We start from the raw sequence: 46,778 nt of genomic DNA, 5'->3' as shown, positions 1-46,778 counted from the left end.
TGTTTGTCCAGGAAGCGCCAATACAAACTGTTGAATGGACAAGCGTCATCGCCCACTCGTTGCTTGGGATCGAATCTACAATGCTTGCAATAGTCGCCCATTTTATTGATGTAATTGGCGGAACTGATGTACGGCTTGGTCGCCACCAGCCCCCCGTCCGCGAATTGACTCATGCCGCGGGTATTTGGCATCTCCACCCATTCCAGGGCATCTATGTATATGCCCAGGTACCAGTTGTCGGCGGCGTCGGGATCGGTTTCGGTAAGCAGCATGTAATTGCCAGTGACCATTAGCCGTTGAATGTGATGGGCGTAAGCGTATTCCAGAGATTGTGAAATCGACTGTTTCAGGCAATTGAGGTCGGCATCCCCACTCCAGAAAAATTCAGGCAGTTTGCGCGTGTGCTTAAAATGATTCTTCACGGCGTAATCCGGCATATTGATCCAGTACAAACCGCGCATGAATTCACGCCAGCCCAGGATTTGTCGAATAAAACCCTCAACCTGGGCAAGAGACACCTGGTCCTGGTGTTTTTCCCAGTATTGTTCTGTTTTGCGAATAATTTCCAAAGGGCTGATGAGTTTAACGTTGAGGCCGAATGAGATTCTCGCGTGATACACACTCCAGTGATCTTGTGCCAGGGCATCCTGATAGGTGCCAAAATCCGGCAAACAGTTTTTTAGAAAAAAATTAAACAAGGCCAGAGTTTCCTTACGCGTGGTTGGCCAGATAAATTTATCTGCATCAATGCTGCCCATGCTTTTTACGTGCATGTCCTGTAGCAGGTTCACAATCTCGCTTACATTTTTGCTAAACAGCTTGGGCTTTACCGGAGTGTGACCCTTGGGCAGCTTTTTACGATTTTCCTTGTCATAATTCCACTTGTTACCCAGGGGTTTGTCATCCTTCATCAACACAGAGTATTGCCTGCGTAACTTGCGATAAAAGTTCTCCATGACCATGGATTTATCGGCTTCGAAATAATTCGCAATCGCAACCTGCGGAATTAAAAAGTGTTCGGAATCCACAACGGAATACTCAATCTCGAGTTTTTCACAAAAGCTTTCGAGCTGCTGTTGTACGCGGTATTCATCCGGGTACATATATTCAAACCTGGTGAAGCCCTTGTCCTTGATCAGTCTGGATAAATTTTCTGTGAGCGATTGGCTGTTTTCAGGCTTATCCAGTGTGAGATAGATTGATGCATGCCCCCTATCTGAAAGCCAGCTGGAAAAACTGCGCATGGCTGAAAAAAATGCCACCATTTTTTGGATGTGATGGACCACATAATCGGTTTCCTGACGTACTTCCATCATCACGTAACACACGGAATCATCCAGTGTTTCAAACCAGGAGTGCTGGTGGTTTAATTGATCGCCAAGAATGAGTCGCAGGGTTTTAAGCTTCATGCGTGCGCCTTACTTTAGGATTTCTTGCGGATTGCTTGCGGATGTCTTGTGGATTTAACGGCCGAGGTTTTTTTCCGCGACAACGCTGACTGCAATACTCAACGTTTTCCCAGTCCTTGCGCCATTTCTTACGCCAACTAAAGGGACGCTGGCAGACCACACAAAGCTTTGACGGTAGATGGGGTTTTTTATGCATTAAGGGATATTCTGATTTAATCCCGCAAATGTCAAATTACACTAGTCAGGTATGACCGGCTTACCGCTATGAAAATGGAATTCACTATCCACGGCCTGGATCAATTGCGCTTCCTGGTCTAACAAGAATTGGACTTTTTGATCAAACTCTTCAGAGCTAAACACATCCGCACTGTATGTTTTGGCCAATTCCAGATAATGCTCAAAATGCCGCGCTTCCGAGGCCAGTAATCCACGGTAGAACTTGGCCAATTCACTCTCGTCGTTCTGATCCAGGTAAGGAATAAGCGCTGCAAAGCGTTCACAGGAACGCGCCTCGATGATGCCGCCGACAATCAACAATTCTGGCAAGCGATGAGGTTCTTCAAATGCCACATGCTGCATCAGGGAACCGGCGTATCTTGAGGGTTTAAGAATGGTAAGTTGAATATTCCGTTGCTGAATTATTTTCAACACTTGCTCGTAATGACGCAGTTCTTCACGCGCCAGACGCGACATGCGATAACAGATATCCGCCTTTTCTGAATACCGAAACATCAGACTGATGGCGGTTGAGGCCGCTTTTTTTTCGCAATTGGCGTGATCGATCAATAGTTCCGGCAGTTTCGTACACGCGGTTTGTAACCAGGCATCCGGTGTCAGGCAATGCAAGAACTCACTGATCGCAACGGGAACTTGTGAGTGTTGATCGGGGTTTAGCTTATTGACTTGAGACTGCACTATTACTGTCACTTTCATGTGCCAGACGATCCAGGGTTGCCAGCAGATCCGGCATTTGGATCGGTTTGGTTAGAAACTCGGAAAATCCGGCGGCAAATAATTCTTCGCGTTCGTTCTTCTTATGCGATGCGGTTAGTGCAATGATCGGGTTTGTGTAGCCTTCATTGCGTAAAAACTGGACCAGTGCCCGCCCATCCAGAATGGGCATGTGCAGATCGGTAATGACCAGGTCGTAAACCCGTGCTCTGGAATAAGCCAAAGCCAGATGACCATTTTCGGCAATCGTCACTTCGAACCCCGAGCGTTGCAAAAGAATTTTTAACAGATTACTGATGTCCGGATTGTCTTCTGCCAGCAAGATCGTTTTGATCTCTTTAGCCATTTGCAATTCCGTGACTGTCATCTGCTGGGTTTTTTGATAGATATAATCTTCTTCTGCCGCACGAATTGGTAACTTAACGATGAAAGTACTTCCTGTACCTAATGTCGATTCAAGTTCAATTTTGCCACTCATACGGCTAACCAGTTGCCGGGTGATACTTAATCCTAATCCGGCACCGGAAATTTTTGCGCTGTCGTGTAAACGTTGATACGGCTTGAATATATTCTCTTGTTCGAGTTCGGGAATACCGGGGCCGCTATCGCAAACCATGAAAACAAAGTGTCCGTCTTCCTCATCCAGATTGATCGAGACCTCACCTTCTTGAGTAAATTTAATTGCATTGGCAAGTAAATTGATCAAAATTTGCCTGACACGAACATTGTCCATAAACGCAAAACGCTCACAGCGGGCCGAAATACTCGCCGAGAATGACAGAGCCTTGGCCCCGGCAAGCGGCGCCATCACCGCCGACACTTCGTTGAGTAATTCTTCCAGGGAAATATTATTTAACTGCAATTTAAACTGGTTAGATTCGAACTGGGATTGATCAAGTAAATTCTCGACCAGGGAAAGTAAATGTTGTGAGGCACGTTCTATTGCACCCAGATGCTCCTGGGTTTCCGGAGTGAGTCCGCGTTGCTCACTGATGAGTTCGGTATACCCCATGATTGAGGTAAGCGGGGTGCGGAATTCATGCGACATGCCGGCAATAAATTCCGATTTGGAAATATTTTCACTACTGAGTGTTGACTTGGCCTGTTTGAGCTCGGTGATCAACTGCTTGTTTTGTTCGACCATCAGGGTCAATTCGTTGCCGCGTTGTTGATTCTCACGACGACGTTCGATGGATCCTTCTGTCGAAACGAATAAAATATAGCGTTTGCCGCGTGAGGTCGGGGTAAAGTAAATATCGGCATGATTGTTGGGGCTAACATTGACGTCGCGCATGACCCATTCTTCATCAATGGGCAATCCAAGCAGAAAATCCACTTCTAACAGGTCAAAACCGATGTGCCAGTCGTGCAGGCCGTAAAACTCGTTATTGCCCCACATGTGAACCAGTTTTCCCTGGGGATCTACCTCGCCACAGAACAAGGTATAGGCATGAAACAGGTTTGCTAATATCTCGCCAGATAGTTGGGACGGCAATTTATTCATATTGTGCTAACTATGATGCTTGCAAAAGTTCTGTGAGCTTAATAAAAGCCTGCTCGATCTGATCGCCGGTTTTTGCACTGGTAATGAATATCGGTATGCCTTCTTTACGTAAATTTTCGATTGTGGCGTCATCGATCTGCCAACTATCTTCGAGATCGGCTTTATTCAAAAGCATGACAAAAGGTAATTCACCATAACGCGCTTCAATCGAGGTGCGCAGCGCCATTGCAGTATCGAGAGTAATAGAGCGTGTGCCATCGACTACTAACAAATAGCCGGCCGAACCGCGTAAATAGGTAAATTCAACATTACCGAATTTATTCCGGCCAGCAATATCCCAGATAACCATTTTCACTTTTTGATCAGCCGAATCGACTTCTTTAGTATCGACCTTGACACCGATGGTGGTCTGGTATTTTTCTGAATAAACATTATGCACAAAGCGGGATACAGAGCTGGTTTTACCAACGCCGAAATCACCAACCATGCAGATTTTTCTTGATATAGTTTCCATTGTTGTATGGCCCGGTTTTTTTATAGTTATTGTTATTTACTGAACGGCTTTCAGCAAATACATTATTTTATTACGTCTTCCAATAGGGATCTATCCAGGTTCAAAGTAATGCTCACTTTCCTTTGTTCTTCATTGACCACGCCACGTGCGCCTGAAATCTCGCCGGCGCGTACAAAGAGCCAGTTTGAGCGTACCCCCAGGCCGACTAAACGACCCTTGATGTACAAGGCACGTTCCAATAACAATTCAGTATTTTGCGTATCGGTACCGGTATTATCGGTAAAGCCGGTTAACACAATTTCCGGTTCGAGTTGCAGAGCTTCAAGTTGCGAACCGTATTCCTTAAGTTGAGCAGAAATGTTTACCAGCTTGTCCTCTTCGCCTTCAGCTAGACGTGTGCGCCACACAAAATGAATACTCTCATTATTAAGCGCATTATGAACCTGTTGAATACGATTTACTTCAGACACTAACAGTACTGATTTTTCAACAGAATTTAATCCCTCGATTTGTGTATCGATGTTTTCAAGTGTCTGTCTCCAGGCGTATGGCGCCTCACCCTGAACTTTAAGTGTCCCGTCTTGTACTGTCATGAACACTGACTCAGGCGGGTTTAATAATTCATTGGCTTTTTCCAACAATTTTTCATCTGAATAAACAATTTTTCCAAAATCCAATTGATTAACGCCAAGCATGCCATCCAGATTCTCTTCAGCCATTTGCTTGAATTCAGGACTGACCGCTCCCGAGAATATCACTACACCATCGTCGCTCAATTCAAGTTCAACACCCTCGGGTAGAGTGATCTGCGATGTGATCCGCTGCTGCTGAATTTTCTTTTCGAGTGAATGAAAAGGTTGTAAATTCAAATCCAGTTTTTCGGCTGCGAAGCCGATGCTTGCTGCCAGTTGTTCCGGCTTCACCGCACTTGCATCACGCAGGCCCTTAATTTGCAAACGGCCTTTGGCGATATCACTGGAGGTAATGAATATGCCAGGCTCTTGCTCCAGTGCTGCAACGTATTTGGACGCTTTATCTTGAAACTGGTATTTTTGCCAACCGAACCACAGAGCAGCCGCCAGGCCCAAAAGTAAAATAATTCCAAATGCGCCCATGCCTTTTTTCTTAGCAACACTGTCTTCACCATCTTTAGCCTGCTGCAATAAGCAGTCATCCAATAGTGGTTCGATCGCATTCAGTTTGTCGTTGGGGGTACCATCGTAGGATTCAAGGGCTTCGGCATATTGCAAATGAATGCGCTCAAGCACCTCGGTCAATTCATCGCGTAACCCGCGTGGCGGCACCCCGTTGATCACACAGGCGAGCATGGCATGTGGGCCCTGCATGGTCCACAAAGTATATTTTCCAATGTCGGCCGTCTCCAGGGTGCCCTCTTGTTCATCTCCAAATGATTCTTTGACGAAATCCTGAATTGCGGTGAGCATGGCCGAGATAGCATCGTCGTCTTTACGTACGGCATCAGTACGGTGTGCGTCTGATATTAGCAAGCCGGTATTTGGCTGGATCAAGTAAGCGTGATCCACCTGGTATTCGAGATTCTTTTGAATCAAAAACTGGGCATAAGGGATGCCTGCCTTTTTAGCTTGCATGCGCCATTTAAAACTTTTTACCGAGGTTTTTTCTTCAATCGCCTGGTTGATTGATTCACTGAACGCTTTCAATGTTTCAGCAATGGACTTTCTTATGGCCGGACCAATGACGGGGAACAATGCATCGGCAAAAGTTTTCGGGTCACGATTGATCGAGTCTTTTAAACATTCCTCAACCGGCATGCGTAATGCCTTGTTTAAGCGATCTCCGTCAGCATGACTGCGTCCGATTGATTCAGGCAACACATCTGCCATATCAGCAACCCGACTTTCACGTTTCTCAATGCGTCTGGTCAGCGCATCCAGGGCACGCTTTTCATTACTAAACAGTATATCTTTGATCTGATCGATCTGATTCACAGACATATCCCGACTAACTCAAACAAAAAAAGAAAATAACCAGACTGGACTATTCAGAGTCTGGCAAGTCAAAATCACGGTTCAAGCGTAAAGCCAGCTCGGTGAACAATTCGGCCAGATCAGAACGTGCAACTTTGATGTCTTGTAACTCACGTGCTTCTTTACTGATATTTGTCATTAATTCGTCACGGGTGTTGCGTACCATTTCCAATAACTCATTACCCTGTTCGTGCAAACTGCTGCGTAAGGTTCTGGCTTCGGCGGCATTTTGCTGCTCAGTATCGGCAAACTTGTTGTCTGTCTGCTTTTGCAGATTTTGCAATTCTTTCACGCCTTCTTCGCGATCCTGTTTGCGTTCGGTTTTTTCTGCATGCAATTTATTGGACAAATCTTCAAATTCTTTACGAATGTAATTGTCCAGATTCTCGAAGCGTTTAAAAACATCCTGGCTAAGCCTCTCAATGTCACTGACCAAACGATCTTCAAGACGGGCAAAGCGCTTGTCATAATCACGCATATTGCCGCCGAATAAAATATCACGGATCTTCTCGACATTATTATCGGATAACTGGTCAGAAATTTTAGCTTCCTGGTTATCTGCATTCTTGGTACTCATAACAAACCTCTACATACTATTTTGTTTAAATATAAATTCTGTGGACTGATAAATTGTCACGCTTTTGCATGCAACTCGGAATCATCGTTTTTTTCAAGACGATAGCCGTGCTGATAAATTGCATTTAGCTGCCATCCGTTATCCTGGCCGATCTTTAGTTTTTTACGCAAACGACTCACGTGGGTGTCAACTGTGCGGGTGTTCATATCCATTGTGGTAAAACCCCAAATGGATTGCAGGATATGCGCTCTAGATACAACCCGCCCGGCACGCGAGAACAAAAATCTGGCCAGATCGTATTCGCGATGCGTGAGTTCAATCGCTTCATCACCTAATACAACGGTTGTGCTATCACCGCGAAACTCGTACGGACTCGCTTCCGGTAATTGGTCTTCGTTCATGCCGAGCACCCGACGCGTAACCGCCGTAACCCGCGCAAGCAATTCAAGTTTTCTTAACGGTTTTGCCATGAAATCATCGGCACCTTTTTCCAGTGCTTCCACCACATCTTTTTCCTGGTCTTTTTGGGTCACGAACAAGATTGGCGTGTAGGTTTTCAAGGTGGTACGAACATGGGTCATAACCTCGATTCCGCTGACGCCGGGCAGTAACCAGTCCAGGATCATTAGATCATAACTGTCGCGACCGATGCTTTTCAAAAAATCCTTGCTCGAGGAAAAATGCATAACCACATGACCGGCCGACTCCAGCCAGTTCTTCACTACGGCAGATTGGTCCAGATCATCTTCTAAATAGGCGATTCTCATTATGCTTTTGATTCCTTGTTATTGATTTTGTTGAATTTTCATAATTTGTAACCATTCATATTCTTATATTTTGTCCAAATAATCAAGCAAGTCCTGAGCGGTTTGTAGGCGGTCGGCCGGGTCTTTGGCCATTAACAAATTGATCAATTGCTGGTAGCGCGATAAGCGTTCAGATAAAAAGGGGATATCCGCATGGCTGTGTTTATAGATGACAGCCAAAGGCGTTGCCGCAACATAGGGTTTTTTACCCATCAGCATCTCATAGAAGATTACTCCCAGGCTATACAGATCGCTGCGTTCATCAACCGGGTCTCCATGTCCTTGCTCAGGGCTCATATAGTAAGGTGTGCCAAAAATTTCGCCCGTCAATGTCAGATCTATATCGACTTGAGTCTGCTTGGCCAGGCCAAAATCGATCAAGGCGATACTGTCATCTTCACGCACCATGACATTGGCCGGTTTTAAGTCGCGGTGCAATATACCCACTTGATGCAACGCACACATTGCCTCGGTCATTTGACGTAAATAGGTAATTGCCAAAGAGGCCGACATAACTTCTTTGAGCCGTTTTTTCAGGTCACCCCGGGCAAAATATTCCATCGCGATAAAGGCTTGATCGGCCGATGCCCCGTGGGAATAGATTTTTACGATATTCGGGTGATTCAGTTTGGTAATCACTTCATACTCTTGTATAAAGCGTTCAAACGCACTGGCCGACTCATTTTGGCTCTCGGGAATTTGCAACAATACCTTCAGAACTACTTCTTTATCAAGATTATCGCTATGCGCCAATAAAACCGAAGACGACATTCCACGCGACAAGGGTTTAATGATGCGATAGCCGGGAATATCGATGTCACTCGGTGCTTTGTCATCCTTATCCCGGTTTTTATCAAACAGGGCTGAATCCTGTTTACCTTTGCGGACTGCGTTTTTAATCGCCTGGACAATAAATTCGTGGGTGATCTTTTGCTTGGGAATGTAATCTTCAGCCCCGGACTTGATCGCTTTTACGGCCAGCAACTCATCACCTTTTGCGGTCATGAATATGATTGGCGGGAATCCGGGCCGCTGTTTGAAATGACGTAGCCAATCGAGACCATTCTCTTCCCCGAGCTCATGATCCAGGAGAACCACATCGTAGCCAGAGCCGGTAAAGTGGTTCGGGAGCTTACCCTGGGTCACCGGGTCATGCTCAACCACAACCGCGTCGGGCCACTGTGTTGTAATGTGGTGCGATAGCAACATACGAAAATCGTTGAAATCGTCAATAATGAGAGCTTTTAGGGACATAAGTAGCCAATTACCAGGTGAATTGCGCAACATTTATTATATATAACAGCTCATTATGCCAGAAAGCCAAGGTAAATTCTGTTAGCTTGCAAATATATAAAGTACTAACTTTTAGAATAGATTGAATCGAAGTGAGTAATTTTTATGCGCCTGTATACGTAATCAGGAAAGCTTGTAAGGCATCGATATGTTGTGCAATTTGATCAGCTTGTTTGGCCAAGGCGCTGGTTTCCAGTTCGCCGCCTATGTGACTTATATCGGCAAGACTATATAATCCGCCAGAACCTCTGAGGTTATGGCCAATGATACGGATCTTTTCAAATTCTTCGTCTTCCAGCAATCGCTTTAGTTGAAAAACCTCTAGCTCTCGGCGCTGGATGTAACCGGGTAATAAATTTTTTACGACCTCGTCGTGTTCTTCGATTTTATGATCTTTTTCACTCATCCCGAAATCCCTGATTATTTATAAGATCACGCTTATCCAAATCCGTAACTTTTAACTTCATCGTCATCTTCGTCTGCGTCATCCATTTCTCTTTTGGATTTTGCAGCATCCGAACGAAAGGTTTCCAGGTTACTTAAGTAATCTTCTGTCACGTCGCCAGTGATATATTCACCCGAAAAACACGAGGTATCAAATTGGGAAATGTCTGATGAGTAATGCGAAACCGCATCCACCAGGTCAGGCAAATCCTGGTATACCAACCAGTCGGCCCCGATCATGTCACACACCTCTTCTTCGCTTCGCTCGTGTGCAATTAATTCAGTGGCTGCCGGCATGTCGATACCGTACACGTTTGGAAATCTTACTGGCGGTGCGGCCGAAGCGAAATAAACTTTTTTAGCGCCCGACTCTCTGGCCATTTTAATGATCTGTTCCGAAGTATTCCCGCGTACGATCGAGTCATCGACCAATAATACATTTTTGTCTTTGAATTCCAGATCAATAGCATTCAGCTTGCGCCGAATAGAGCGTTTACGCATGCCCTGGCCCGGCATAATAAAGGTACGGCCAATGTAGCGATTTTTTATAAAACCTTCGCGCAAAGTTACATCCAGTGCATTGGCCAGCTCCAGGGCACTGGTCCGACTGGTGTCTGGAATAGGTATGACCACATCAATGTCGTGATCGGGCTTAAGTTTCAGGATCTTCTCGCCAAGCTTTTGACCCATCCGCAAACGTGCTTTATACACTGAAATATTATCGATTACAGAATCGGGTCTGGCGAGATAAACGTATTCAAAAATACATGGACTGGCCAAGGTTTTTTGTGCACAGGATTGAATATGCAATTGTCCGTCCAGATCAATATAGATCCCCTCACCCGGACCAACATCTCGAATTAGTTCAAAACCCAAAGAATCCAATGCCACACTCTCGGAGGCGATCATGTATTCATGTTTCCCGTTATCAGCAAGTCGCTTTCCAAACACCAGTGGTCGAATGCTGTTGGGATCCCGAAACGCCACAATGCCATGTCCGAGTATCATGGAGATAACCGCATAGCCACCTTTGCAGCGTTTATGCACATTTGAAATTGCGGTAAAGATCTCTTCGGCGTTCAGGGAACGCTTGCCAAAACGGTCAAGCTCATGTGCAAATACATTAAGCAATACTTCGGTGTCGGAATTTGTATTCAAATGACGATGATCTTGCGATTCGATCTCATTACGCAATTCTTCTGCATTGGTGAGATTCCCATTATGGGCAAGACAAATTCCGAATGGTGAATTCACATAAAAGGGTTGAGCTTCCTCCGAGCTGGAACAACCAGCGGTCGGATAGCGTACATGGCCCAAGCCTATATTTCCACGTAATCGCAACATATGGCGAGTATGGAAAACATCGCGCACCAGTCCATTGCTTTTACGCATATTCAATTTCTTGCCATCCAGGGTAACAATGCCGGCGGCATCCTGTCCGCGGTGTTGTAATACCGTAAGCGCATCATAAATAGATTGATTCGCAGCTGATTGACCAAATAATCCGACGATTGCACACATAATTTAATTTTGCCTAGAGCTTGATAATAATTTGATAAATTCGGGAATATCCATTTATTCGGGGGTAGCATCCAGCTCGTTGCTTGCTTCAGAATCCGCTTCTGGAGATTGTTCGTCAGTAAGATCTGGACTTGTTGCATCCGGGTCTTGTGAATTTTGCTGTACCGGGTCTGGTGGCGCCGGTTTACTCTCACCTGGAATTTCATCCTGCCCGGGTAAATGTTTTTTGTATTTATCCGGTGTGATGTTTTCCAAAAAGGCGGCTGCAGCTTGTGCCTGTGGTCTTAGTTTTGAATTTTGCCACCAGATCTCTTGTTGTACCGTTGCGCTACTTCCCAAAAACATGGTGAGCAATGCAACGATCAAGGCGCCGCGTGCAGCTCCGAACAACATTCCCAGAAATCGATCAGAGCCGGTAAGTCCGGTTTTTTCCACCATTAATGACAATATGAAATTCGCCAGGGCACCGAGCAACAAGATTGAAAAAAATATCACTCCGCCGCTGATAAGGTTTTGCACGATCAGTGATTTTGTTACCGGCAGATCATTTACAAAGGGGATAAAGGGAACAATTTTTGGTGCGAGTGCACCGGCAAAGGTAAATGCAGCCCAAATAGCGATCAACCAGGAAACCAGGGAAACCACTTCTTTAAAAAACCCGCGAAACAAACTAATGAGGGCTGATACCCCAAGACACGCAATTACAAAGTAATCAAAAAAAGTCATTTACTAATAACCGTAATGCTGTTTGTTTGTGAATTTGAATTTGCCTTAAAAACAGGCATCTGTGGGTGACAAGATAGTCGCATGATAACAAATCCTTTTAGGACTTGTTGCTTACTCTTGAGAGAACACATGCCTGGATTATGGATGCGCCCTGACTTTGCCGGAAACCCCGGCTTGAGAAAGTCTTTGCATAAGCTTTTCAGCTCTTGCGCGGTCTTTTTCCGGGCCCACACGCACGCGGTACATGATGCTATTGTCTTGAGTGGTATAACGGCTCAAAAATGCCGGAAAACCCTTGGCTTTTAGCCGGGAGACCTCTTTTTCCGCATTATTTCGTTGCCCGAAGCTTCCCGTTTGCACAACCCATGCACTACCTGGATCGCCGGCAACGCGTTCAATCTCGTTTTTAGTAAGAGTGGCGGGTAAACTTTGTTGTTTGGTTTCATTCAAATCAGGGCTGATGCTCAGTTCTGGTGACTGCCCGCTATTTTCCTTATCGGGTTTTGGCATAGACTGGTCTTGAACCGACGTTTTTTGATCAGGTGTTGAGGTAGAAGTCGAAATCGCGGAGCCTTGTGTAGCTTGCGAACTGACAGGCACTGGAATGCTAACCCGTTTTAATGTTCCCTCTGCCATGTCCATGCTATGGGTAAGCGGTTCGGGAACTGGCAACTCCAGTTTCTGATCTTCGGATGTGTCAGGCTGTTGACCATCGAGAATAAATGGAATAATTAATACCGCGATAAAAAGCAGTACCGCCATTCCAACCAAACGTTCTTTAATCTTTTGATCCATTGTGCAATTTAATAATAATTAATAAAAAAGGAAGCGTCCAGATTCTTCATTATACGTGAGCTTTTTAAGCTTAGGCAGTTGCCAAACAATCCAGCGCAGCAGCAACCGTATAAAAAGAGCCACACACCAGGATATGCCGGAGTGCATGCTCTTGCGCCTGGTCACACGCTTCATTGACTGAGGCAAATACATTGATATATTCTTTCTCGATATTACATTCAGTTGCAATTTGGGCCAATTCACTTGCCGGACGGGCGCGTGAACTGGCCAGATCTACAAAAATCCAGTTGGAAACATAAGGTTTTAGGATCTCGATACAGGCTTGTGCATTTTTGTCTTCCAGCATGCCAAAAATAATATTAACTTTCTGGGGAGCTGCAATACTCTCGAGATTCTGTGTCAGCTGTTTAAGCGCCGCAGGATTATGGGCAACATCCAGGATCCAGGTTTTATTTAAAACCTCTTTGACCTGACATCGGCCTGTAAGTCGAACATGCTGCAGTCCATGATTAATGTTATTTTCACTAATTTTAATAAAGTCAGAGGCTCGTATTGCACTGATAACTGCCGCGGCATTTTGAATCTGTATTGCTCCGGATAAAGCAGGTAGAGCATATTTAAAGGTGCCTGTTTTATCCGACCAAGTCCAGGAGTTCCCTTGCTCGCCTGAAACTACTGAGAAAAGGTAGTCTTTGCCATTTTCGATCAGAATGGCGCCAATACTTAGTGCATAAGCGTGGAGCGTATCCGGCATATTGGATTCCGCCAAAATACAGGGTTTATCTGGCCGCATAACGCCGGCTTTCTCAAATGCAATACTGGCAATATCATGACCCAGCCAATTCTGATGATCCAGAGCGATGGAGGTAATAATTGAGACATCGGCATCTACTGCGTTAACTGCATCCAGGCGGCCACCCAAGCCCACCTCTAATATGGCAACATCGACCTGCGCTTCGGCAAACAATAACAATGCGGCGAGTGTGGCGTATTCGAAATAAGTAAGTTTGATACCCGTTGGTTGAACTTGATTGGCAGCCGTTTGGATCTTGTTAAATGCAGCGACGATGTGATCATCACTACTATTGTTCTGGGCGATACTTATACGCTCGTTAAATTGCTGTAAATGAGGCGAGGTATAACGACCAGTCAAATAATCAGCACCTGTGAGGATTGAATCAAGCATGGCCACACTTGAGCCCTTACCATTCGTGCCCGCCACAGTGAAAATCTCATAGGGTGGTTTACTCAGACCTAACTTTTGCAATACCTGCCGACATCGTCGGGTGCCAAGGTCGATATGATCAACACTACTACTATTTAAATTCAACCAGTCTTCAGGTTGTTGACTGTTGTTTGGATCACCCACTTGAGCTTAATCAGTTCCCGCAGCTTGGGTAACTTCTGCCGCTTCAGTCACGGCTTGTTCGTCCGGTAGTTGCAAGAGCAAGCGTAAAATTTTTGCTATTTGTCCAGCCATTTTGCGACGATCCACAATCTGGTCGATCATGCCATGCTCAAGTAAAAACTCGCTGCGTTGAAATCCTTCCGGCAGATCCTCACCAACCGTTTGTTTAATAACGCGCTGGCCGGCAAAACCAATCAGTGCCTTTGGTTCAGCCAAATTCAAATCCCCTAACATCGCCAGGCTAGCCGACACGCCGCCAGTGGTTGGGTCGGTCATCACAGAAATGAATGGAATACCGGCCGCTTTCAAGCGTGCCAGACTGGCACTGGTTTTGGCCATTTGCATTAATGAAAATAATGCTTCTTGCATGCGTGCTCCACCGCTGGCAGAAAAACAGATCAGTGGCAATTTATCTTGCAAGGCTTTTTCAGCTGCCAGGGTAAATTTCTCACCAACAACCGAGCCCATTGAACCACCCATGAATGAAAATTCAAAGGCACAAGCAACGACGGGAATATTTTCAAGCGTTCCCTGCATAACGATCAAAGCGTCTTTCTCGCCGGTTTTTTTCTGGGCCTGAACCAAACGATCCCGGTATTTTTTACTGTCACGAAATTTTAAAGGGTCGGTTGATTCCAGTTCAGCAAATAACTCCACTGCATCCTTGTCGAGAAAAATCTCCAATCGGTTGCGAGCATGTATGCGTTGGTGCGCATTACATTTTGGGCACACAAAATGATTTCGTTCCAGCTCAGTGCGATATAAAACAGAGCTACATTGTGCGCACTTGCTCCATAAGCCTTCGGGCACGCTGCGTGTCCGGTTCTCGGTTTTAATGCGTGAGGGGATAATTTTATCGAACCAGCTCATTTAGGATCCTGTTTTAATAGTGTTTTACTCATGAATATAACAATTTATCAGAGTCTGACCTGGCTGGGTAGCGTTGGCAACGAAAATTTCTCGGGATATTCAACACTGTGTAAATATAAGCCATCTGGTGGCGCGGTGGGCCCGGCTAAAGTACGATCTTTTTTATGCAAAATCGCCTGCATCCACTCGGGTTCACATTCACCTTTGCCAACTTTGAGCAAACTACCAACTATATTTCTTACCATGTGATGCAAAAAAGCATTGGCTTTAACCTTGAGTATTATCCAGTTATCATCGCGCTGCACAGAAATTGAATGAATTGTGCGTATTGCCTTATGCGACTGACATTGTGATGAACGCAGTGCATTAAAATCATGCTTGCCCAACAAGAATTGTGACGCTTGCTGCATTAGCTCGGCATTTAAAGGATGATAAATCCAGGTTGCGCGATTTAGATACACTGCGTTACGCGTCAATCTATTGTAAATATGATATTGATAAGTACGTGACACGGCTGAAAAACGGGCATGAAAATCATTTCCCACCTGACGCACCCAGTAAACCGATGTATCCGCAGGTAATAATGTATTCAGGCCCAGTAACCAACTTCGTTCATCACGTTTTGCCGTGGTCTCAAAATGCACAACTTGGCCACGTGCATGTACACCTGTATCGGTACGCCCGGCACAGATTGTTTTTATTGGATGGTCTGCGACCTGACTGAGCGCTTTTTCGATTTCCGATTGCACACAGCGCATACCGTCCTGGCTCTGCCAGCCAAAATAATCTGTACCCAAATATTCTATGCCGAGGGCAATTTTAACTGGTTCCATTGATTTTAATTTATCAACTGATAATTGCATCTACAAATGACTGGATGCTTGTAGAGCATAATAGTTACAAGCTTGGAAATGTTTGTCCAGAAAAAATCACGCCTGTTATTACTAACATGGACGTGATTATTAAATGAGAAAGCGTGTGGAAACAGATATATAAATTTTTGTCTTTGAAATTAGCCTAAAGTAATCAAAATATCTTTTGCTTCACTGCGTTGGGCATCGTTGCCCTCTTCAATGACTTCCTGCAAAATACCTTTGGCATTATCCGGATCATCCATTTCGATATATGCACGTGCCAGATCAAGCTTTGTGCCTACTTCATCGACCGCATCTGCATCACCCAATCCGCCAAGTATATCTGGCCCACTATCACTAAGACCCATGGCTGAGAGTTCATCATCACTCAAGGTTGCGGTTTCGGTATGCTGGTCATCATCCACGACCTGGAACTCTGTCGAGAATCGATCTTCTGATTTGTCTTTATCCAGAATAGACTCAAGTTGCATAGTACCGGAATCAGTATCCGAGACCCCGTCGGGCAACATACTTTGCAATGTATCGTCGGCAAATGCCTCTTCACCCGACTCACCGAACATTTGCTCAAGATCCAGGTCCAAGGCACCTTCCGTCGTACTTTCAAGACCATCGTCTAAAATCAGGTCAAGGCTATCGCTGGCCTTCATTTGTTTGGTTGATTCGTCTGCTACTGATCCCAGCGCTTCTGAAAAGTCATGCTCAGCACTAGCGTCTTCTGAAGCACTTTGATCAAAGTCAGGAGCATCTGCAATTACATCGATGTCATCCGACTTATCAAGATCAAAACCAAAATCTTGTGTGGTTTCAGATTCATCATCATCCGATTCATTCAAATCCGCCGCACCCAGATCAAGATCACTAAAATCCAGATCAACGTCTGCCGCTTCTTTGTTTGATGGAGAACCAATGTCCAGATCCAGTATGTCTGCGATCTTGACCTCTTCGGTCATGGTCAGATCATCATTTTTAAGTTCAGCCATGATAGTTGGATCAATGTCTTCAAGCTCGGCTACTTCTACCGCATCGGTATCACCCGGGTCCCAGCTGGCAATCGGAGACTCTGCAGTATCTTCACCGCTACTCTCGCTTATTCCCTCAACTCCACTCAAGGTAGCGTCAAGATCCATACTGAAATCTTCTATTGCTTCTTCAAGGTCAACCGGGGCATCTGGCAAGTCGAGATCCAGATCCAGGTCCAGGGCATCATCACTGGCGGCCACTCCTGCTACGGGCGCATCAGGTAAGCCAAGTTGCTCGTCCAGATCCAGGGCAAACTCATGTTCTTCTGCTGATTCTTCACCACTTTCCAGGACTGACTCAAGGTCATCATCAGATTCACCATCGTCGAACTCTTCTTTGCTGCTCTCGTCAGCAGCGCCAAGATCCAGATCTACTTCTGCCGGGGTTTCATCCTGAGGAGCATCGCCACCAAATAAACTTTGATCGATATCGAGTTGATCAACCTGAATTGAGCCGGTTTCATCAAGCTTGAAATCCAGTCCGTCATCAAGTCCGGGCGCTCCAACATCTCCACTGAATAATTCATTTTCAGGAGCGAGCTGTTTGCCCATAATGACTATGTTTTCCCAGGAGCCCTGGTGATTATCCTTAGCTTCTTTTTTTATTTCGCTCGCATAGCGGGCAAACTCTTCTTTGTTTCCAGATACAAAGAAAACTTCCAGAAGTTTTTCTTTGAATTCAAAACTGTCATTTTCGGTAATCGCCGTTTGCATTAACTCGGCGGCCTGATCGTAGAGCCCATAGGCCATATGGAAATCCGTTTCAGCCAAGGGGTCATTCTGATCAAGCTGTAAACTCGTGCTACTCGCATCTGCCAAGGTGGTATCTTCAAACGGCAGCGCCTGGTCGCTCTCAATGCTTTCGCCACCATCCAGAGCTTCCATTTCCTGGGTTGTATGCGTGGTTGTTACCTGTAGTTCGCCGGTTAGATCCAGATCGACAGGTTCAGTGGGAGCTTCGGGCTCATCTGGCGCATCCAGGCTTAATGGTGGTTCAATTCCCGCCTCTTCAAAGGAGGTTTCACCGACTTCAATTTCGGAAGACAGACCAGTATCTTCGTATTTACTACTGATCTTGGTTTTCACTTTTTCAGCAATGCTTTCAGCGGCCAGATCCAGATCATCATCAACAAACAATGTATCCCGCGAGGGGCCTTTTTTAATTTTCCGGTAAGCAAACAAACCACCGCCACCGACTAACAATAGGCCACCCAGGCCAAAGGCGATTTTCTGAAGTAATCCGGCCAGATCAAAAGCAGACTCTGGTTGGGAAACATTAACTACTGGAATTTCCGGTTCAGTGGGCGTGTCAATTGTTGCGTCGATTTCGCCGCCACCGGTCGTTGTATCAGGAATACTGGTGCCTGCCCCGGTATCAGTAGCGATTTCTGTGCCTGCGCCAGTTGTTGTATCCACGCTACCAGTATTTGTATTGTCAACCGGGAGGCCATCCAGTGTGGTATCCGTGGTGCCAATTTGATATTGTTGTTTCAGTTGCTCTTTGAGAGCGTTCATTTCATTGTTTTGTAATGCCAGCAGTCGCTCAAATTCTGCAACTTTTTGTTCAAGTTCTTGAATACGTGCTTGACCTGCGGCGTCGACTGAGCCACTGGCATTACCATCACCGCTGCCCGCACTCAGAGTCTGGTCAGTACTGAGATCCGGCACCTTGAGCACCAAAGTTCCACCTTCATCACGAGCCAACGGTGAAGCACCGCTGTTAGAACTTGCACTGGAACCTGCGTCTTGACCGGAAATGCTACCACTACTGGCGCTTAGCGAGGTGCTGGTACCACGACCTACAGATTCACGCCAGGATCGAGTTTGTGCACGCACCTCTTCATTGGCAATTTCGCGGGTGATGCGGCTAATTGCAACTCGATCGGGGATACGCAATACCCGATTCGCTTTCAAACGGTTGATGTTGCCGTCGAACGCTTCTTGATTGGTTCGGTAAATTGCCATCATGGTCTGATTAACGGAGAACGAACTATCCGGCTTCATGTCATTGGCAATTTCCCACAAGGTGTCCCCACGGCGAACTTGATAACTTTGCCCGGACTCTCCACCAACTTCTTGACGATAACGATCACCCGGATAGGTTTGTGGTGGTAAGCCAACTCGTACTTCATCACGCTGCACGTTGCCTTGTGCAACAGAAGAACTCTCTGTGCCCGTTACAGCCGGGGCAACATAGGGTGTGGTCTCAGTTGCACTTGAGGATTGCTGGGATGGTATAAATAAAGGTGGATCTACGAGAACCGTATATTCACGCAGAATTCGGCCTTGTGACCAATTTGCTTCCATTAAAAAAGTTAAAAACGGATCCTGCACAACTCGACTGGATGTCACTCTAACAACACGACTGCCGTCCGGTTTGTTGACTACTTGAAATTGAAGGTCATTAAGTATCGAGATCAATTCGACATCGTAACGATCAAAAACTTCTTTATCTGGCACCGACAAGATCAAACTGGACAATTCATCCCGGGTTGCAGAAGTGATCTGTACTTCAGCGTCTAATGGTTGATTAAGATTGGAATGAATGGTGATCTCACCCAGTCCCAGACCAAAGGCCAACGGGGTGAGCACCAAGGAGGCTGCTAGCCCCAATAACCATTTAAAACTTAAGCGATTTGCCATACTGATCCCTATGCTACGGGCCCCCTCTTGGAAATTGAAAAAAGCGGGCGCGATTAGCTGAATAAAATACTTTATGTAATGGGGCTAACTATAGCTTATAAATGACTTTTTACCAATATTTCAGCGATTTGCACAGCATTCAAAGCGGCACCCTTGCGAATATTGTCACCAACCACCCACAAATTCAGACCCAGCTCATGCGAGACATCCTCGCGAATGCGACCTACAAAGACCTCATCGCGGTTGGTGGCATGACTGACCGCAGTGGGAAATTCAAAGGGGTCACGATTATCAACAACTCGCACGCCAGGCGCTTTTTCCAGCAATTTCATAGCCTTATCTGCGCTAATTTTTTCCCTGGTCTCGATATTCACCGCCATAGAGTGGCCAAAAAAGACCGGTACACGCACGGCCGTGGCATTCACCCTGAGCTTGGGTAATCCGAGAATTTTTCGACTCTCCCACACAATTTTCATCTCTTCCTTGGTATAACCATTATCCAGCAGCACATCAATGGCCGGCACCGCATTAAAAGCAAGCTGGCGACTGAGGTCACCTTCCCCGCCACGGGCATTCATGATTTGCGCTACCTCATGCGAGAGTTTTTGCATTGCCGATTTACCGGCACCTGATACGGCTTGGTAAGAAGCAACATTCATACGCTCCAAACCCACCGCATCGGAAAGCGGTTTCAAGACCGGCATCATTTGCATGGTAGTGCAATTCGGATTGGCAATAATGTTATGGGTTTTATAGTCAGCGACCTTTTCAGGATTAACTTCGGAGACAACCAGCGGGATGTCGTCTTGATAACGAAATGCCGAGGTATTATCGATCACAACACATCCGGCTTGTGATGCGCGGGGTGCATGTTTTTCCGAGACCGAACCACCTGCTGAAAACAGGGCAATATCGGTATTGGAAAAATCAAACTCTTCGACATTTTGTACTGTGATATTCTTTTTCCCAAAAGACAGGCGCTTGCCTGCAGAGCGCTCACTGGCCAAAAGACTTAAATCATTAACAGGGAAATCTCTTTGTTGCAAAATTTCCATGATGGTTTCGCCCACCAAACCGGTGGCGCCAAGAATAGCGAGATTGTATTTATTTGACATACTGTATTTTAGATTTGAAGTGATTAATTAAAGAAAGTTTCTATTACAACTAAAGTGAAATTTTTGCACCCTGAGAGCTTAGCGACCCCACCCAGGATTCTGGGCACGCTGAATTAATACCTGATCCATCAAAACCAGGGCCAACATAGCTTCCGCAATAGGTACGGCGCGCAAACCCACACAGGGATCATGACGACCGGTAGTGATCACATCGGCGTTCTCACCCTGGGCGTTCACGGTTTGACCACTGAGTCGCAAACTGGAGGTTGGTTTAATTGCCAATGTGGTCACAATATCTTGTCCAGATGAAATGCCACCCAGGATCCCACCTGCGGAATTACTTAAAAACTCGGGTTGTGCAGATTCGGCTGAAGCGCGCATTTCGTCACGATGTTGAGTACCTTTTTGCGACACCACACGATGACCATCGCCAATACCAACCGCCTTGACCGCTTGTATTCCCATTAAGGCAGAAGCGATTTCCGCATCGAGCTTGTGAAACACCGGCGAACCCAGGCCAGCTGGAACCTTACTGGCTACAACGGTTAGTTCTGCGCCAATAGAATCGCCCGACTTGATCATGGCGTGCATGTATTCTTCACAATCTTTAATGCGTGAGGGATCGGCACAAAAAAACGGATTGTCATTGGCACTGGCCGGGTCTGGCGCCGCCAGTTCCAATTCGCCGAGTTGTGACACATAGCCGTAAAATTCGACGCCAAATTGTTCGCGTAAATATTTTTTTGCAATTACCGCGGCAGCCACTCGCATAACGGTCTCACGCGCCGAGGAACGACCGCCACCGCGATAGTCCCGAATGCCATATTTTTGGTCATAGACGTAATCGGCATGACCAGGACGGTACAAGTCCTTGATCTTGCTGTAATCGCGGGAACGCTGGTCGGTATTCCGGATGAGTAGTGCAATGGGTGTGCCGGTAGTCTTGCCTTCAAACACCCCGGACAGGATCTCAACTTGATCGGCTTCACGGCGTTGACTGGTAAAGCGTGATTTACCGGTGCGACGCCTGTCAATATCGGTAGTAAAGTCTTCCACCATCAATTCCATTAGCGGTGGACAGCCATCGATCACAGCACCCATCGCGGGGCCGTGACTTTCACCAAAAGTGGTGACACGAAACAATTGACCAAATGTATTTCCTGACATAGCCGCGTATTATCGTTGAAATTGAAAAAGATATCCCAATAAATTTTCGCATGGACTATTGTCTTGCAAGACAATAGCTATTCACTGCTAAGGTTTGGCGAATGCCTTTAATTGTTTGGCGGTCAGCATAAAGACACCCTCACCACCGTGCTCGAACTCAAACCACATGAAAGGTAACTCGGGATAGGCACTACTCAATGCATCCGCGGATAATCCGACTTCAACAATTAATACCCCGTTGTCATTCAGGTAATTACTCGCATTTTGCAAGATTTTTTGCACATGGAACAATCCGTCTCCGCCCGAGACTAACCCCATTTCAGGTTCAGTTTGAAATTCATCGGGTAATGCACTGATGGCATCAATTGGGACATAGGGTGGATTACTGATGATCAGGTCGTAAGTTTCCGTCGGCAAGCCATCAAACAGGTCGGCTTGCACCAAATGCACCCGGTCTTGTAAATTGAGTTTTTGACAATTGATCTCCGCCACGTCCAGAGCATCTTGTGAAAGATCAGTGGCGGTCACATGCAGATGCGGAAAATAATGCGCAATTGCCAGACCGATACAACCGCTTCCCGTGCACAGATCCAGCACATTACTGCTTGCATCAATATCCAGCCATGGGCTGAATTCATTCAATATGAGTTCGGCAATTGGGGAACGCGGCACCAGTGTGCGTTCATCGACATAGAATTCCAGACCGGCAAACCACATTTTATGCGTGAGATAGGCCATTGGCTTGCGGCTTTGGATGCGCAAACGCATCAAGGTCTGGATCATTTTATGATCTTCCGCACTAACTTGCTCTTGATAGGCCTGTTCATCCAGATCAAAAGGCAAATTCAACACATGATGTACGGCCCAGGCCGCTTCATCGTAAGCATTACCCGTGCCATGCCCGTAATGCAGGTCGACTTGTGAAAATAAATGCGCGACCTGATCGATCACTTGTTCAATACTTGGCTGGGACATAGTCTGTTTGTGGTGTCGGGCAGCAATTATAGCCCGCTGTAGCTCGGATATTATTTATGCAGTTTATGGTAACACAGGCAAAGCGAGATACAATGCAGGCTGTAATTCTTGCATTTTTAATTTTGTTAGCGATCCATGCGTAAATTTATAATTTTTATTTTAATTTTCTCGAGTTTTGTTCTGGGTATTGCTGTGAGCATAATGCTTCAGCAAAAACAACATCTTCTCAGTGACCACACTCTGGCCTTCACTCCAGCCAGGTCCTTACCTGATTTTCAACTGCTTGACCATACGGGGCAAAATGTTGGCAATGAAATTCTCGAGGGACAATGGTCCTTGCTGTTTTTTGGCTTTACTAATTGTCCCGATGTGTGCCCCAACACCTTGAGCCTGTTAAAAAACTTGCAATCCAGGATCAAAAACCCAGAACATAATCCGCAAATTGTATTGGTGAGTGTTGATCCGATGCGTGACACGCCGGAAAAAATGCAGGCCTATGTGTCGAGTTTTAAAACCAACATTATCGGGCTTACTGGCGAATTGCATAAAATTCAGGTACTGACCGATTTCCTCGGGGTCGCTTATGCGTATAACGCCCTGCCGGATGGCAGTTATACGGTTGATCACACCGCTGCTGTCTTTGTCCTCAATCCTGATGGAGAATACGCCGGTATATACACTGGAAATCTTGCCGCCCCAAATGCTCTGGAAACGCTGGCTGATGATTACCGCATTATTACAGAAACCAAATACCCCTGATCGGTCATGACACTGCATAAAAACTTTTTACACTTGCTCATCGCCTACGTATTGCTGAGTTTGCTGGCGTGTGAACGAAATCCGATTGAATTAGACAATGCCTATATTCCGGTGCGAAATAACCTGCAGCAGCATTACGCGGCCTATTTCACCTTGCACAATAATACGGCTACGGATCTGGTCCTGCTCAATGTCAAGAGTCCGCAGTTTTCTCAAGCGATGCTGCATGAAAGCACATTTGAAAATAACATGTCGCGTATGCGGCACATGCATGAAGTTCACATTCCGGCAAACAGCAAAGTAGTTTTTGCCCCCAATGGCAAACACGTTATGTTAATGCAGGCAACCGAGCAAATTAGTATACGTGAGTCAATTGAACTGGTTTTTAAATTTAAACAACAAGACGAACAACGCTTCATAATTCCCTTACGCACACAATAATAAATAAGGCTTCCCATGCGCAACAAATTTTTTATTTTTTTACAACATATTATTCCGCAACATTTTTTATCGCGAACTATGCATAAGATCGCTCGGGTGCGTACGGCCTGGTTCAAGAATTTTTTAATACGGAATTTTGTAAAAATATACAATATCGACATGCTCGACTACGGGCATAAAGACGAGCTGGATTTTGAAAGTTTTAATGACTTTTTCACTCGCGCCTTGATGGATGGCGCACGCCCGATACATTCGGCACAACAAACTCTGTGTTCGCCCGTAGATGGTGCCATGAGTCAATCTGACCGCATAGAAAATGGTCAGATCATTCAAGCCAAAGGCATGCATTACAGCGCCAGGCGCCTGCTTGGTGACAGTGTTTGGGCCGAGACCTACGCCAATGGCAATTTCAGCACCATTTACCTCGCCCCTTTTAATTACCATCGTATCCATATGCCCATCGATGGCAAATTGGTAAAAATGCGATATATTCCGGGTAAATTATTTAGTGTAAATTTAACCACTGCCGACAATGTGGATGCCTTGTTTGCCCGCAATGAGCGGGTCGTGTGCGAATTTGAAACCGCACTGGGTAAATTAATCATGGTGTTGGTGGGTGCGGTCTTCGTGGGTAGCATAGAAACCGTTTGGGCGGGTGAGATCACCCCGGCGAAACCCCGCACCGCTTTTGATGAAGAATATGTCGATAAAAATATAAGCTTGCGACGCGGTGAGGAAATGGGGAGATTTAATATGGGCTCTACCGTGATCCTGTTAAGCGATAACCCGGACTTGATATTTGATAAAGATCTCGACGTAGTTCGCTTGGGCGAATGTATTGCCGAATTGTCTAGTAGCAGTGCGAACGAAGAAGAATAAGCCTGCTATCAATTGCATAAAGAACAGATAAAAATGGAACAAACATGAAACTACTTTTGCACAAGCATTTTGGTCCGTATTTTGTCACCCAGTTTTTGGGTGCTTTTAATGACAATGTGTATAAAAACGCACTGCTGGTGATTTTGGCTTTTTCCGCATTTGAAATTGATAACGATATCCTGACCAACTTGAGTGCTGGCTTGTTCATTCTGCCGTTTTTTCTGTTTTCCGTGTATGCCGGACAAGTCGCCGACAAATACGAAAAGTCACGCTTGATACGTTTTATCAAGATCTGGGAAGTGTGTTTGATGTCTATTGCGGCCGTGGCTTTTTATTTTAATATTTACTGGGTCCTGATCGCTTTGGTGTTCTTAATGGGCACCCAGTCGTCATTTTTTGGACCGCTCAAATACAGCTTGCTTCCGCAGGTGCTGGAAGAAAAAGACCTGGTGGCCGGCAACGGTTTGGTTGAAATGGGCACCTATGTTGGCATTTTACTGGGCACTCTGGTTGGCGTGCTACTCAGTGATGTGAGTGGCAACAGTGCGGCCGGAACCAAACAATACCTGTCTATCGGCATTGTAGTTATTGCCGTGAGCGGATATTTGTCGGCGAGTCGCATCCCGGAAATTCCCGCATCCAATCCCAAACTGCGCTTTAACTGGAACCCGCTGACAGAAGCCCGCGACATTTTCACGCGTGCGCGCAAGGATTATTCCGTCATATTGGCCATGATGGGCATTGCCTGGTTCTGGTTTTTGGGATCGGGGTATCTGGTGCAGTTGCATGCGTTCACCAAAGGCACCTTATATGGTGATAAAGGCGTGGTTGCCCTGTTATTGTCGTTTTTCTCGATCGGCATTGGTGTCGGCTCGTTAATGTGTAAAAAACTCTCCGGTGACGTGATCGAGATCGGACTGGTGCCCATTGCCTCCATCGGTTTAACAGTCTTTGGAGTTGACCTGTTTTTTGCCGCCATCGGGTTCACCCACAGCACAACCGTTGGTTTTGTAGAATTCCTTGCACTGGGCGGATCTAAACGCATGATCTTTGATATTTTCATGATCGGGGTATCAGGCGGACTGTACATTGTGCCTCTCTACGCCATGGTGCAACATCGTACTGAAACGCATGAACGCTCACGCATTATTGCGGCTCTGAACATCCTGAATGCCTTTTTCATGGTGATGTCAGCGGTGGTGGCCATCCTGATGCTGAGTGTTATCGGCTTGAGCATTAGTCAGTTCTTTTTGGTCTTGGCAATAATGAACGCGGTTGTGGCAATCTTTATTTATTACCAGGTACCCGAGTTCATGTTGCGCTGTATTGTCTGGGTACTAATGAATACGATTTACCGGGTTAGATCCATCGACCTGGATAAAATCCCCAAAGAGGGTGCGGCTATTGTGGTGTCCAATCACATCAGTTTTGTCGATGCCTTGATCATGGCGGGACAAATACGCCGACCGGTACGCTTTGTGATGTATTACAAGATATTCCAGAACCCGATATTGAATTTTTTATTCAAAACCGCAAAAGCCATTCCTATCGCATCTTACAAAGAAGACCCGAAAATGCTCGAAAATGCCTACCAGACCATTGCCAAGGAACTTGAAGCCGGTCATGTGATTGGATTATTCCCGGAAGGCGCGATAACCCGCGACGGTGAACTGTTGCCGTTTAAAAAAGGCATAGAAAAAATACTGGAAAAGAATCCGGTTCCGGTTGTCCCTATGGCCTTGCGCGGTTTATGGGGAAGCTTTTTCAGTCGTAAATATGGCTCGGCCATGCAAAGTTTCCCACGGCGCTTTTGGTCCAGGATTACGTTGATCGCAGATGACCCCATTCCTGCAAATGAGGTAACCGCAGAAATACTTAAAGCAAAAGTATTGTCGCTTCGCGGTGATGAAAAATAATTATTCAACATGCTTGACTCATTCAACCTCGATCCTGCGCGCCAACAATTACTCAAGGCAGACCTGTTTGGTACGATTAGCAAGGAATTTGATCTCACAAGCCAACAGTGGCTGGTGTGCAGAAATACCAATAAAGCCCGATGGTGGACACGCTGGATAGCACGCTATCTAGCGCATCGTGAAGCCAGGGCATTAAAGCATCTCGACCTGCCTGGCTACATTCCTGAATTACTACACTGGAACAAAGGCCTATTGTTGCGCTCCTGGCAAGAGGGTGAACCAATGCATATTGCCAAGCCTACTCATGCGGCGTATTTTTCAGACGCCCTCGCCCTGTTGCGCACTTTGCATTTGCATAAAATTGCCCACAACGACCTCGCCAAGGAAACCAATTGGCTGGTCACCCCGGCTGGCAAACCGGCCTTGGTCGATTTTCAATTGGCTAGACATTTTAAAAAACGCAGCAAATGGTTTCGTTATTGTGCGCGCGAAGATATCCGTTATTTACTCAAACACAAACGTGGATTTTGTCCTGAACACATGAGCGCCAGGGAACAAGCCATGGTTGCCACACCCGGAATTGCCAGCCGTATCTGGAAACAAACCGGCAAGCGGGCGTATTTGTTTATTACGCGTAAGATTTTCAAATGGCAGGACCGCGAAGGTGCCTACGATCGCAATGAATGATACAGGCCTAAATACCGTCAAGCCGGATGCAAACTTGATGCAACACTGTGCGCGTGAGATCTTTAACGGCTTTTTAGGTTACAACCAGGATTTTCGTAGCGTCACACTGCGCGCTAAAGCCCGCTTTGAGTCACAAAACTGGTACGCCAGCCAACGCGACCAGGCCAAGCGCATCGAACTCTATGATGAATGGGTCTGGCGTCTGGTTGAGGAAATGCGTGAAGAACTCGGCAGGCACGCCAGTGACCCGTCAGTTTGGGCGCAAATCAAATCCGCTTATGTGCATGAGATCAGCGAGTACCAGGAACAGGAGTTTACCAAAACCTATTACAATTCGATCACGCGTCGGCTGTTCAAAACCGAAGGCACAAACCCGCAAGTGGAATTCGTGGCTCTGGACCTCGATCCGATTAAAAATGTGCAACACAATGTACCTAGTATTTGCTATCGCTATGAGAACGATCTGCAATCCTTGTTTGCCGAGGTTCTGGACAACTACGCGTTTAAAGCAAATTACATTGATAAATTGCACAGTGCCGAGTTTTTATCAGATCAGGTAAAAAAGTACAACCTTGACCCGTATCCGGAACGGGAACTGCATCACGTCGAAATTATTCAAGCCGTGTTCTACCAAAACACCCGTGCCTATCTGGTCGGCAAGATTGTTTTTAATTCTACGGCTGTGCCATTTGCGATCGCGCTAAAGAATATTGAAACCGGTATCAAGGTGGATGCGGTGGTTCAAACCCAGCGGGATTTCAGCATCCTGTTTGGTTACACGCGCTCGTATTTTCATGTGGATCTGGAAACGGTTTCGGAAATGGTGGATTATTTGCACGAGCTGTTGCCCCATAAACCGGTGGCCGAGCTTTTCACAGTGCTTGGTCGTGCTAAACAAGGCAAAACCGAACGCTATCGTGACTTAATGCAACACATGGAAACAGCCAAAGACCAGTTTATTATTGCACCGGGTGATGCGGGTCTGGTGATGGCGGTGTTTACCCTGCCCTCATACGATGTTGTTTTCAAGGTCATTCGTGACAAATTTGGTTATCCCAAAACCAGCACGCGTAAAGAAGTGATGCAACGCTATCAACTGGTTTTCAAAAAAGATCGCGCCGGCCGCTTGGTTGATGCTCAGGAGTTCCGCCATTTACGATTCAAGCTGGACAGATTTGAACAAAAATTACTGGATGAATTACTCAAAACCTGTGGTAATTCGGTTGAAATACAAAATGAATATTTGCTTATCAAACATTCATACATTGAACGCCGCATGCAACCTCTGAACTTGTATTTGCAGCAATGCGATGACGAAACCGCTGAAGATGTGATCGTTGACTTTGGGCAATCCATAAAAGACTTGGCTGCGAATAATATCTTTCCGGGCGATCTGTTACTGAAGAATTTTGGCGTAACCAGTAATCGACGGGTTATCTTTTACGATTACGATGAGTTGTGTTTATTGCAAGAGTGCAATTTTCGCAAATTTCCCAAAGCCCGGAGTTACGAACAACAGATGGCGTCGGACGCCTGGTTCTATGTGGCTGACAACGACGTTTTCCCGGAGCAGTTCACGGAGTTTCTGGGCCTGGAAGGCCGCTCGCTGGAAGTGTTTATGCAACATCATGCCGATGTGTTGGATTTTGAATTTTGGAAAGAGTTACAGGCCAAACATGAAGAAGACGCATTGATCGAGTTCTTGCCCTATCGCAATGCCTTGGCCACAGAACGCTTGTCATAGACTTGTCATTGCACCCATCAGTCAGTAGAAGGCGGCTCCCATAATTCAAGCTTGTTGCCATCAGGGTCATACACCCAGGCAAATTTTCCGTATTCACTGTTGTCGCGTTTGGGATCAATTTTCACACCTTCTTTTTCCAGTTCAAGCATTAAGGCATCCAGATCCGCAACCCGGTAATTCACCATAAAGCTTGCGCTGCCGGGTTCGAAATAATCTGAATCCTTGGAAAAAACACTCCAGATGGTTTGGCCATCGCGGCCTTGCATGTCGTTAGACCAATCAAAAGAAATTCCATTGTCCCACTGCAGTTCAATACCGAGTCGGTCACGATAGAATTCCAGCATGTCCGCTTGCGACGCGCTGCGAGGCTTGATAAAAATCCCACCGATCCCGGTTACGCGCTTTATTTTCGACATAGATTTCTCGCAATGACCTTAATCGGTTTTCCTGAAATTTTTCGACTGTTTACTCATGACATAATACTGCAAGCGTTTGGGCATCAGTTTTATCGCCCCGGCGATCACATTATTCAGTTTGCCATTGATCAATACAACTTTCCCGGCTTCACTGGCATCCAATGCCTGTTCGGCAACTTCATCGGCTGTCATCCACATACGCTTTGACATTTTATTCACTTGTTCTCGGGTACCGGTGATGTCATGAAATTCACTGTAGGTAAAACCTGGACAAACCGCGGTTGCGTGAATGCCTTTATGTCCGTATTCAAAATGCAGAGACTCGGTGAAGGGGATCATCCAGTGTTTGACGGCCGCATAACAAGTGTGTCCCTCGGTGCCCGGCATGAAACCGGCAAGTGACGCGATATTGATAATACGCCCATAACCTTGCTCCACCATATGCGGTAAAAACAGATAAGTTAAATGCATAACGGCGGTGATCATCACCTGGTTAAAGTCGGCATGGGTTTTCCAATCCACGGATAAATATTTACCCGGCACCCCGTAGCCCGCATTGTTGATCAGAATATCCACGTTTTTACCCGCCGCTGAAACCTGATCCAGAATGGCTTGTGGCGCATCCGGTTCGGCGAGGTCAGCGCTGATACATAAAGATTCAGCTCCGTATTTGTCCTTGAGAGCAGCGGCAAGCTCTTGCAGACGCTCCTTGCGACGCGCCACCAAAACAAAATTGGCGCCATATTTAGCGTATTGGTGTGCCAGTGCTGTGCCAATACCGGCTGATGCGCCAGTGATTAAAACGAGTTTGTCTTTTAAGTTCATAATTGGGATTGCCTTGTAATTGAATTCTGTTGCCAGGTAATTCCCTGCATTATACAAACTCGCCATGATTGCACTTGCACTTTAGTCTGATTTAGCGGAATCAGATCGTGAATCCTGGCTGGCAATGTGAGTATTTACCCATAATCAAGCAGTAACCTATTCTCTACTTGCCACTGCCAACCGGAATAATTATGACAAAATTAGATCAATCTATTATTCTAGAGATTCAAATCTAAGAAATTAAAGATCCGGGAGAAACTGTCATGAACAAAACGATCAAAACAATACTGATAATTGTTGGTGTGGCATTGCTAGCCTATGGCGGTTATATGATGATCACACCAGAAACCGCTGTTGAAGTCGGTCCACTTGCGGTCGAGTCGCAAGAAAATCGCAATGCCTATATCACCATCGTACTTGGCATCGTTAGTCTGGTTGCCGCAATGTTCGTCAAGGATAAATCTTAACTATAGTGATAAGTGCTTTGGTGCCAGCAATATGTAGTGGCTAGCAAGTGCCGGCAAAAAAGTATTTCTGCATAGACGGCAAACAATCCGATATGGTCGGATTGTCTGTGCATTAGCATTATTTTAACTTGAGGAATCTGGTGGTGATGGGTGGAATCGAACCACCGACCTTGGGGTTATGAGTCCCACGCTCTAACCAACTGAGCTACATCACCATAAGTGTTTTCTGTTCACTGGCTGACTCGGAATCGAGTAAAGATTGCCATTTGAGCTGCGGCATTTTCCTGTTTTGCTTCGCGAGTGTCAAGCAAGCCATCAAGAATCTGCCGCGGGCTTACTAATCGACTTTATTGCTCGGACATTCTGTCTTCTAACTTGTTGATATATTTGGATAATTGATCGACACGTGCTTCAAGATTGGATTTCTTCATATTCAATGTGCTGGCATCATCTTCCGCACTTAATGCGGCGATCTCACCTTCAACATTTTTCAACTCTTCCTGTGTCATTGCAAGGCGATTGACAAAGTCATTATGCAATTCGGCTCTTTCCGCTTTATCAAAAATGATGTTATCCGGGGTCACCGCTTCCGTAGTCGGGTGATCAGCTTTACTGGGTTTAGCCGGAATAGTCTGGGTTTTAAGATTGAGTTGTTTGGTGTTGATGAAAGCAGGCGACATGATCTCGATACCGTTTTCATGTAACTGATCAAGAACATTACGCTTAAGACTGGAATGCGAGGCAATGTAAGTTTTGAGATCAGGCAAAATTCCTGCAATACGATAAGTGACCGCAAAGTCGCCGAGATTCTTTATTTGCACAAAGGGGTCGGTCAAGCCGGTATCTTCCGCCGCTTGTAACAAATGCTTTTCAATCACCACTCTGTGGGTGTCATAGCCGAGACCAACTTCTATGCCGATTATAGTCCCCGATTTTCGCAATACATTGACCGGGTTGGTGACCAAATGCATATTGGGCATGGTGGTTAAATTTCTATCTTCGGTCTGAATCTCCACATGCAACAAATCCATTTCGGTAATGCGGCCAAAATGATCGCTAACTCGTACGAAATCGCCAATGGTGATGCCTTCGATCGTGCGTAACATGATGCCGGCCATGATATTTCCGACAAATGTTGTGGCCGATAAAGCGATTGCAGCAGAAAGTAATATACCCACCAATCCCAGCAGTTGCCCGCGAAGTTCATTCGAAATAATCGGCAAACTCACCAAAATCAACATCAATCCAAACAGGCTAACGCCCAGCATGATCATTTGACGCCGGAATTCCATACCCTGGCGATCGGCATAGCGCGACATCATGCGTTTATTAATAAAATAGATCCCGCCGATCACGACTACCACGATAAGTGCAGATAAAAGAATATCGGTTATATTTTCAAACATTGAATTGCTCTAATAATTTATTGAATAATTGAATAAATATCGCTAAGACCTTAAACATTAAACCGGAAGTGCATCACATCGCCTTCCTGCACAATATAGTCTTTGCCTTCCAGACGAAAACGACCCGCATCTTTAGCACCCGTTTCACCCTGGTATTTGATAAAGTCATCATACGACACTACTTCCGCACGAATAAAGCCTTTTTCAAAGTCGGTGTGAATAACTCCCGCTGCTTGGGGTGCCGTGGCGCCAATTTTAACGGTCCAGGCGCGTACTTCCTTTTCACCGGCAGTAAAATAAGTTTGCAATCCCAAGAGTTCATAGCCTTTGCGTATAACCCTATCAAGCCCCGGTTCGGTCATACCCATTTCCGCCAAAAACTCGGCCTGCTCTTCTTCATCCAGCTGAATGATCTCGGCCTCCAATGCCGCACAAACCGGCACGACAACGGCTTTCTCTTTTTCCGCCAACTCTCTAACCTTATCCAGATAAGGATTATTCTCAAAGCCATCTTCATTCACATTGGCCACAAACATAACCGGCTTGTCGGTAATAAATTGCAGGCCTTTGGCAACGTCCAGTTCGGCGCTGTTCAGATCCAGGGTGCGCAGTGGCAAACCGTCTGCCAAATGGTTTTGCATTTTTTGCAAAACATCGCGTAAACGAATTGCCTCTTTATCCTGGGATTTTGCCTGTTTAGTCGCTTTTTGTAATTGGCGCTCCACCGATTCCAGATCTGCCAGGGCCAGTTCGGTATTGATCACATCGATATCATCCAAGGGATCCACTTTACCGGCCACATGGATCACATCATCGTTGTCAAAACAACGCACCACGTGCGCTATGGCATCTGTCTCACGCACATTGGCAAGAAACTTGTTACCCAGACCTTCACCATTGGCAGCGCCCGCCACCAATCCGGCAATATCCACAAATTCGACTGTGGTCGGCAAGGTTTTTTGTGGTTTCACAATTTTGTAAAGCTCGTCCAGACGCGGGTCAGGAACCATCACGATGCCGACATTCGGGTCGATGGTACAAAACGGGTAGTTCTCCGCGGAGATCTCTGCCTGGGTCAAGGCATTGAATAAGGTTGATTTTCCCACATTGGGCAGCCCTACAATGCCGCATTTAATTGCCATGCTGTTTCTCTTTATTTATTAAGGTTAATTGTGTGTGCAAAGAAAAAAGAATAATAATCAAAGACTATTCTTCTTCGTGCCTGGCTTTTTCCAGTGCCAGTTGTATCGCGGTTTTGTTGCCAATATCTTTTATTTGTTTGTTGGGCGAACTTTTGTCGCGTGCTTTTTCTTGATTGGCCTCGGCCTTTCTATTCAACCAGGCTTCCTTTTTGGCTTTTTTACGCGCCTGCCGTTGCTCTTCCTCAGCAAGCTGCTCGGGACTTAATTCTTTTTGATGCAATACATGCATGGTTTTTTCATAACCGTCTTCAAGCAGATTATCCAGGAGCTTTATCACTTTTTCGATTCCGACCAGGATCTGCTCTTCGTCTTCACGCGGAGTCTTTTGATGGATCAGATAATTGGTCACCTGCTTGCGATTGCCAGGATGATCCACGCCTATACGTAAGCGCCAGTAATCCTTGCCCATGTGCTGCGAGGTATCACGTAACCCATTATGACCACCGTGCCCGCCACTGAATTTCAGTCGCATGTGTCCGGCGGGCAAATCCAGTTCATCGTGTGCCACCAGAATTTCTTCGGGTTCAATATTGTAATAATCCGCAACGGCCCGAACAGACTGACCGCTCAGATTCATGTAGGTAGTCGGAAATAAGAGTCGAAGCTTATGACCTTTCACAATGATCTCGGCCACTTCGCCCTGAAATTTCCGGTCCGCCTTAAAACTCGCACCGAATTTACGCGCTAAAGCGTGCACAAACCAGGCGCCAACATTGTGGCGTGTATAGCGATACTCGTCGCCCGGATTACCGAGACCCACGATCAGTTTTGGTTTGTTATCAGGAATTTTTTTCATTGCATTGCAGTATATAGAAAAGCCGCTGAAATCGTGTGACTCCAACGGCTTTGCTGTCTCGACACTTGAATAAATTAAGCGTCAGCTTCACCTTCGGCTGGAGCATCTCCGGCCTCTTCAGGAGCAGCTTCATCAACTTCTTCTTCCGGCTCGATTGAAACGCGTGCTGTACGGATAGAAATAACCGGCTGGTCATGTCCTTCACCGTGCATTAACTCAACGATCTCTACACCTTCTGGCATCACAAGATCAGTCAAATGCAGGGTTTCATCTTTATGCATACCAGACACATCCACTTCAATGAATTCCGGCAAGTCTTTTGGCAAACAGGTGATCTCAACATCCACCATATTACGGTTGAATGCACCACCTTCGGTTTTAACTCCGGGGGCTTGTTCTTCGCCAATAAAGTGCAACTGGATTGTGGTTTTGATCGCCTGACCCGCGACAATGCGCATCAGGTCAACATGCATGGCCTCTTCGCGTGCTGGATGCCGTTGCAAATCTTTTAAAATACATTCTTGTTCCACATCATCTACTTTGATAGTAAAAATGTTGGAATAGAATGACTCGACTTTCAATGCATTCGCCAACTCGTTGTCTTTTAATGCAATTGAACGCGGCTCTTTGTTACCGCCATACAAAATTCCCGGCACCCAACCTAGACGACGCAGGCGGCGGCTCGCTCCTTTCCCGTTGTCATCACGCAGTTGCGCGGTTAATACTAAATCAGCCATGGCTAATCTCCTGTGCTAATACCCTTGGGTATTGTTGTTATGCGTTTACAATTAACGCGTGAGTTGAACAATCTGTTGCGACCACAAATTGTTCGAAAAAATTTACTTTCAACTTTTGTTCTTGTCTTTTATACCTTAGACAAAGACATCACTGAACCATAATCGGTCATGTGTCGAATGGCTTTTGCCAAAATACCTGCCGTACTCAATTGACGAATACGGTCACAGGCCTGAGCCTCGACCGACAAGGGAATGGTGTCAGTGACTACCAACTCATCCAAAGTCGAAGAATTAATACGATCCAAAGCCGGTCCAGACAAGATCGGGTGGGTGATGTAAGCCACAACTTTAATTGCGCCTTCATCTTTTAATGCTTTTGCGGCCTGACACAGTGTGCCGGCAGTATCGATCATGTCATCGATGAGTACACAGGTTCTGCCTTTAACATCACCAATAATATTCATGACTTGTGACACATTGGCTTTAGGCCGACGTTTATCAATGATCGCCAGGTCGGAGTCATTAACCCGTTTGGCGATTGCCCGTGCACGAACCACACCGCCAACATCCGGCGAAACAACGATCATGTTGTTGACATGTTGTTTTTTGATGTCATCAATAAAAACCCGCGAGGCATACACATTATCAACCGGAATATCAAAAAAGCCCTGAATCTGGTCAGCGTGCAGGTCAATTGTGAGCAAGCGATCAATTCCCGCCGCTTGCATCATATTTGCAACCAGTTTGGCCGAGATCGGGCTGCGTACGGCTCGCGGGCGTCGATCCTGACGCGAGTAACCGTAATACGGAACAATGGCCGTGATACGTGCTGCAGATGACCTGCGCATGGCATCGGTCATAACCAGCAATTCCATCAGGTTGTCATTGGTCGGGGGACAGGTGGGTTGAATGATGAAAACATCGCGCCCACGCACATTTTCCTCGATCTCGACCGCGATCTCACCGTCACTAAAACGACTGACTTTGCGCTCGCCTAACGGCAGGCCAAGTTCGGCGGCGATACCAGTTGCCAGAGCAGGATTCGAATTCCCGGAAAATATCGACAGTCTGCCAACCATGATGCTGTACCCGCTGATGGCCAGAACTTAGTCTTGGCCGCTTAGTTAAAACACAACGCCCTCATTGAGCACGTCGAAAATATGGCTGGGGTGGTAGGATTCGAACCTACGGTACACGGGATCAAAACCCGATGCCTTACCGCTTGGCTACACCCCAATTGTAATTTGTTCTTTTCCTTAAAGACTCAGTCAGATTCCATCAACTTTGGTCAAAAATAGTGGCCAATGGCGATCGATCCAGACCTTGAGCAAGCATCAGCTGCCATTTTTGCGCGGCAGTGCTTAGATTGAGCTGATCCATTATGGCTTTGGCTGTGCTTTTATCTGAACACCTTAAAAACACCGCCGAGCCGGTTCCTGTGAGTCGCGCTTCCCCAAAATTATCAAGCCAATCAATAACTTGTGCGATTTCCGGAAAACTGTTCACAACCACTTTTTGGCAATCATTACGCCCCGCTAATGCACCACGGGTGTCCTTATACTGCCTCAGGAAGCGGTGTATTGTGATGGGGTCTGTATCCCGTGTCAATCCACTATGGCTAAAGATTTTTTGCGTGGAAACCGAGACCCTGGGTTTGACGATCACATATGTATATTCGCCCAGGCTGAGAGGCTCAAGTTTTTCCCCTATGCCACGTGCGTAGGCACTGTTTCCGGCGACGAATAAGGGTACATCCGCCCCCAGCCCTAAAGCCAGTTTTTCTAACTGTTCCTGACTCAATCCACATTGCCATAAATGATTTAGCACCAGCAAAGTTGTCGCGGCATCTGAACTGCCCCCGCCCATGCCGGCTTCAACCGGTATGCGCTTGCGGCAACGTATGCTGATGCCTTTGGATGCAGAACAATTCTCGGAATTTACCGCTTGCGCATGCACAAAGGCTTGCAAAGCCTTTGCCGCTTTCACGACCAGATCACCCTCTGGTGCAATATCGGGGTCGCCTTCGGTTCTCAGGATTTGCCCATCGTCGCGAACCTCAAACTTAAGCATGTCACTCAGATCCAGGATCTGGAAAACCGTTTCCAACTCATGCAAGCCGTCGTCGCGCTGGCCCAGGATATGCAAAAACAGATTCAATTTTGCCGGTGCCGGCCACCAACGCGCCCATTCCTGCTCCGTCGGGGGTCGAGTAGTCAGAGTATTGATCATGCTTGAATATTTATTATCGTGACTGAATGTTATTCCAGTTCTGGAATCGTCCAGTCGTTTATAACCATACGAATCTTGGTCTGTGGACCACTGATCTTGAATTTTCTGGGCAAACTGACGCCATCCACATCGGTATAACTGTCATACACGATCGTCCACTCCCCTTGCTGCATCTCATCCAGTAAGTCCTGGTCATTGAGTACGACTTCGGCGTCTTGTTGCGGATCGGTGATTCCCAGCGACCAATAACGCAGGCTGTTAATGGGCATACTCCAGCCCAGTTGCTCTTGCATGTCTTTTTCAATATCACGTAAAAAGAATTCTTCGCCGCGTGTGGTCTTGACCCGTACTTCCTGACCAAGATCGCCATGAATTCGCACGCCCCCAATACCGAGGGGACCGCGGAAGCGGAAATCCAGTTCATCGCCTTCTTGCTCCCATTGCAGACTGCCGTTGTAGGTGTCTTTATTCACACTTATGCCAATGCGGCCATTCAATTCCCAAAAACCCCACTCCAGCAGGTCTTGTTGTCGATTATCAAAACTCATATTCTTACTTACTCCTGCGCTAACAGTTTGCTGAGACGTGTCTTTGTAAAGCCCGGTTTCCGGGTCTATTTCTACGCGTCGAATAACTTGACGATATTGCTCTTGTTGTGATTGTTTTTTTTTACGCATGGATTGATCGGCCATGCGTTGATGCCAGGGCAAACCACTTTCCGAAGCTTTGTCATCGCTCTTGCTTGCCGCTTGTTGACTAGCCCAGGACTGCTTGCTTGCATCTGCTGGAGAATCAGTCGTCTTCTGAGAATCGACTGAGGATTGGCCAGGCGTGACTGGCTCAGCTTGATTTGGTTCCTGTGCACTTTGTTGTGCATAAATTGGCTGTGACGGTTTTTCATTTGCCTTGGATGATTGCTGCATACCGCCGGCAAATTGTTGTCCAGCATTATCCTCGGGCTGCGAGGCTTGTTGGCGTGCCGGTTTATCAGCATCGCTGCTTATCTGCGCCGGCATACTCATGGTTTCACAAGCACTTAACAAGCCTCCAATCACAAGAACGGTGGCGAGCCTGTGCAATAAACAAGTCGAACTCACGGCTGGCGTGCCGAACTTTGGCTTACCGGTGTGTGACTGGCCATGACCTGGTCGGATTTGCGACCATCGTGTGACACAACTTGCTGGGCTGTTTGGCCAGCCGTTTGGGCACCCTGTGATGCCGTCTGCGCCGGAACAGTTACAACTTGATGAACGCAGCCGCTAAGCACGCCACATATTCCAAGCGCAACTGAGTTTAATACCATAGTCTTGGTAAGTTTAGAAAATATTATTTGCATAATTTATGAGCTGCCCTGGTTACTGTAAATTTTTACTGCTATGTACGGATTCTTGTGCAATAGGCAAACTACTCGCCTGTAAAGTGTTGTTTCGCGGCTTTTCCAGCGACACCACCTGTGCTGATGCCTGACCCGCGGCTTGACCTGCCGTTTGACCTGCTCGTGGACCCGCCACTTGACCCACAGTTTGTGAAGCCGTTTGGGAGGCGGTTTGGGTTGCCGCCTGACCTGGCGCATTGGCAACTTGCCTTGCAGTTTGGCAGGCACAAAGCAACAAGGACATGCAGCACAAACAAATCAAATTAATTTTCATGTGAAATGATAAAACCGTTTGGAAAGCATGGGGATTTTACAAGATTTACCCCGGTGATTCGCAGTTTCAAGCACAATTCTGTTCTTTATGCTCGGTTTCACACAGATCAGCACAAGGATAATAACCATTACGAGCATAAATTGACGGCAATTTAGCTATAATACGCCCTCTTTAAGCTGGACAGAATAATCTGCTTGCCGCGCAACACTCAAATTGGTAATTTTGACAAGATAATGTATTCAATGCCATCCACTACCCGTTCATTTATTGAATTGTTTAATAACGCGACGCGTTAGGGTTACTGTATGGCGATTGCAATCCTGGGTGTCAACCATGCCTCTGCGCCTGTGCAGATCCGCGAAAGAGTCGCGTTTGATCCGGCCTTACTGGACGATTTTTTGCAAAATCTTTGCGAGTTGGATAGCGTAAACGAGGCTGTCATCCTGTCCACCTGCAATCGAACCGAAATTTATGCTTCAAGTAACGATCTGCACATGTTGCAAAACGTTTTGACAGACTGGTTGATGGATTCACACGCCCTGGATGATCTAGGGCGCGACCAAATTTCGAAATGCCTTTATTACAAACAGGAACAGGATTGTATTCGTCACGCCCTACAGGTGGCCTGCGGTCTGGATTCCATGGTCTTGGGTGAGCCACAAATCTTTGGCCAGGTAAAAAGCGCCTATCAACACGCCAATGTGTATGGCAGTTTAAAGCAAGAACTGGACAATGTTTTCCAGTTTGTATTCCGCACCGCGAAACGTATCCGCACAGAAACGCGTATTGGTAATCACGCGGTGTCGCTGGCATCGGCCAGTGTGCAGCTGGGTCGCAAGATATTTTCCGGATTTGATAAACACACCGCCATGTTGATTGGTGCCGGGGAGACGATTGAACTCGTTGCCCAGCATTTGCAGCAACAAGGTCTGAAACGCATGGTATTTGCCAATCGCACCATTGAGAACGCTAACCGCCTGGCACATCAGTTTCAGGGATATGCCATCAGCCTTGAAGACGTCGAGTTGCATTTGGCCGAGGCCGATATGTTGTTCACGTCAACCGCAAGTCCAGAGCCTATTCTGTCAGAGACAGCTTTTATACAAGCATTGAAAAGTCGCAAACACAAACCGATGTTTGTCATCGATCTGGCGGTACCGCGTGACATCGAACCCGGTGTTAAGGACATGGACGAGGTCTACCTGTATAGCATCGATGATCTGCAGGAAATTATTTCGGACAATCAACAAGCGCGTCAAAGTGAAGCGGTTAAAGCCAGGGAAATTGTTGAAACCGCACTGATCGATTTTTCCCAGGCAAAAAATTTACGCAAAGCAAGTCCTGCCATACGCGAATTGCGCGAACATTACGAGAAAGATCGTGATGAGCTTTTGGGAACCGCATTAGACAAATTGAATGCGGAAAATGCCGAACAGATACTAACCCAGTTTGCCCATCAGTTAACTAATCGATTTTTACATCGCCCTACCAAGATCTTACGCAAAGGCATAAGTGAGGATCAGCCGGAAAAAGTCAATACTCTGGTGCAACTTTTATTACCTGAAACAGAGACCGACAGTTCGGAAGAATAAATGAAAGATTCGATTAAACTCAAACTGGAAAATCTCGCAGAACGCTATCAGGAGATCGCCGGTTTACTCGCGGTGCCAGAGATCATTAATGATCAGAACCGTTTTCGTGAACTGTCCAAGGAATATTCACATCTCCAACCCATTGTGCAGCAGTTTAAAAGCCATATGCAATTACTAACCGACAAAAAGTCGGCAGAGGAAATGCTAAAGGATGGGGATCCGGACATACGCGAGATGGGCAAAGAAGAACTCGACAGCATCAATATTCAAATTGAAAGTGGCGACCTCGCATTACAGAAACTCCTGATCCCCAAAGACCCGCACGATGACAGCAATATCTTTCTGGAAATTCGCGCGGGCACCGGTGGCGATGAAGCGGCAATATTTTCCGGTGACCTTTTCAAAATGTATTCACGCTATTTTGAATCACAAGGTTGGCGCATCGAAATTCTGTCAGAGAACGAAGGTGATCATGGCGGTTATAAAGAAATTATTTGCCGGGTCATCGGGCGAGGTGCCTACTCGCAACTTAAATTTGAGTCCGGCGCACACCGCGTGCAACGGGTGCCGCAAACCGAATCACAGGGTCGCGTACACACCTCGGCCTGTACCGTTGCGGTGTTGCCGGAACTGGACGAGGTTGAAGCCATTGATATCAATCCGGCCGATCTCCGTGTGGATACCTTTCGAGCTTCTGGTGCAGGCGGGCAACACGTCAACAAAACCGATTCGGCCATACGCCTCACGCACTTACCCACCGGCATTGTGGTGGAATGTCAGGACGAACGTTCACAACACAAGAACCGGGCGCGTGCGATGTCACTGTTGCAAACCAAGTTATTAACCGATGAACAGGAAAAACAACAAAGCGAACAAGCCAGCCAACGCAAATCACTGGTCGGCAGTGGCGACCGTTCCGAACGCATACGAACTTATAATTATCCACAAGGTCGGGTCACCGACCACCGAATTAATCTCACTTTATATAAGCTGCCGGAAATCATGGAAGGCGACCTCGGGTCCATTATCCAACCACTTATCAATGAATATCAAGCGGATCAATTGGCCGAATTAAGTGAAGACGCCTAAATTCCAAGGATCAACATACATGCAATACCACAATTCCATCATCGAACAAATTGGCAACACGCCGCTCATAAAATTACACCGCCCCTCCGAAGAAACTGGCTGTACTATTCTGGCTAAATGCGAAAACCTTAATCCGGGTGGTTCGATCAAAGATCGTACGGCTCTGGGCTTGATCCGCAATGCAGAGGAAAAAGGCTTGTTAAAGCCTGGCGGGACAATAGTAGAAGGCACGGCGGGAAATACCGGGATCGGACTGGCCCTGGTAGGAAATGCATTAGGCTATAAAACCGTAATTTTCATGCCGGATAGCCAAAGTGCCGAAAAGATCGATACCTTAAGAATGTATGGTGCGGATGTTCGATTGGTGCCGGCCGTACCCTACAGTAATCCCGATCAATACGTGCATCAATCCGAACGCTTCGCCAAAGAATTAAATACCCAAGGCGGAAACGCGGTCTGGACGTATCAATTCGACAACACCGCCAACAGCGACTGGCATTACCGAACCACTGGCCCCGAGATTTGGCAACAAACCGCCGGACAAGTTGATGCTTTCGCGTTTGCCTCAGGTACGGGCGGCACCATCAGCGGGGTCGGACGCTATCTCAAGGAGCAGAATCCGGACGTGGTCATCGCCCTCACTGACCCTACCGGTTCGGGTTTGTGCAATTACTACACTAATGGTGAAATCAAAGTGGTCGGTACCTCGATTACCGAGGGCATCGGCAATTCACGCATTACCGGTAATATGGCTTTGGCGCCAATTGATATGGCGGTTCAAATTTCCGATGAAGAATCCTTACCGATTATTTATGATTTACTGGAACATGAAGGGCTGAATGTGGGCGGCTCAACCGGCGTGAATGTGGCAGGGGCGATGCAGGTGGCGAATATACTCGGACCGGGTAAAACCATAGTCACGGTATTGTGCGATCTTGGTACACGTTACAAAAACAAATTAGCGAATCCCGATTTTCTGCGTGAACGTAATTTACCGGTCGCTCCCTGGTTTCAGTAATTTCAATATCATCAATGACGAGGACATCATGTTTAAACATTTTAAAACCCTGTTACTGATCACGCTTTTACTAAGCGCATGCACCGATTCAACAATTGCGGATCCTGTGCAAAAAGCCAAAGCAAGAGTCATTCAAGTCTCAACCCATGATGTTGCTAACAATCATTTACACAAGGACCTGGTCATAGATGTACGTGAATCTGATGAAATTATTACAGGCATGATACCCGGTGCGATTCATATTCCAGTGGGACAGCTGCAATCCGAGTTCCCCAAATACTTGCAAAGCCTTGGCAATGATTCATCACAACAAACTATTGTGTTGTATTGTCGTAGCGGCAATCGCTCGGCCGTTGGTGCTGACGCTTTACAAAAACTGGGCTTCAGTAATATTGTCTCTATGCAAGGTGGAATTAAAGCCTGGGTAGCTGAAAAACGCTCTATAGTCATTCCCGCCAAAGATTAACGCGTAAATTGAACGCATAACAAACAAGGCTTTATTAATGAAATTAATTAAATATATCTGTGTTTTTATTATTACTATTCTTTTTTCTGCATGCGTTACCAACAACTACAATCTGGCACCTGAAGACAATCCAATTAAGGAAACTACTATGACCGATCAAAATAATTTTTTGGGACTGCGTACAGTGGTTTATAGTGTGACTGACCTGCACGCCGCCAAGCAATGGTACTCGGACTTACTCGGTTATGCGCCCTACTTTGATGAAGAATTTTATGTTGGCTTTAATGTTGGCGGATATGAACTCGGATTATCACCCAATGAAACACGTTCAGCACCCGGTGGATCAATCGCGTATTGGGGCGTTAAAGATGCCAAAGCCGAACTTGCCAGAGTCCTGGATATGGGCGCAACAATGCATGCAGACATCCAGGATGTTGGAGACGGAATTTTGGTGGTAGCGGTACTTGACCCCTGGGGTAATGTGTTTGGAATTATTGAGAACGCGCATTTTAAAGCCGAATAATTTTTCTACAGTTGCTAAATTACGCTAAACTCGATTAGCACAAATCAAATTAAACGGGGGAATTAGCATGCATCTTGAAAACCTTAATTTTTTAGCTGTTATTGTTGCGGCTTTATCGACATTTCTGATTGGTGGGTTATGGTATTCACCCATACTGTTCGGCAAAACCTGGATGCGAGAAGCCGGAATCAGCGAAAACGATCAACAAGGTCATCCGGCCAAAGTCTATGGTTTAAGTTTTGTATTCGCCTTACTCGCAGCATTTGCATTTGCCATTCTGCTCGGACACCATACTGAATTGGCGTATGCCCTACACTACGCGCTTTTGGTTGGCATTGGTTTCGTGGCCACGAGTTTTGGGATTAATTACCAGTTTTCCAATAAAAGTATCAAGTTGTGGTTAATTGATGCCGGCTATCACTTCACACAATTTCTAGCGATTGCCCTGATTCTGAGTGCGTGGCCAAAATAGACTGATGTACTCCACGGCCTTCTCTGAGAACCTCAGCTTAAATTATTGAATCAATCCCGACCACCAATACACCCAGCAAACTCGACCAGATAAAACAGGCCAATACGTCGTAGCTGAAATAGCGCAGGCGAGAAAAACCGCTGATACCGGTAATCAGTGGAATAATGCTGCGAATGGCCGGCAATAAACGCCCGATCAAAATGGCGATAGAGCCGCGACGGCGAATCAAGTCTTCGGCTTTTTCAATTCGTGCAGAATACTTGTTGGCAAAATTAGTGTGATGGAACCTGGGCCCGATCCAGCGCCCGAGTAAATACCCTGAATGATCGCCTATTAATGCACCCAAAAAGGCCAAAGGGATAATTTGTAATATAGTGGCAATGCCTTCGGCGTATAACACCGTACTGATGGTCAACAAGATCACGCCGGTTACAAACAGACCAATACCCACGCAAGCTTCTAAAAATGCGAATAAAGGCACGGCAAGAATAGCGATATCCTGATGCGCTCGTAACCAGTTTGTAACCTGTTCTTCGATGCTTATTCAGCCTTTATCAGGCAGCATGCTAAAAGAAACTTTATCGCCCATTTTTTTCTGGCTAAGAAGATTGATCGCTGCTTCATTAAGTTGCAATACTCTCGGGTAACCGCCGGTTGTTTGGCAATCACGCATTAAAATTATTAAACGGCCTGAAGGCGTGAGTTGTACGGTACCGGGCAAAACCGCCGAGGTCAGGATGGGCTTTAAAATATTTTTGAATTTTTCTTGTAATTGATAGGCAGAACGATCGTATAGGTTAGACACCCTGAACTTGGCATTTCTCAATGCCAGTTGTCGAGATTTTCCCAGCTGTTGGTACTCTGGTCCGGCAAACACTTCCAGAGAATGGCGTTTAAAATAAGCCGGATCAATATTTACGGCCGCGTGCGATTCTTCTCTTCGGTGTGTGCATTCAATATAGCTCAGTTGATCGCCTTTTTCGATGCGCTGTTTTTTAGTGATATTGGGGTAATAACTGGCTGAGCCCATATTCACTTCAGTCTGAAAACCTTTTTCAATCGCCAGGTAACTGCGCAAGCCATCCAGAGTATGATCAAATTGGAGACGATCACCGGGAAACACATTAATGGCTGTGTGCATATGCACGGGCTCACCATTTAGTTGTGGTTGCATATTAGCCCCGGCGATCGCGATACAACTGGCCGACTCAAATTCAAGTTCCGGACCGTTCATGGTCATTTCCAAGACGGCGGCGGATTCCGGATTATTTAATAACATATTGGCAAAGCGCGACGCATCGGCATCCATGGCACCCGAGACCGGAACCCCCAAATGACGAAAACCGTGACGCCCCAGATCCTGAATACTGCTCCAAACCCCGGGTCTGATGACGTTAAGCATGATAAGGCTCACTTTGGATTTGGTACTTATCCTGTGCGATGTCATTCACTAGCTTGTTGTATTCTTCAATACCGATGGACTGGAATCGAATGTAATCTCCACCTTGCGCAAAACACACAGGCTCAATGCTTGCGTTAAAAAATTGCAACGGGCTTTTTCCAATAACATGCCAGCCACCCGGGCTGGCGTGTGGGTAGATGCCGGTTTGACCACCGCCGATCGCCACTGAACCTTTGGGTATGTGTGGGTCCGGAGTGGATTTGCGTGGCAATTGCAAGGCCTTGTCCAATCCGCTCAAATACAAAAACCCCGGCAAGAATCCTAAGAAACACACCCGATACAAAGGCCTGACATGAAGATCTATTATCTCGGCCAGCTCCAGCCCCGTGGTTTGCATAAAAAACTTGAGATCCTGGGCAAGGCTTGGGTGATAACAAACCGGAATGGTAAATATATATTTTTTCTGCTCCGTGCTGTGAGCCGCCTGGGCGTAAATCTTTTTTAGAATATCCACGCGGCGCGGAAAATTGATCAGATTATGTCGATGTATGATAGTAAGAGAATTATAGGCTGCAACAACATCCACAATTTCTTCACTGTTTTTTAAAGACTGGGTTAACGCATCACGCATGCGCGACACATCGTCAATGACCTTGTCGTTGATCCCATCAGGCCATTCGATCAGAATGGATCTTTCGCCAAAGGCTTTAAAACTTAACTCGTACATCAGATTTTATTCTCGTTCATTACAAATTCAGTATGCAGGCTCCGAACCAATGCTAAGGCATGAGGCGTATCCGAATGTACACACAGGGTGTCTACTTTCAGCGGGATCATTTCACCTTCCACACTCATGACGGCTTGTTGCGAGAGCATCATGCCAGCCTGACGCAATACTTCCTCGCTGGTGGTCAACAGTGCGTTACTCGCGTGGCGCGACACCAAAGAGCCGTCGGCTTGATACGCACGATCGGCAAAGCCTTCAAACATAACCGGAATATTTTTTTGTTTGGCGATTTTACTCATCTCGGATTCATCGGGTGCATACAAGATCAGATCCGCTTGAATGGATTGTACTAGGCGACATATCAATTGAGCCATTTCACGATCTTGACAGGCCAGATTATACAAAGCCCCATGCGGTTTAATGTGATGTAATTTACTGCCCTGGGCTTCCGTGATCTGGCGTAAAGCCATGACCTGTGAATGCAAACTGGTGCTCAGCTCATCATTACTCATGAGCAATATTTTACGCCCAAAATTTTCTTTGTCGGGAAAAGCAGGATGCGCACCGATCTTTACACCGTGCTTGACTGCCAGGGCCACGGTCTTTTGCATGCTCCGGGCATCGCCGGCATGACCACCGCAGGCAATATTGCAAGAAGTGATAAATGCCATGATCTCGGCATCGTTAGCCATGCCCTCGCCCAGGTCACAATTAA

General features: G+C 46.4%; 48 protein-coding genes and 2 tRNA genes (1 of these 50 only partly in view). 13 read left to right on the top strand and 37 right to left on the bottom strand.

The features are described from left to right. The 20 genes from HKN88_02705 to prmB all read right to left on the bottom strand — a co-directional run. On the bottom strand, positions 1-1,409 hold a 1,409-nt coding region (locus HKN88_02705; GenBank protein ID NNC96962.1), incomplete at its 3' end, for a cryptochrome/photolyase family protein. Further along, on the bottom strand, positions 1,399-1,605 hold the full coding sequence (locus HKN88_02700; GenBank protein NNC96961.1) for a DUF2256 domain-containing protein: 207 nt from the start codon (positions 1,603-1,605) through the stop codon (positions 1,399-1,401). The genes HKN88_02700 and HKN88_02705, both read right to left, overlap by 11 nt. A 41-nt stretch (positions 1,606-1,646) precedes the next feature. Next, complete coding sequence (locus HKN88_02695; protein NNC96960.1) at positions 1,647-2,342, bottom strand: tRNA-(ms[2]io[6]A)-hydroxylase; 696 nt, start codon at positions 2,340-2,342, stop codon at positions 1,647-1,649. Continuing rightward, the gene (locus tag HKN88_02690; protein NNC96959.1) at positions 2,305-3,864 is read right to left on the bottom strand and encodes a response regulator; all 1,560 of its coding nucleotides are present in this window, start codon (positions 3,862-3,864) and stop codon (positions 2,305-2,307) included. Before HKN88_02690 ends, HKN88_02695 begins: the two co-directional genes overlap by 38 nt. 10 nt (positions 3,865-3,874) lie before the next feature. Then, on the bottom strand, positions 3,875-4,378 hold the full coding sequence (locus tag HKN88_02685) for a GTP-binding protein (protein ID NNC96958.1): 504 nt from the start codon (positions 4,376-4,378) through the stop codon (positions 3,875-3,877). A gap of 62 nt (positions 4,379-4,440) precedes the next feature. Further along, entirely contained in the window at positions 4,441-6,348 is a 1,908-nt protein-coding gene (locus tag HKN88_02680) for a hypothetical protein (protein ID NNC96957.1), read from the bottom strand. Positions 6,349-6,397: 49 nt separating this feature from the next. Continuing rightward, entirely contained in the window at positions 6,398-6,964 is a 567-nt protein-coding gene (locus HKN88_02675) for a hypothetical protein (protein NNC96956.1), read from the bottom strand. A gap of 56 nt (positions 6,965-7,020) precedes the next feature. Further along, complete coding sequence (locus tag HKN88_02670) at positions 7,021-7,731, bottom strand: response regulator transcription factor (GenBank protein ID NNC96955.1); 711 nt, start codon at positions 7,729-7,731, stop codon at positions 7,021-7,023. A 63-nt stretch (positions 7,732-7,794) separates the two neighbouring features. Continuing rightward, complete coding sequence (locus HKN88_02665; protein NNC96954.1) at positions 7,795-9,024, bottom strand: protein kinase; 1,230 nt, start codon at positions 9,022-9,024, stop codon at positions 7,795-7,797. Between the two features lie 142 nt (positions 9,025-9,166). Then, positions 9,167-9,469, bottom strand: a complete 303-nt coding sequence (locus tag HKN88_02660) for a hypothetical protein (GenBank protein ID NNC96953.1) — start codon at positions 9,467-9,469, stop codon at positions 9,167-9,169. Between the two features lie 32 nt (positions 9,470-9,501). Then, positions 9,502-11,028 carry an amidophosphoribosyltransferase gene (gene purF / locus HKN88_02655; GenBank protein NNC96952.1) on the bottom strand — a complete coding sequence of 509 codons (1,527 nt, stop codon included), beginning with the start codon at positions 11,026-11,028 and terminating at the stop codon, positions 9,502-9,504. Positions 11,029-11,082: 54 nt separating this feature from the next. Further along, positions 11,083-11,754 (bottom strand): CvpA family protein, encoded by a 672-nt coding sequence (locus tag HKN88_02650; GenBank protein ID NNC96951.1) that lies wholly within the window; start codon positions 11,752-11,754, stop codon positions 11,083-11,085. A gap of 138 nt (positions 11,755-11,892) precedes the next feature. Then, complete coding sequence (locus HKN88_02645) at positions 11,893-12,549, bottom strand: hypothetical protein (GenBank protein ID NNC96950.1); 657 nt, start codon at positions 12,547-12,549, stop codon at positions 11,893-11,895. Between the two features lie 70 nt (positions 12,550-12,619). After that, positions 12,620-13,918 (bottom strand): bifunctional folylpolyglutamate synthase/dihydrofolate synthase, encoded by a 1,299-nt coding sequence (locus HKN88_02640; protein ID NNC96949.1) that lies wholly within the window; start codon positions 13,916-13,918, stop codon positions 12,620-12,622. Between the two features lie 6 nt (positions 13,919-13,924). Then, positions 13,925-14,827 carry an acetyl-CoA carboxylase carboxyltransferase subunit beta gene (locus tag HKN88_02635; GenBank protein NNC96948.1) on the bottom strand — a complete coding sequence of 301 codons (903 nt, stop codon included), beginning with the start codon at positions 14,825-14,827 and terminating at the stop codon, positions 13,925-13,927. Between the two features lie 47 nt (positions 14,828-14,874). Then, positions 14,875-15,660 (bottom strand): tRNA pseudouridine(38-40) synthase TruA, encoded by a 786-nt coding sequence (truA, locus tag HKN88_02630; GenBank protein NNC96947.1) that lies wholly within the window; start codon positions 15,658-15,660, stop codon positions 14,875-14,877. A 179-nt stretch (positions 15,661-15,839) separates the two neighbouring features. After that, positions 15,840-19,364 carry a LysM peptidoglycan-binding domain-containing protein gene (locus HKN88_02625; protein NNC96946.1) on the bottom strand — a complete coding sequence of 1,175 codons (3,525 nt, stop codon included), beginning with the start codon at positions 19,362-19,364 and terminating at the stop codon, positions 15,840-15,842. 95 nt (positions 19,365-19,459) lie between these two features. Continuing rightward, entirely contained in the window at positions 19,460-20,479 is a 1,020-nt protein-coding gene (locus tag HKN88_02620; protein NNC96945.1) for an aspartate-semialdehyde dehydrogenase, read from the bottom strand. Positions 20,480-20,557: 78 nt separating this feature from the next. Further along, complete coding sequence (aroC, locus tag HKN88_02615; GenBank protein ID NNC96944.1) at positions 20,558-21,646, bottom strand: chorismate synthase; 1,089 nt, start codon at positions 21,644-21,646, stop codon at positions 20,558-20,560. An 87-nt stretch (positions 21,647-21,733) separates the two neighbouring features. Next, the gene (gene prmB / locus HKN88_02610) at positions 21,734-22,621 is read right to left on the bottom strand and encodes a 50S ribosomal protein L3 N(5)-glutamine methyltransferase (GenBank protein ID NNC96943.1); all 888 of its coding nucleotides are present in this window, start codon (positions 22,619-22,621) and stop codon (positions 21,734-21,736) included. A 135-nt stretch (positions 22,622-22,756) separates the two neighbouring features. On the opposite strand from prmB, the gene HKN88_02605 reads away from it, so the two are divergent. The 6 genes from HKN88_02605 to aceK all read left to right on the top strand — a co-directional run bounded on the left by HKN88_02605 (position 22,757) and on the right by aceK (position 29,047). Further along, on the top strand, positions 22,757-23,380 hold the full coding sequence (locus HKN88_02605) for an SCO family protein (protein ID NNC96942.1): 624 nt from the start codon (positions 22,757-22,759) through the stop codon (positions 23,378-23,380). 6 nt (positions 23,381-23,386) lie between these two features. Continuing rightward, positions 23,387-23,821 carry a copper chaperone PCu(A)C gene (locus HKN88_02600; GenBank protein ID NNC96941.1) on the top strand — a complete coding sequence of 145 codons (435 nt, stop codon included), beginning with the start codon at positions 23,387-23,389 and terminating at the stop codon, positions 23,819-23,821. 15 nt (positions 23,822-23,836) lie between these two features. Beyond that, complete coding sequence (gene psd, locus HKN88_02595; GenBank protein ID NNC96940.1) at positions 23,837-24,700, top strand: phosphatidylserine decarboxylase; 864 nt, start codon at positions 23,837-23,839, stop codon at positions 24,698-24,700. 44 nt (positions 24,701-24,744) lie between these two features. Further along, complete coding sequence (locus tag HKN88_02590; protein ID NNC96939.1) at positions 24,745-26,616, top strand: MFS transporter; 1,872 nt, start codon at positions 24,745-24,747, stop codon at positions 26,614-26,616. 63 nt (positions 26,617-26,679) lie between these two features. After that, on the top strand, positions 26,680-27,303 hold the full coding sequence (locus HKN88_02585) for a serine/threonine protein kinase (protein ID NNC96938.1): 624 nt from the start codon (positions 26,680-26,682) through the stop codon (positions 27,301-27,303). Then, positions 27,296-29,047, top strand: a complete 1,752-nt coding sequence (gene aceK / locus HKN88_02580; protein NNC96937.1) for a bifunctional isocitrate dehydrogenase kinase/phosphatase — start codon at positions 27,296-27,298, stop codon at positions 29,045-29,047. Before HKN88_02585 ends, aceK begins: the two co-directional genes overlap by 8 nt. A gap of 17 nt (positions 29,048-29,064) precedes the next feature. On the opposite strand, the gene HKN88_02575 is transcribed toward aceK, so the two are convergent. After that, the gene (locus tag HKN88_02575) at positions 29,065-29,454 is read right to left on the bottom strand and encodes a VOC family protein (GenBank protein NNC96936.1); all 390 of its coding nucleotides are present in this window, start codon (positions 29,452-29,454) and stop codon (positions 29,065-29,067) included. A gap of 27 nt (positions 29,455-29,481) precedes the next feature. Next, positions 29,482-30,288 carry an SDR family oxidoreductase gene (locus HKN88_02570; GenBank protein NNC96935.1) on the bottom strand — a complete coding sequence of 269 codons (807 nt, stop codon included), beginning with the start codon at positions 30,286-30,288 and terminating at the stop codon, positions 29,482-29,484. 263 nt (positions 30,289-30,551) lie between these two features. Between HKN88_02570 and HKN88_02565 the strand changes: the two genes are divergently transcribed. Beyond that, on the top strand, positions 30,552-30,755 hold the full coding sequence (locus HKN88_02565) for a hypothetical protein (protein ID NNC96934.1): 204 nt from the start codon (positions 30,552-30,554) through the stop codon (positions 30,753-30,755). Between the two features lie 138 nt (positions 30,756-30,893). Here the strand turns inward: HKN88_02565 and HKN88_02560 are convergent. The 11 genes from HKN88_02560 to HKN88_02510 form a co-directional block, all read right to left on the bottom strand. After that, a tRNA-Met gene (locus HKN88_02560) sits at positions 30,894-30,970 on the bottom strand. Positions 30,971-31,102: 132 nt separating this feature from the next. Continuing rightward, positions 31,103-32,161, bottom strand: a complete 1,059-nt coding sequence (locus HKN88_02555; protein ID NNC96933.1) for a mechanosensitive ion channel — start codon at positions 32,159-32,161, stop codon at positions 31,103-31,105. 50 nt (positions 32,162-32,211) lie between these two features. After that, complete coding sequence (ychF, locus tag HKN88_02550) at positions 32,212-33,303, bottom strand: redox-regulated ATPase YchF (GenBank protein NNC96932.1); 1,092 nt, start codon at positions 33,301-33,303, stop codon at positions 32,212-32,214. A gap of 64 nt (positions 33,304-33,367) precedes the next feature. Continuing rightward, positions 33,368-34,159: an aminoacyl-tRNA hydrolase gene (gene pth / locus HKN88_02545; GenBank protein ID NNC96931.1), complete on the bottom strand. Its 792-nt coding sequence runs from the start codon at positions 34,157-34,159 to the stop codon at positions 33,368-33,370. Positions 34,160-34,233: 74 nt separating this feature from the next. Continuing rightward, on the bottom strand, positions 34,234-34,896 hold the full coding sequence (locus HKN88_02540; protein NNC96930.1) for a 50S ribosomal protein L25/general stress protein Ctc: 663 nt from the start codon (positions 34,894-34,896) through the stop codon (positions 34,234-34,236). A 128-nt stretch (positions 34,897-35,024) separates the two neighbouring features. After that, on the bottom strand, positions 35,025-35,975 hold the full coding sequence (locus tag HKN88_02535; GenBank protein ID NNC96929.1) for a ribose-phosphate pyrophosphokinase: 951 nt from the start codon (positions 35,973-35,975) through the stop codon (positions 35,025-35,027). Between the two features lie 82 nt (positions 35,976-36,057). Next, positions 36,058-36,132 (bottom strand) — tRNA-Gln (locus HKN88_02530). A 42-nt stretch (positions 36,133-36,174) separates the two neighbouring features. Next, complete coding sequence (ispE, locus tag HKN88_02525; GenBank protein NNC96928.1) at positions 36,175-37,125, bottom strand: 4-(cytidine 5'-diphospho)-2-C-methyl-D-erythritol kinase; 951 nt, start codon at positions 37,123-37,125, stop codon at positions 36,175-36,177. Between the two features lie 29 nt (positions 37,126-37,154). Beyond that, positions 37,155-38,222 (bottom strand): outer membrane lipoprotein LolB, encoded by a 1,068-nt coding sequence (gene lolB / locus HKN88_02520; GenBank protein NNC96927.1) that lies wholly within the window; start codon positions 38,220-38,222, stop codon positions 37,155-37,157. Continuing rightward, positions 38,219-38,392, bottom strand: coding sequence for a hypothetical protein (locus HKN88_02515; GenBank protein ID NNC96926.1), 174 nt, complete (start codon positions 38,390-38,392; stop codon positions 38,219-38,221). The genes lolB and HKN88_02515 overlap by 4 nt, the downstream gene beginning before the upstream one ends. Before the next feature lie 88 nt (positions 38,393-38,480). Further along, a complete protein-coding gene (locus HKN88_02510) occupies positions 38,481-38,744 on the bottom strand; it encodes a hypothetical protein (GenBank protein NNC96925.1) in 264 nt (87 codons plus the stop codon). A 335-nt stretch (positions 38,745-39,079) separates the two neighbouring features. On the opposite strand from HKN88_02510, the gene HKN88_02505 reads away from it, so the two are divergent. The 6 genes from HKN88_02505 to HKN88_02480 all read left to right on the top strand — a co-directional run bounded on the left by HKN88_02505 (position 39,080) and on the right by HKN88_02480 (position 43,934). Next, positions 39,080-40,366 carry a glutamyl-tRNA reductase gene (locus HKN88_02505; GenBank protein ID NNC96924.1) on the top strand — a complete coding sequence of 429 codons (1,287 nt, stop codon included), beginning with the start codon at positions 39,080-39,082 and terminating at the stop codon, positions 40,364-40,366. Next, positions 40,367-41,455, top strand: coding sequence for a peptide chain release factor 1 (gene prfA / locus HKN88_02500; GenBank protein NNC96923.1), 1,089 nt, complete (start codon positions 40,367-40,369; stop codon positions 41,453-41,455). It begins immediately after the preceding gene. Positions 41,456-41,474: 19 nt separating this feature from the next. After that, positions 41,475-42,473, top strand: coding sequence for a cysteine synthase A (locus HKN88_02495; protein ID NNC96922.1), 999 nt, complete (start codon positions 41,475-41,477; stop codon positions 42,471-42,473). Positions 42,474-42,501: 28 nt separating this feature from the next. Then, a complete protein-coding gene (locus HKN88_02490; GenBank protein NNC96921.1) occupies positions 42,502-42,939 on the top strand; it encodes a hypothetical protein in 438 nt (145 codons plus the stop codon). A 148-nt stretch (positions 42,940-43,087) separates the two neighbouring features. Continuing rightward, complete coding sequence (locus tag HKN88_02485; GenBank protein NNC96920.1) at positions 43,088-43,462, top strand: VOC family protein; 375 nt, start codon at positions 43,088-43,090, stop codon at positions 43,460-43,462. 67 nt (positions 43,463-43,529) lie between these two features. Continuing rightward, positions 43,530-43,934, top strand: coding sequence for a DUF1761 domain-containing protein (locus HKN88_02480; protein ID NNC96919.1), 405 nt, complete (start codon positions 43,530-43,532; stop codon positions 43,932-43,934). Between the two features lie 37 nt (positions 43,935-43,971). Here the strand turns inward: HKN88_02480 and HKN88_02475 are convergent, their stop codons facing one another. The 4 genes in view from HKN88_02475 to pxpA are tightly spaced (at most 54 nt apart) and all read right to left on the bottom strand, a layout consistent with a single transcriptional unit that may run on beyond the window. After that, positions 43,972-44,424, bottom strand: coding sequence for a DedA family protein (locus tag HKN88_02475; protein NNC96918.1), 453 nt, complete (start codon positions 44,422-44,424; stop codon positions 43,972-43,974). Positions 44,425-44,478: 54 nt separating this feature from the next. After that, a complete protein-coding gene (locus HKN88_02470) occupies positions 44,479-45,336 on the bottom strand; it encodes a biotin-dependent carboxyltransferase family protein (protein NNC96917.1) in 858 nt (285 codons plus the stop codon). After that, positions 45,329-46,063, bottom strand: coding sequence for a 5-oxoprolinase subunit PxpB (gene pxpB, locus HKN88_02465; protein ID NNC96916.1), 735 nt, complete (start codon positions 46,061-46,063; stop codon positions 45,329-45,331). The genes HKN88_02470 and pxpB overlap by 8 nt, the downstream gene beginning before the upstream one ends. Further along, positions 46,063-46,778, bottom strand: partial view of a 5-oxoprolinase subunit PxpA gene (pxpA, locus tag HKN88_02460; protein ID NNC96915.1) — the 3' portion only. Its footprint extends 19 nt past the window's final position; the window shows 716 of its 735 coding nt (coding positions 20-735); the start codon falls outside the window, past its right edge — the gene reads right to left on this strand; the stop codon is at positions 46,063-46,065. The genes pxpB and pxpA overlap by 1 nt, the downstream gene beginning before the upstream one ends.

It is taken from the genome of Gammaproteobacteria bacterium (assembly GCA_013001575.1).
Taxonomy (GTDB): Bacteria; Pseudomonadota; Gammaproteobacteria; order Steroidobacterales; family JABDMI01; genus JABDMI01.
The sequence above is the reverse complement of the archived record's forward strand: the minus strand, read 5'-3'. Positions and strand labels throughout refer to the sequence as shown.

Excerpts from the sequence above, each read along its gene's own strand:
- HKN88_02700 (NNC96961.1), bottom strand. The coding sequence starts at position 1,605 with ATGCATAAAAAACCCCATCTACCGTCAAAGCTTTGTGTGGTCTGCCAG.
- HKN88_02695 (NNC96960.1), bottom strand. The coding sequence starts at position 2,342 with ATGAAAGTGACAGTAATAGTGCAGTCTCAAGTCAATAAGCTAAACCCC.
- HKN88_02690 (NNC96959.1), bottom strand. The coding sequence starts at position 3,864 with ATGAATAAATTGCCGTCCCAACTATCTGGCGAGATATTAGCAAACCTG.
- HKN88_02685 (NNC96958.1), bottom strand. The coding sequence starts at position 4,378 with ATGGAAACTATATCAAGAAAAATCTGCATGGTTGGTGATTTCGGCGTT.
- HKN88_02675 (NNC96956.1), bottom strand. The coding sequence starts at position 6,964 with ATGAGTACCAAGAATGCAGATAACCAGGAAGCTAAAATTTCTGACCAG.
- HKN88_02670 (NNC96955.1), bottom strand. The coding sequence starts at position 7,731 with ATGAGAATCGCCTATTTAGAAGATGATCTGGACCAATCTGCCGTAGTG.
- HKN88_02665 (NNC96954.1), bottom strand. The coding sequence starts at position 9,024 with ATGTCCCTAAAAGCTCTCATTATTGACGATTTCAACGATTTTCGTATG.
- HKN88_02660 (NNC96953.1), bottom strand. The coding sequence starts at position 9,469 with ATGAGTGAAAAAGATCATAAAATCGAAGAACACGACGAGGTCGTAAAA.
- purF (NNC96952.1), bottom strand. The coding sequence starts at position 11,028 with ATGTGTGCAATCGTCGGATTATTTGGTCAATCAGCTGCGAATCAATCT.
- HKN88_02650 (NNC96951.1), bottom strand. The coding sequence starts at position 11,754 with ATGACTTTTTTTGATTACTTTGTAATTGCGTGTCTTGGGGTATCAGCC.
- HKN88_02645 (NNC96950.1), bottom strand. The coding sequence starts at position 12,549 with ATGGATCAAAAGATTAAAGAACGTTTGGTTGGAATGGCGGTACTGCTT.
- HKN88_02635 (NNC96948.1), bottom strand. The coding sequence starts at position 14,827 with ATGAGCTGGTTCGATAAAATTATCCCCTCACGCATTAAAACCGAGAAC.
- truA (NNC96947.1), bottom strand. The coding sequence starts at position 15,660 with ATGGAACCAGTTAAAATTGCCCTCGGCATAGAATATTTGGGTACAGAT.
- HKN88_02625 (NNC96946.1), bottom strand. The coding sequence starts at position 19,364 with ATGGCAAATCGCTTAAGTTTTAAATGGTTATTGGGGCTAGCAGCCTCC.
- HKN88_02620 (NNC96945.1), bottom strand. The coding sequence starts at position 20,479 with ATGTCAAATAAATACAATCTCGCTATTCTTGGCGCCACCGGTTTGGTG.
- aroC (NNC96944.1), bottom strand. The coding sequence starts at position 21,646 with ATGTCAGGAAATACATTTGGTCAATTGTTTCGTGTCACCACTTTTGGT.
- prmB (NNC96943.1), bottom strand. The coding sequence starts at position 22,621 with ATGTCCCAGCCAAGTATTGAACAAGTGATCGATCAGGTCGCGCATTTA.
- HKN88_02605 (NNC96942.1), top strand. The coding sequence starts at position 22,757 with ATGCGTAAATTTATAATTTTTATTTTAATTTTCTCGAGTTTTGTTCTG.
- HKN88_02600 (NNC96941.1), top strand. The coding sequence starts at position 23,387 with ATGACACTGCATAAAAACTTTTTACACTTGCTCATCGCCTACGTATTG.
- psd (NNC96940.1), top strand. The coding sequence starts at position 23,837 with ATGCGCAACAAATTTTTTATTTTTTTACAACATATTATTCCGCAACAT.
- HKN88_02590 (NNC96939.1), top strand. The coding sequence starts at position 24,745 with ATGAAACTACTTTTGCACAAGCATTTTGGTCCGTATTTTGTCACCCAG.
- aceK (NNC96937.1), top strand. The coding sequence starts at position 27,296 with ATGAATGATACAGGCCTAAATACCGTCAAGCCGGATGCAAACTTGATG.
- HKN88_02570 (NNC96935.1), bottom strand. The coding sequence starts at position 30,288 with ATGAACTTAAAAGACAAACTCGTTTTAATCACTGGCGCATCAGCCGGT.
- HKN88_02565 (NNC96934.1), top strand. The coding sequence starts at position 30,552 with ATGAACAAAACGATCAAAACAATACTGATAATTGTTGGTGTGGCATTG.
- HKN88_02555 (NNC96933.1), bottom strand. The coding sequence starts at position 32,161 with ATGTTTGAAAATATAACCGATATTCTTTTATCTGCACTTATCGTGGTA.
- ychF (NNC96932.1), bottom strand. The coding sequence starts at position 33,303 with ATGGCAATTAAATGCGGCATTGTAGGGCTGCCCAATGTGGGAAAATCA.
- pth (NNC96931.1), bottom strand. The coding sequence starts at position 34,159 with ATGAAAAAAATTCCTGATAACAAACCAAAACTGATCGTGGGTCTCGGT.
- HKN88_02540 (NNC96930.1), bottom strand. The coding sequence starts at position 34,896 with ATGGCTGATTTAGTATTAACCGCGCAACTGCGTGATGACAACGGGAAA.
- HKN88_02535 (NNC96929.1), bottom strand. The coding sequence starts at position 35,975 with ATGGTTGGCAGACTGTCGATATTTTCCGGGAATTCGAATCCTGCTCTG.
- ispE (NNC96928.1), bottom strand. The coding sequence starts at position 37,125 with ATGATCAATACTCTGACTACTCGACCCCCGACGGAGCAGGAATGGGCG.
- HKN88_02510 (NNC96925.1), bottom strand. The coding sequence starts at position 38,744 with ATGTCCTTGTTGCTTTGTGCCTGCCAAACTGCAAGGCAAGTTGCCAAT.
- HKN88_02505 (NNC96924.1), top strand. The coding sequence starts at position 39,080 with ATGGCGATTGCAATCCTGGGTGTCAACCATGCCTCTGCGCCTGTGCAG.
- prfA (NNC96923.1), top strand. The coding sequence starts at position 40,367 with ATGAAAGATTCGATTAAACTCAAACTGGAAAATCTCGCAGAACGCTAT.
- HKN88_02495 (NNC96922.1), top strand. The coding sequence starts at position 41,475 with ATGCAATACCACAATTCCATCATCGAACAAATTGGCAACACGCCGCTC.
- HKN88_02490 (NNC96921.1), top strand. The coding sequence starts at position 42,502 with ATGTTTAAACATTTTAAAACCCTGTTACTGATCACGCTTTTACTAAGC.
- HKN88_02485 (NNC96920.1), top strand. The coding sequence starts at position 43,088 with ATGACCGATCAAAATAATTTTTTGGGACTGCGTACAGTGGTTTATAGT.
- HKN88_02480 (NNC96919.1), top strand. The coding sequence starts at position 43,530 with ATGCATCTTGAAAACCTTAATTTTTTAGCTGTTATTGTTGCGGCTTTA.
- HKN88_02470 (NNC96917.1), bottom strand. The coding sequence starts at position 45,336 with ATGCTTAACGTCATCAGACCCGGGGTTTGGAGCAGTATTCAGGATCTG.
- pxpB (NNC96916.1), bottom strand. The coding sequence starts at position 46,063 with ATGTACGAGTTAAGTTTTAAAGCCTTTGGCGAAAGATCCATTCTGATC.